54 protein-coding genes, 2 tRNA genes and 1 pseudogene (2 of these 57 running past the window's edge) are annotated in these 54,533 nt (G+C 65.9%); 25 read left to right on the top strand and 32 right to left on the bottom strand.

Annotated elements, in window-relative coordinates; translation table 11 throughout:
• Positions 1 to 484, top strand: the final stretch of a protein-coding gene (locus B9Y97_RS15320) for a glutamate-5-semialdehyde dehydrogenase (protein ID WP_085527562.1). Its footprint begins 770 nt before the window's first position; 484 of the gene's 1,254 nt are visible here — the last part of the coding sequence; the start codon falls outside the window, past its left edge; the stop codon is at positions 482 to 484.
• On the opposite strand, the gene B9Y97_RS15325 is transcribed toward B9Y97_RS15320, so the two are convergent.
• The gene (locus B9Y97_RS15325) at positions 481 to 1,077 is read right to left on the bottom strand and encodes a histidine phosphotransferase family protein (protein ID WP_085527563.1); all 597 of its coding nucleotides are present in this window, start codon (positions 1,075 to 1,077) and stop codon (positions 481 to 483) included. The two genes, B9Y97_RS15320 and B9Y97_RS15325, sit on opposite strands and share 4 nt — an antisense overlap.
• A gap of 28 nt (positions 1,078 to 1,105) precedes the next feature.
• Here B9Y97_RS15325 and B9Y97_RS15330 point away from each other — a divergent pair, with 28 nt between their 5' ends.
• The 3 genes from B9Y97_RS15330 (at position 1,106) to B9Y97_RS15340 (ending at position 3,147) form a co-directional block, all read left to right on the top strand.
• Positions 1,106 to 1,288: a DUF3553 domain-containing protein gene (locus B9Y97_RS15330; protein ID WP_085528298.1), complete on the top strand. Its 183-nt coding sequence runs from the start codon at positions 1,106 to 1,108 to the stop codon at positions 1,286 to 1,288.
• 252 nt (positions 1,289 to 1,540) lie between these two features.
• Entirely contained in the window at positions 1,541 to 2,311 is a 771-nt protein-coding gene (locus B9Y97_RS15335) for an L-ornithine N(alpha)-acyltransferase (protein WP_085527564.1), read from the top strand.
• Positions 2,308 to 3,147: a lyso-ornithine lipid O-acyltransferase gene (locus B9Y97_RS15340; protein ID WP_085527565.1), complete on the top strand. Its 840-nt coding sequence runs from the start codon at positions 2,308 to 2,310 to the stop codon at positions 3,145 to 3,147. The genes B9Y97_RS15335 and B9Y97_RS15340 overlap by 4 nt, the downstream gene beginning before the upstream one ends.
• A 138-nt stretch (positions 3,148 to 3,285) precedes the next feature.
• Here B9Y97_RS15340 and B9Y97_RS15345 read toward each other — a convergent pair whose 3' ends face one another.
• On the bottom strand, positions 3,286 to 3,906 hold the full coding sequence (locus tag B9Y97_RS15345; RefSeq protein ID WP_085527566.1) for a thiamine phosphate synthase: 621 nt from the start codon (positions 3,904 to 3,906) through the stop codon (positions 3,286 to 3,288).
• Positions 3,907 to 3,958: 52 nt separating this feature from the next.
• Positions 3,959 to 4,288 (bottom strand): TfoX/Sxy family protein, encoded by a 330-nt coding sequence (locus tag B9Y97_RS15350; RefSeq protein ID WP_085527567.1) that lies wholly within the window; start codon positions 4,286 to 4,288, stop codon positions 3,959 to 3,961.
• 74 nt (positions 4,289 to 4,362) lie between these two features.
• On the opposite strand from B9Y97_RS15350, the gene B9Y97_RS15355 reads away from it, so the two are divergent.
• The gene (locus B9Y97_RS15355) at positions 4,363 to 5,100 is read left to right on the top strand and encodes an RNA methyltransferase (protein ID WP_085527568.1); all 738 of its coding nucleotides are present in this window, start codon (positions 4,363 to 4,365) and stop codon (positions 5,098 to 5,100) included.
• A gap of 92 nt (positions 5,101 to 5,192) precedes the next feature.
• Here the strand turns inward: B9Y97_RS15355 and B9Y97_RS15360 are convergent, their stop codons facing one another.
• Positions 5,193 to 5,684, bottom strand: a complete 492-nt coding sequence (locus B9Y97_RS15360; RefSeq protein WP_085527569.1) for a disulfide bond formation protein B — start codon at positions 5,682 to 5,684, stop codon at positions 5,193 to 5,195.
• Positions 5,681 to 6,259, bottom strand: coding sequence for a YqaA family protein (locus B9Y97_RS15365; RefSeq protein WP_085527570.1), 579 nt, complete (start codon positions 6,257 to 6,259; stop codon positions 5,681 to 5,683). Before B9Y97_RS15365 ends, B9Y97_RS15360 begins: the two co-directional genes overlap by 4 nt.
• Positions 6,260 to 6,397: 138 nt before the next feature.
• Here B9Y97_RS15365 and B9Y97_RS15370 point away from each other — a divergent pair.
• Positions 6,398 to 6,484 (top strand) — tRNA-Leu (locus B9Y97_RS15370).
• Positions 6,444 to 6,710 (top strand): annotated as a pseudogene (locus tag B9Y97_RS18445) (dihydroxy-acid dehydratase); the annotation flags it as partial. The gene B9Y97_RS15370 and the pseudogene B9Y97_RS18445, both read left to right, overlap by 41 nt.
• A gap of 98 nt (positions 6,711 to 6,808) precedes the next feature.
• On the opposite strand, the gene B9Y97_RS15380 reads toward B9Y97_RS18445, so the two are convergent.
• A complete protein-coding gene (locus B9Y97_RS15380; protein ID WP_254900936.1) occupies positions 6,809 to 7,729 on the bottom strand; it encodes a hypothetical protein in 921 nt (306 codons plus the stop codon).
• 1,059 nt (positions 7,730 to 8,788) lie between these two features.
• On the opposite strand from B9Y97_RS15380, the gene B9Y97_RS18385 reads away from it, so the two are divergent.
• Both B9Y97_RS18385 and B9Y97_RS15395 read left to right on the top strand, forming a co-directional pair.
• Positions 8,789 to 13,765, top strand: coding sequence for an Ig-like domain-containing protein (locus B9Y97_RS18385; RefSeq protein ID WP_254900937.1), 4,977 nt, complete (start codon positions 8,789 to 8,791; stop codon positions 13,763 to 13,765).
• Between the two features lie 554 nt (positions 13,766 to 14,319).
• The gene (locus B9Y97_RS15395; protein ID WP_085527573.1) at positions 14,320 to 15,036 is read left to right on the top strand and encodes a Hint domain-containing protein; all 717 of its coding nucleotides are present in this window, start codon (positions 14,320 to 14,322) and stop codon (positions 15,034 to 15,036) included.
• Positions 15,037 to 15,101: 65 nt separating this feature from the next.
• Here the strand turns inward: B9Y97_RS15395 and B9Y97_RS15400 are convergent, their stop codons facing one another.
• The 7 genes from B9Y97_RS15400 to B9Y97_RS15430 all read right to left on the bottom strand — a co-directional run bounded on the left by B9Y97_RS15400 (position 15,102) and on the right by B9Y97_RS15430 (position 21,292).
• On the bottom strand, positions 15,102 to 15,704 hold the full coding sequence (locus tag B9Y97_RS15400; RefSeq protein WP_085527574.1) for a nucleotidyltransferase family protein: 603 nt from the start codon (positions 15,702 to 15,704) through the stop codon (positions 15,102 to 15,104).
• Complete coding sequence (locus B9Y97_RS15405) at positions 15,701 to 16,963, bottom strand: branched-chain amino acid ABC transporter permease (RefSeq protein ID WP_254900980.1); 1,263 nt, start codon at positions 16,961 to 16,963, stop codon at positions 15,701 to 15,703. The genes B9Y97_RS15400 and B9Y97_RS15405 overlap by 4 nt, the downstream gene beginning before the upstream one ends.
• A gap of 83 nt (positions 16,964 to 17,046) precedes the next feature.
• Positions 17,047 to 18,057, bottom strand: coding sequence for a branched-chain amino acid ABC transporter permease (locus B9Y97_RS15410; RefSeq protein ID WP_085527576.1), 1,011 nt, complete (start codon positions 18,055 to 18,057; stop codon positions 17,047 to 17,049).
• A complete protein-coding gene (locus B9Y97_RS15415) occupies positions 18,057 to 18,401 on the bottom strand; it encodes a hypothetical protein (RefSeq protein WP_085527577.1) in 345 nt (114 codons plus the stop codon). Before B9Y97_RS15415 ends, B9Y97_RS15410 begins: the two co-directional genes overlap by 1 nt.
• A 3-nt stretch (positions 18,402 to 18,404) precedes the next feature.
• The gene (locus B9Y97_RS15420) at positions 18,405 to 19,232 is read right to left on the bottom strand and encodes an ABC transporter ATP-binding protein (RefSeq protein ID WP_085527578.1); all 828 of its coding nucleotides are present in this window, start codon (positions 19,230 to 19,232) and stop codon (positions 18,405 to 18,407) included.
• Positions 19,229 to 20,011 (bottom strand): ABC transporter ATP-binding protein, encoded by a 783-nt coding sequence (locus tag B9Y97_RS15425; protein ID WP_085527579.1) that lies wholly within the window; start codon positions 20,009 to 20,011, stop codon positions 19,229 to 19,231. Before B9Y97_RS15425 ends, B9Y97_RS15420 begins: the two co-directional genes overlap by 4 nt.
• Before the next feature lie 99 nt (positions 20,012 to 20,110).
• Complete coding sequence (locus B9Y97_RS15430; RefSeq protein ID WP_085527580.1) at positions 20,111 to 21,292, bottom strand: ABC transporter substrate-binding protein; 1,182 nt, start codon at positions 21,290 to 21,292, stop codon at positions 20,111 to 20,113.
• Between the two features lie 156 nt (positions 21,293 to 21,448).
• On the opposite strand from B9Y97_RS15430, the gene B9Y97_RS15435 reads away from it, so the two are divergent.
• A complete protein-coding gene (locus B9Y97_RS15435; protein ID WP_085527581.1) occupies positions 21,449 to 22,567 on the top strand; it encodes a PQQ-dependent sugar dehydrogenase in 1,119 nt (372 codons plus the stop codon).
• A 60-nt stretch (positions 22,568 to 22,627) separates the two neighbouring features.
• Here B9Y97_RS15435 and B9Y97_RS15440 read toward each other — a convergent pair whose 3' ends face one another.
• Positions 22,628 to 23,638 (bottom strand): GlxA family transcriptional regulator, encoded by a 1,011-nt coding sequence (locus tag B9Y97_RS15440; protein ID WP_085527582.1) that lies wholly within the window; start codon positions 23,636 to 23,638, stop codon positions 22,628 to 22,630.
• Between the two features lie 176 nt (positions 23,639 to 23,814).
• Here B9Y97_RS15440 and B9Y97_RS15445 point away from each other — a divergent pair, with 176 nt between their 5' ends.
• On the top strand, positions 23,815 to 25,188 hold the full coding sequence (locus B9Y97_RS15445; RefSeq protein ID WP_085527583.1) for a class II 3-deoxy-7-phosphoheptulonate synthase: 1,374 nt from the start codon (positions 23,815 to 23,817) through the stop codon (positions 25,186 to 25,188).
• A gap of 79 nt (positions 25,189 to 25,267) precedes the next feature.
• On the opposite strand, the gene B9Y97_RS15450 is transcribed toward B9Y97_RS15445, so the two are convergent.
• Positions 25,268 to 26,029, bottom strand: a complete 762-nt coding sequence (locus tag B9Y97_RS15450) for a PAS domain-containing protein (protein WP_139828343.1) — start codon at positions 26,027 to 26,029, stop codon at positions 25,268 to 25,270.
• Positions 26,030 to 26,205: 176 nt separating this feature from the next.
• On the opposite strand from B9Y97_RS15450, the gene B9Y97_RS15455 reads away from it, so the two are divergent.
• From B9Y97_RS15455 to B9Y97_RS15465, 3 genes are read left to right on the top strand one after another with little or no spacing between them, the layout of a single operon-like run.
• Positions 26,206 to 27,096 carry a YicC/YloC family endoribonuclease gene (locus B9Y97_RS15455; RefSeq protein ID WP_254900938.1) on the top strand — a complete coding sequence of 297 codons (891 nt, stop codon included), beginning with the start codon at positions 26,206 to 26,208 and terminating at the stop codon, positions 27,094 to 27,096.
• A gap of 11 nt (positions 27,097 to 27,107) precedes the next feature.
• Positions 27,108 to 27,749, top strand: a complete 642-nt coding sequence (gmk, locus tag B9Y97_RS15460) for a guanylate kinase (RefSeq protein ID WP_085527584.1) — start codon at positions 27,108 to 27,110, stop codon at positions 27,747 to 27,749.
• Positions 27,746 to 28,270 carry a gamma carbonic anhydrase family protein gene (locus B9Y97_RS15465; RefSeq protein ID WP_085527585.1) on the top strand — a complete coding sequence of 175 codons (525 nt, stop codon included), beginning with the start codon at positions 27,746 to 27,748 and terminating at the stop codon, positions 28,268 to 28,270. The genes gmk and B9Y97_RS15465 overlap by 4 nt, the downstream gene beginning before the upstream one ends.
• 21 nt (positions 28,271 to 28,291) lie before the next feature.
• Here B9Y97_RS15465 and B9Y97_RS18020 read toward each other — a convergent pair whose 3' ends face one another.
• Genes B9Y97_RS18020 through fabI form a run of 3 tightly spaced genes read right to left on the bottom strand, consistent with a single transcriptional unit; the run spans position 28,292 to position 30,205 of the window.
• Positions 28,292 to 28,858 carry a hypothetical protein gene (locus B9Y97_RS18020; RefSeq protein WP_139828344.1) on the bottom strand — a complete coding sequence of 189 codons (567 nt, stop codon included), beginning with the start codon at positions 28,856 to 28,858 and terminating at the stop codon, positions 28,292 to 28,294.
• A gap of 19 nt (positions 28,859 to 28,877) precedes the next feature.
• Positions 28,878 to 29,384 carry a xanthine phosphoribosyltransferase gene (gene gpt, locus B9Y97_RS15475; protein WP_085527587.1) on the bottom strand — a complete coding sequence of 169 codons (507 nt, stop codon included), beginning with the start codon at positions 29,382 to 29,384 and terminating at the stop codon, positions 28,878 to 28,880.
• Complete coding sequence (fabI, locus tag B9Y97_RS15480; protein ID WP_085527588.1) at positions 29,381 to 30,205, bottom strand: enoyl-ACP reductase FabI; 825 nt, start codon at positions 30,203 to 30,205, stop codon at positions 29,381 to 29,383. Before fabI ends, gpt begins: the two co-directional genes overlap by 4 nt.
• Positions 30,206 to 30,339: 134 nt before the next feature.
• Between fabI and pdxH the strand changes: the two genes are divergently transcribed.
• The 7 genes from pdxH to B9Y97_RS15515 all read left to right on the top strand — a co-directional run bounded on the left by pdxH (position 30,340) and on the right by B9Y97_RS15515 (position 37,486).
• Positions 30,340 to 30,957: a pyridoxamine 5'-phosphate oxidase gene (pdxH, locus tag B9Y97_RS15485; protein ID WP_085527589.1), complete on the top strand. Its 618-nt coding sequence runs from the start codon at positions 30,340 to 30,342 to the stop codon at positions 30,955 to 30,957.
• A gap of 143 nt (positions 30,958 to 31,100) precedes the next feature.
• Positions 31,101 to 31,643 carry a cold-shock protein gene (locus B9Y97_RS15490; RefSeq protein WP_085527590.1) on the top strand — a complete coding sequence of 181 codons (543 nt, stop codon included), beginning with the start codon at positions 31,101 to 31,103 and terminating at the stop codon, positions 31,641 to 31,643.
• Positions 31,640 to 32,137, top strand: coding sequence for a DUF192 domain-containing protein (locus tag B9Y97_RS15495; RefSeq protein ID WP_085527591.1), 498 nt, complete (start codon positions 31,640 to 31,642; stop codon positions 32,135 to 32,137). The genes B9Y97_RS15490 and B9Y97_RS15495 overlap by 4 nt, the downstream gene beginning before the upstream one ends.
• A 42-nt stretch (positions 32,138 to 32,179) precedes the next feature.
• A tRNA-Pro gene (locus tag B9Y97_RS15500) sits at positions 32,180 to 32,256 on the top strand.
• Between the two features lie 598 nt (positions 32,257 to 32,854).
• On the top strand, positions 32,855 to 36,577 hold the full coding sequence (locus B9Y97_RS15505) for a vitamin B12-dependent ribonucleotide reductase (RefSeq protein ID WP_085527592.1): 3,723 nt from the start codon (positions 32,855 to 32,857) through the stop codon (positions 36,575 to 36,577).
• A 9-nt stretch (positions 36,578 to 36,586) separates the two neighbouring features.
• Entirely contained in the window at positions 36,587 to 36,880 is a 294-nt protein-coding gene (locus B9Y97_RS15510) for a hypothetical protein (RefSeq protein WP_085527593.1), read from the top strand.
• A 315-nt stretch (positions 36,881 to 37,195) separates the two neighbouring features.
• A complete protein-coding gene (locus tag B9Y97_RS15515; RefSeq protein ID WP_085527594.1) occupies positions 37,196 to 37,486 on the top strand; it encodes a hypothetical protein in 291 nt (96 codons plus the stop codon).
• A 13-nt stretch (positions 37,487 to 37,499) separates the two neighbouring features.
• Here B9Y97_RS15515 and ilvN read toward each other — a convergent pair whose 3' ends face one another.
• The 8 genes from ilvN to B9Y97_RS15555 all read right to left on the bottom strand — a co-directional run bounded on the left by ilvN (position 37,500) and on the right by B9Y97_RS15555 (position 43,762).
• Positions 37,500 to 38,066 (bottom strand): acetolactate synthase small subunit, encoded by a 567-nt coding sequence (ilvN, locus tag B9Y97_RS15520; RefSeq protein ID WP_085527595.1) that lies wholly within the window; start codon positions 38,064 to 38,066, stop codon positions 37,500 to 37,502.
• A 14-nt stretch (positions 38,067 to 38,080) separates the two neighbouring features.
• A complete protein-coding gene (locus B9Y97_RS15525) occupies positions 38,081 to 39,835 on the bottom strand; it encodes an acetolactate synthase 3 large subunit (RefSeq protein WP_085527596.1) in 1,755 nt (584 codons plus the stop codon).
• A 292-nt stretch (positions 39,836 to 40,127) separates the two neighbouring features.
• Positions 40,128 to 40,967 carry an arginyltransferase gene (locus B9Y97_RS15530; RefSeq protein WP_085527597.1) on the bottom strand — a complete coding sequence of 280 codons (840 nt, stop codon included), beginning with the start codon at positions 40,965 to 40,967 and terminating at the stop codon, positions 40,128 to 40,130.
• Between the two features lie 160 nt (positions 40,968 to 41,127).
• Entirely contained in the window at positions 41,128 to 41,586 is a 459-nt protein-coding gene (locus B9Y97_RS15535; RefSeq protein WP_085527598.1) for an RDD family protein, read from the bottom strand.
• A gap of 54 nt (positions 41,587 to 41,640) precedes the next feature.
• Positions 41,641 to 42,141, bottom strand: coding sequence for a DUF2852 domain-containing protein (locus B9Y97_RS15540; protein ID WP_085527599.1), 501 nt, complete (start codon positions 42,139 to 42,141; stop codon positions 41,641 to 41,643).
• A gap of 55 nt (positions 42,142 to 42,196) precedes the next feature.
• Positions 42,197 to 42,673, bottom strand: coding sequence for a DUF2852 domain-containing protein (locus B9Y97_RS15545; protein WP_085527600.1), 477 nt, complete (start codon positions 42,671 to 42,673; stop codon positions 42,197 to 42,199).
• A 114-nt stretch (positions 42,674 to 42,787) separates the two neighbouring features.
• Positions 42,788 to 43,264 carry a YbaK/EbsC family protein gene (locus B9Y97_RS15550; RefSeq protein ID WP_085527601.1) on the bottom strand — a complete coding sequence of 159 codons (477 nt, stop codon included), beginning with the start codon at positions 43,262 to 43,264 and terminating at the stop codon, positions 42,788 to 42,790.
• Positions 43,265 to 43,273: 9 nt separating this feature from the next.
• Complete coding sequence (locus B9Y97_RS15555; RefSeq protein WP_085527602.1) at positions 43,274 to 43,762, bottom strand: GFA family protein; 489 nt, start codon at positions 43,760 to 43,762, stop codon at positions 43,274 to 43,276.
• Positions 43,763 to 43,961: 199 nt separating this feature from the next.
• Here B9Y97_RS15555 and B9Y97_RS15560 point away from each other — a divergent pair, with 199 nt between their 5' ends.
• Positions 43,962 to 46,748 (top strand): [protein-PII] uridylyltransferase family protein, encoded by a 2,787-nt coding sequence (locus B9Y97_RS15560; protein ID WP_085527603.1) that lies wholly within the window; start codon positions 43,962 to 43,964, stop codon positions 46,746 to 46,748.
• Positions 46,745 to 47,020 (top strand): hypothetical protein, encoded by a 276-nt coding sequence (locus B9Y97_RS15565; RefSeq protein ID WP_085527604.1) that lies wholly within the window; start codon positions 46,745 to 46,747, stop codon positions 47,018 to 47,020. The genes B9Y97_RS15560 and B9Y97_RS15565 overlap by 4 nt, the downstream gene beginning before the upstream one ends.
• 10 nt (positions 47,021 to 47,030) lie before the next feature.
• Here the strand turns inward: B9Y97_RS15565 and B9Y97_RS15570 are convergent, their stop codons facing one another.
• Entirely contained in the window at positions 47,031 to 48,251 is a 1,221-nt protein-coding gene (locus B9Y97_RS15570) for an N-acetylmuramoyl-L-alanine amidase (protein WP_085528301.1), read from the bottom strand.
• Between the two features lie 76 nt (positions 48,252 to 48,327).
• Positions 48,328 to 49,470, bottom strand: a complete 1,143-nt coding sequence (locus B9Y97_RS15575) for a pyridoxal phosphate-dependent aminotransferase (RefSeq protein WP_085527605.1) — start codon at positions 49,468 to 49,470, stop codon at positions 48,328 to 48,330.
• A gap of 151 nt (positions 49,471 to 49,621) precedes the next feature.
• Between B9Y97_RS15575 and B9Y97_RS15580 the strand changes: the two genes are divergently transcribed.
• A complete protein-coding gene (locus B9Y97_RS15580; protein ID WP_139828345.1) occupies positions 49,622 to 50,380 on the top strand; it encodes a DsbA family protein in 759 nt (252 codons plus the stop codon).
• 91 nt (positions 50,381 to 50,471) lie between these two features.
• Here B9Y97_RS15580 and B9Y97_RS15585 read toward each other — a convergent pair whose 3' ends face one another.
• Positions 50,472 to 50,888 carry a MerR family transcriptional regulator gene (locus B9Y97_RS15585; protein WP_085527607.1) on the bottom strand — a complete coding sequence of 139 codons (417 nt, stop codon included), beginning with the start codon at positions 50,886 to 50,888 and terminating at the stop codon, positions 50,472 to 50,474.
• Positions 50,889 to 50,959: 71 nt separating this feature from the next.
• Between B9Y97_RS15585 and B9Y97_RS15590 the strand changes: the two genes are divergently transcribed.
• Positions 50,960 to 51,595, top strand: a complete 636-nt coding sequence (locus B9Y97_RS15590) for a cation efflux transmembrane domain-containing protein (RefSeq protein WP_085527608.1) — start codon at positions 50,960 to 50,962, stop codon at positions 51,593 to 51,595.
• 109 nt (positions 51,596 to 51,704) lie between these two features.
• Here the strand turns inward: B9Y97_RS15590 and ispG are convergent, their stop codons facing one another.
• The 3 genes from ispG to B9Y97_RS15605 form a co-directional block, all read right to left on the bottom strand.
• Positions 51,705 to 52,838 (bottom strand): flavodoxin-dependent (E)-4-hydroxy-3-methylbut-2-enyl-diphosphate synthase, encoded by a 1,134-nt coding sequence (gene ispG / locus B9Y97_RS15595; protein WP_085527609.1) that lies wholly within the window; start codon positions 52,836 to 52,838, stop codon positions 51,705 to 51,707.
• A gap of 85 nt (positions 52,839 to 52,923) precedes the next feature.
• Entirely contained in the window at positions 52,924 to 54,144 is a 1,221-nt protein-coding gene (locus B9Y97_RS15600) for an MFS transporter (RefSeq protein ID WP_085527610.1), read from the bottom strand.
• A 40-nt stretch (positions 54,145 to 54,184) separates the two neighbouring features.
• Positions 54,185 to 54,533, bottom strand: partial view of a cobyrinate a,c-diamide synthase gene (locus B9Y97_RS15605; RefSeq protein WP_085527611.1) — the 3' portion only. 923 nt of this gene lie beyond the right edge of the window; only the last 349 of its 1,272 coding nucleotides appear in the window; its start codon lies off the right edge, out of view; the stop codon is at positions 54,185 to 54,187.

The following is a 54,533-nucleotide window of genomic DNA, read 5'->3' on the forward strand; positions in this document are numbered from 1 at the left end:
GCGCACCGGCATCTGCGGCGCGGCGGAGTGCCTGCTGGTGCACCGCGACGCCTTGGCGCTCGGCCAGCAGGTGATCGACGCGTTGATCGCGGCGGGCGTCGAGGTGCGGGCCGGGCCGGGGCTGAAGGGCAGCGTCGCAGCCAGCGACGACGACTGGGGGCGCGAATACCTCGACGCGGTGATCGCGGCGAAGCTGGTCGAGGACATCGACGGCGCGATCGAGCATATCCGGCGTTATTCCTCGCATCACACCGAAGCAATTCTCACCGAGGACGACGGTGCCGCCGCGCGGTTCTTCGAGCGGGTCGATTCCGCGATCCTGATGCGCAACGCCTCGACCCAGTTCGCCGATGGCGGCGAGTTCGGGATGGGGGCGGAGATCGGCATCGCCACCGGCAAGCTGCATGCGCGCGGGCCGGTGGGGGCCGAGCAACTCACCAGCTTCAAGTATATCGTCGAGGGCGACGGCACGGTGCGGCCCTAGAATGCGAGGGTGATCTCGTCCGCGCCGATGGCGTGATGCACCCTGCGGCCCTGGGCGCGGGCCGCGTTGGCGAGCAACGCGAAATGCACATGCGCGGGGGCGAGGTCGTCCGGGGCCCGGCCGTCGAGCGCGGCCAACAGGCCAGCGGGCAGGGCAGGGCGCGCGCCCGAGCCGGTCACCGCCCAGCTATCGCCGCCGGTGTTCACCCGGGCCCGCCCGCCCCGCGGCAAGGCCGTTTCAAGGCACATCAGCGCCAGGATCGCGAGCTTGGCGAGGCCGCGGGGCACATCGTCCGGCGGCGTCCAGTCCACCGCCAGCCGGCGGAGCCCGTTGCCGGGGGGGTATATTGCGGCGATCTCGCCGGCTTTCACGTGCTGACCGGGCGACGCCGCGCCGAAGGCGATGCGAAAGGCCTTGATCCTTGCGGTCGCGTTCGCCACGCTCTCGGCGACAAGCTGGAATTCCGGGCCGGCGACCTGCCCGGTGAGGGCAAGCAGTTCGACCCCGTTGGCGATGGCCCCGAGCGGGCTTGCCAGATCATGGGCGATGCGCGAGCCGACGAGGGCAACGAGATCGGGGGACGCGTCTTGCATGGGCGGCTCCGGGGAAAGGAAGGACAGGATGAGCGGCTATGGATCGATGCTGGCGCCGGGCATGCTGGTGCGCCACCCCGGCCAGCCCGACTGGGGGCGCGGACAGGTGCAGTCGAACATCGGCGGCAAGGTGACGGTGAACTTCGAACATGCGGGCAAGGTGGTGATCGACATCGCCCGCGTGGAGCTGGATCTTGTTGTCGAGACGTGAGTCACATCCGCGGCGCGATACAATCTTGAGCTTCATCGAGGAACGCTAGCACACTCTTTGCGCGATACAAGGGCGATCTGGCCGCCAGCCGGTTGCCAAAGCCGAAGCGGCAACCTAAAGCGTTGCGAACAATTCATGAGACCGGGTCGGAGCCGGGCGTTGCGGTGCGGATGGGGGAATTCGCGTTTTGTGGAGAACCGCGTCGGGTTTTCGCAGGATGCTACGGACGGCGCGCGAGGGAGAAACGGGGGCATGGCAGGGCACAGACCGGATTTCGAGCTGAGGCTGGCCAGGAACGAAGCCGACATCCGCGCGGCCCAGCGGTTGCGCTACGAGGTGTTCGTGGCGGAACTGGGCGGCGACGGTGTGCTCGTCGATCACGAGGCCCGGCTGGAGTGCGATGCCTTCGACGCGCATTACGATCACCTGCTGCTGATCGACAAGGCCCGTCCGGGGGCACCCGCTGTCGGGGTATACCGGTTGATGCGCGACGACATGGTGCAACAGGTCGGGCGCTATTACTCCGAGAGCGAATACGATCTCAGCGTTCTGAAAGCCTCGGGGCGGCGATTGCTGGAACTGGGACGATCCTGCGTGCATCGCGACTATCGCGGCGGCGCGGCGCTGATGCACCTGTGGCGCGGGCTGCTGGCTTATGTCGAACGCCACCGGATCGACGTGATGTTCGGCGTGGCCTCGTTTCACGGCACCGATCCCGCGCCGCTGGCCCAGCCGCTCTCGCTCCTGCACCACGGCCACCTCGCGCCGCCGGAGCTTCGGGTGCGCGCGCTGCCCGATCACTTCCAGCGCATGGACCTGGTGCCGGCAGCCGGGATCGACCGGGTGGAGGCGATGCGCGCGGTGCCGGCATTGATCAAGGCCTATATCCGGCTTGGCGGCTTCGTTGGCGAGGGGGCCTTCATCGACGCGCCGTTCAACACCACCGACGTTTGCGTGGTGGTCGATATCGCCCGGGTGCCGGCCAAGTCCCGCGCGATGTATGCCCGCGGGGATCTGGCGTGAGCGTGGTCTGGAAGGACGGCTCCGACCCCGAACCGGTGCACCTGTCGCTCTTTGGCTGGATCAGGGCCGGGCTCAGGGGGGGCGCGGTCGTCGCGGTGATCGGCACCGGGTTGCTGGCGATGTATCTGCTGCGCCTGATCGAGAAGCCGCTCTATGGCCTGCGGCGCCCGCTCACGCCCTGGATCACCCAAGGCGTCTGCCGGCTGACTCTGGCGATCCTCGGGCTGCGGCTCAGCGTCACCGGCCAGCAGATGCAGGAGAAGGGCGCGGTGGTGGCCAACCATGCGTCGTGGCTGGATATCTTCGTGCTCAACGCGCGCAAGCGGGTCTATTTCGTCTCCAAGGCCGAGGTTGCCGGCTGGCCGGGGATCAGCCTGCTGGCCAAGGCCACCGGCACGGTTTTCATCAAGCGCGAGCGGCGCGAGGCCGGGGCGCAGGTGGCGTTGTTCCGCGAGCGGCTGGCGCTCGGCCACAAGCTGTTGTTCTTCCCCGAGGGCACCTCGACCGACTCGCGCCGGGTCTTGCCGTTCAAGACCACGCTGTTTGCCGCCTTCTTCGACGAAGAATTGCGCGGCTGGATGCAGGTCCAGCCGGTCACCGTGATCTACCGCGCGCCGAAGGGGCGCGATGCGCGGTTTTTCGGCTGGTGGGGCGCGCAGGACATGGGGCCGCACCTGCTGAAGGTGCTGGCGCAATCGCCGCAGGGGTCGGTGGAACTGGTCTATCACGCGCCGGTAGCGGTGTCGGACTTCGCCGACCGCAAGGCGCTGGCGGCCCATTGCGAGCAGGCCGTGCGCGCGCCCCTGAACCTGGAGATCGCCAAGGGGGCGTTCTGAGGTTTCGCCCCCGGCTGCGCCGGGGACGACGCGGGGAGGGGGGCGCTGCCCCCCTCTTGGCCTCACGGCCAATTCACCCCCCGAGGTATTTCCGGACCCAAGAAGCCGGGGCGCGGGCGTTCCGGGCCCGGTGCCCGGTCAGCGCCGCGCGGCGGCGAGGCGTGTGAGGTGCGCCGCCGGGTCGTCCGCGCGCCAGATCTCTTCACCGAAGGCAAGGAAATCGGCCACCGGCGCGAGGCTGCGGACCAGCTCTTCGGTGAAGCCGCCCTCGGCCACCACCGGCACTTCGATCATCTGCGACCACCACTCGAACAACTCGTGCTCGGCGACGCTGCCCACCCCGAGCTGGCTTGCGCCGACCGGGCCGAAGGCGACGTAATCCGCGCCGTGTTCGCCCGCCGTCATCGCGTCGTGCCGCGAGGCGGCGCAGAAGGCACCGATGATGGCATCGCCGCCGAGATCCTTGCGCGCCTTGCGCACGTGCCGCGCGCCGTCGGAAAAATGCACCCCGTCGAGCCCGAGGCGCTCGACCATCAGCACGTGATCGGCGATCACCAGCGCCACGTCGCGGCCATGCGCGACCTCGCGGCAGGCATCGGCGGCGCGCGCGATCAACTCTTCGTCGCGGGTCGCGAGATCGAGGCGCAGGCAGGCGATCTCGACGGTGTCGAGGGCCTGGGCGAGGACATCGGGGAAGCTCGCGAGATCGATCTCGGGCGGGGTGACGAGGTAGATCTGCGGCTCTTCGGTATCGGCCATCTGGCGGCTCCTTGTCGGTTTGCCGCGCTATAGCCGGTTTCGCCGCGCTTGGCTACTTCGCGGGCATGGTTCGGATGAAGTCGAAGGCGAGATCGAGAACCCTCGTGCGGCGGGTGTCGTCGGCCATCGCCTCGTCGTCAAGCTCGACAAAGCCGCCCATCCGCCGCCCGGTGAAGGCCATCTCGCGCGCCCCCGGGATCGCCAGTGCGAAAGGCTCGTTGTCCTTGCCGACGCGGTACATCGCCCCGCCGGGGTGGACGCCGCAGAGCATGTTGCCGTCGAGCATGAAGGCAAGGCCGCCGAACATGCGCTTCTCGCTGATGCCCGGGGTGTCGGTCAAATCGCCGCGCATCAGGTCGGCCAGTCCCTCATCGTAAGACATCGCGCTCCCTCCCCGCTTGCGTTGCCCCTGGTTTTGAGCCTATCACCCCGGCGCGGCAGCAGGGAAGGCCAGACATGAGCGAGGACTCACATCAGGCGGCGCCGGCGATCGTGCTGGTGCGGCCCCAGATGGGCGAAAACATCGGCGCGGCGGCGCGTGCGATGCTGAACTTCGGCCTGGACCGGATGCGGATCGTCGCCCCGCGCGACGGCTGGCCGAACCCGAAGGCGGCGGCGATGGCCTCCGGTGCCGGGCGGGTGCTCGACGCCGCCGGACTGTTTGACACCCTGCCCGCCGCGATCGCCGATTGCGACTATGTCTTTGCCACCACTGCGCGCGGGCGCGAACTCGCCAAGCCGGTGATCAGCCCGGAGCGGGCGATGGAGCAGGCCCGCGCGATGACGTCTGCCGGGCGCAAGGTGGCGATCCTGTTCGGCCCCGAACGGGCCGGGCTTGAAAACGAGGATATCGCGCGCGCCAACGCGATCATCACCGTGCCGGTGAACCCCGATTTCTTCTCCCTCAACCTCGCCCAGACCGTGCTCCTGGTGGCCTACGAATGGCGCAGGCTGGGCGGCGAGGTGGCGCACGAGGTTCTGGCCAACACCGATTTCGCGCAGGCGATCGAGGTCGAGAAACTGGCCGATCATTTCGAGACCGAGCTGGAGCGGGCGGGGTTCTTCTTTCCCGAGACCAAGGCCGAGGGGATGAAGCTGACCTTGCGCAACATGTGGACCCGGCTCGGGCTCAGCCGCGCCGATGTGCAGCGGCTGCACGGCATATTGCGCCAGATTCTGCGCCAGCGCGGCTGAGTTGGTCAAGCGGTGCGGCTGCGCCGCGCTGCCTTGTTTCATTGGGGGTTTCACCCCCAAACCCCCAAGGTATTTCAGGACCCAAGAAGTGCTCAGGCGCGGCGCGCGGCGGCGATCCAGACGAAGACGACCAAGGCCGAGCCGAGGGCGTTGAGGTTGGCCATGGTGATGTCGAGCAGCGGCCAGGGGATCGCGTCGGACAATCGCCAGGGGATCTCGTCGCAAGGCACGAAGTCGGTCGCGGTGAGTTGGGCCAGAAGCTCTTCGGGGGTGAGGCCGGAGATGTCGCCGCCGCCCGAGCAGGAGGCCGGACCGGGCCACCATTTGCGCTCCACCCCGCTGTGGTAGAAGCCAAGGACCGCGGTGGTGGCCGCCGCGAGCGCGCCGGCCCAGGCCAGCCGGTGCCAGCCCGTGGCCAGCGCCAGCGCGCCGATCACCACAGCGGCGTAATGCGGGTAGCGCTGGGTGTAGCACAACTGGCAGGGTTCGTAGCCGAGCGCCTGGAAGCCCCAGGCCCCGAGCGACGACAGCACCGAGAACAGCATGGCCGCGAGGATGAAGTGGCGCGAGGTGAGCTTTGTCATAGGTATTTCACCGCGTAGAAGCCGCCGAGCAGCAGGATGACGAAGAGGATGAACATCAGCCCGAGCCGACGTTCGATGAAATCGCGGATCGGGGCCCCGAATTTCCACAACAGCGCGGCGACGATGAAGAATCGCAGGCCCCGCGCGAAGACGCTGGCGACCATGAAGACGGCGAAGTTGAGCCCGGTGACGCCCGAGAGGATCGTGATCACCTTGTAGGGGAAGGGGGTGACGCCCGCAATCAGCACCGCCCATGCCCCGAAGGCATTGTAGCTCTGGCTGAACTCTTCAAAATAGGCATCCTTGCCGTAGAATTCGAGCACCGGACGGCCGACGCTCTCGAACAGGCCCCAGCCGATGAAATAGCCGAGGACGCCGCCGGCCACCGACGCCGCGAGCGCCACCCCGGCGATCACGAAGGCGCGGCGGGGGGCGGCGATGATCATCGGGATCATGAGCACGTCGGGCGGGATCGGGAAAACCGAGCTTTCAAGGAAAGCGACGAGAGCCAGTGCCCAGAGGGCGCGGGGGCTCTCGGCAAGCCGGATCGTCCAGTCATAGAGTCTGCGCAGCATGTCGGGCCCCAGGTGTCGATGCTTTGCAGCATGGGGGCGCGACGGGGTCAAGGCCGGGAGGCGCGATTCAGGCCGCGGCATCGCATTCTCGCAATTGACGGATCCGGGGGGCGAGGCTAGAGGTGTGCCCGTGCCCGTGCCCGAGTGGCGGAACCGGTAGACGCAGCGGATTCAAAATCCGCCGGTGGCAACACCTTGTGGGTTCGAGTCCCACCTCGGGCACCATAGCAAATTGTTTTTATTCTTCTTCCCTGAATTCATCAGCCGGAAGGCGCTTTGTCAGAGCCCATTTTCGGGCACTGCCTTCAGCACGATGTTCTCCGTCGCACCGGAAGCCGTGGTGGGTGGTCCGCTCGGGCTGGTGCGCACCGGCGACCGGATTCGGCTTTCCGTGCGCAACAAGCGGATCGAACCGCTCATCGACGACGCCGAACTGGCACGGCGAAAGGCCCGATCCGACCGGACATGGGCTGCCGGAGCGCGCCTTGCCGCCCTGCGTTACCGCTTCACGCCCGTCGCTGACGGCCTCGGCCCGCCACCGACCCCGGCTTACGCCGGCGAGGCGCTGGCCGAGGCTGCGCGGTCCTTGATCTTGGCGAACTTGTCCGACAGGCCCTCCAGCTTGTCCTCCCACTCGGGGTTCGCGACCTGGCCCTCGATGGTGCGGAAATAGGCCTGCAGCAGGCAGGCCACCGCCAGCGGTTCGAGCAACGCCTGCTTGACCGACCACGCGAGTATGAGCGCGACAACCACGCCCATTGCCGACATGCCGCCGGGGTAGAGGTTGGAGATCAGCGCCGCGGGTGCCAGCATCACGAAAAACAGGATCGCCGCGAGGCCGTAGACGAAGAGCGTGATCCAGGCCGCGTTCTTCAGCATCGGCTTGTAGTTTTGCGCATAGAGCACCAGCCCGGTGCGGGCCGACGCCCACGGGTCGGTGGCGCGGGTGCGCATGCCATAGGCGAGGATCACCTCGTCGATGAAGCCGACAGCCACGCGCAGGAAGGCGCGCAGGATGGTGATGAGCTGTTTCATGCCCGGCACCGGCAACAAGGTGAATACGCCGCGGATCAGGCCGGTGATGGCCCGCAGCACGCCCTTGATCAACTGGTCGATGGCAAACAGCACGCTGGCTTCGCCGAAACGCTCGCGCACGATCGCCTGGGCATGGCCGATCTGGCCGCGCCCCTCGGGCAACGGGCGGTTGTCGATCAATTCGACCATCACCGCGATATGCCCGGCCTTGACCATGTAGAGGATGTATTCGCGCAGCCAGTACATCACGATGGCGACGATCCCGAAGCCGGTCAGCCCGCCGAAGAAGGTGGCCGAGGCGCGAAACCCCTCGTCACCGAGCGCGCCGATCCCCCAGCCGATCCCCGCGCCGGTGCCGGTGACCAGCACATAGGCCAGCGCCGCGCCGAAATAGATCGCCATGCGAAAAAGCACGAAGGGCATTGTCTGGACCATCATTGAAATGCTGCGCCGAAAAGAAAAATCCCACATTGCAAAATCCTTGTCTCCTGGTTCATCGCATCGAGCCTAACAGGAATCGCGCGGCGGTGCCCGAAGGAATTCCCGGCGTGGCAGGTTGGTGCCTGACGGGCCGCGCAGCGGGCCGCTGACGATTCGGCCCGCGCGCCGGCAACGTTCCCGATTTTGCACCGATCGCGGGGAATCGTTCCAATTGGCGCGCTAGGGAAAACGTGAAAGGTGACGGAATTGGGGCAGGGTTAACTCAATTCTGCCCAAATCCGTTCACCGCACGACTGCCCGGCCTTGTTCACGTTGGGGAAACAACGTCACCGGCGATTTTTGCAGGTTACGCGCGCGTCTCTGGGGAAAACAGCGCCTTTCTGTGGATTGTTCATGGCGAACGCCTTTCGGCAGCTCGCCCTTGAGGCGAAAACGTCTACCTTATGGAAACAATCAGGCCGGATCGGCTCGCGTCCAAGGCGAATAAAAATCAATCGTGTTAATCATTTAGGCCCGAGGTCTGCCGCGATTTTGCCAGATTTCCCTTTTTTGCCCATTTGGTTTGGAGTAGTATCAAAAGTGCCCAACTGGGGGGTGATGTTTGCAGGCCACGGGGGCGGCCGCACCAAGACCACGGTTTTCCGTGGGGTTGGAGTGTGCGCCGTTTAGCCGCCAGTGGCGGGCGCGCAGGTTCGCGAAGGCGATGGATCGGGGGGTCCGTCGGCAATCGCGGGCAGGGGTCTCTCTAGCCCCCTCTCAATCCCTTGAATGGATGGGCCGATCGGTCGGACGTGCGGTATCCCGTGGCCGGGCATCGCCCTCGACCGGGTTATGTATGTTATGCGAGGGGAACGGAAGACATGCTGCCGCCGACCGATTTTGACCGGGTCTGTGCCGCGATATTCGCGGGGCTCTTCGGCTTCCATCCTCTCCGCATGAGTGCATCACACGTGCACGCTTTCCGGCCGGCGAATGCGGCCAGCTTCTCCATCCACCCCCGTGATGCAATCGCTTTCACCGCCCGCCGCGGACTTGAGCAAGGGAACCTTTGAGATGACCTATTCGACCACTTACACGCCTTATGGCGACTACCTGCTGGATTGGGATCTGACCGGAGCGGACGGGTCCGCGATGCTGGATTCTTTGTCTGGCGGCGATCCGGTCCGGGTAACCGTTTCCACGCCCAAGAATGACCATGGCGATCAATTCTGCCTTCACAACGGTGAGCTCAAGTCCAACGACGTCGCAAAGCCGACCGAGGCGGTGATCACCTTCGACACGGCCGTGACCGACCTCAAATTCCAGCTCAAGGACGTCGACCAGGGGTGGGACTGGGACGACAAGATGACTGTGTTGGCCTCTGACGCCGACGGCAACCCCGTCGATGTCGAGTTCTCTGGTCTGCAGGCGGGGCAGACGGAGAGCGGCAACACCATCGACGGCGGGTCGAAGCTGCATGATGAAGGGGTAACGGTGTCGATCGCGGGTCCGGTGGCGAAACTTGTCATCATCCACGACAACGGCGAGAGCGAACACGAGTCGGGCCACGTCATGATCACCGACATGGGCTTCAACGCGGGCCCGACGCCTGACGGGATCGTGGAAGGCACCGCGGGCGACGACCTGATCGACCTCGCCTATGACGGCGACCCCGACGGCGACATGGTCGACGCCGGCGACGCGATCCTGACCGGCGCGGCGCCGGACGATGACGTGATCGTCGCGGGCGCGGGCAACGATACCGTTTACGCGGGCGCGGGCGACGATCTCGTGTTCGGCGGCAGCGGCGATGACGAGCTCGACGGCGACAAAGGCGACGACACGATCTACGGCGATGGCGGCGATGGTGCCGGGGGCACCACTGTGCGCGAGAGCCTCAACTGGTCCGAAGCGCCGAATTTCGGCAATGGGCATGACGCCGACGCCTTCACGCAGAACACCGGCAATGTCGATGTTTCCTTCTCGATCCTGAAGGAATCCTGGAATACGGATTCCCGTTTCGAGACCACCAACCAGAACATCGACGGGATCGAGGGCGAGGGCGATCCGGTGGACGCCACCAGTTCCTTCGAGAGCGTGGCCAACGGCAAGCATAACGAGGGCGACTACCAGCTCGGCTTCTCCGACCCGGTTTCGAACGTCTCGTTCCGCGTGAACGACATCGACGGCGACGGCGTGGTGCGGATCATTGCCTATGACGCCGACGACAACATGATCCCGGTTGAGCTGACCGGCGGCAGCAAGCTGACCCTGCTTGATACCGACGGCGTCGCCGGGGCCGACACCGCCGACAGCAAGGGCGGCTACCTCGACGACGACGCGCCCGAGCATTCCCTGCTCGTCGACATCGCCGGGCCGGTGTCGAGGATCGTGATCGAGCACGACCAGAACGGCGGCAACAACAGCGGCGTCAACATCACCGATGTGTTCTTCGACGTCGAAGTGAGCGATGGCGGGGCCTCCTGCGAGGCTGGCAACGACACCATCGACGGTGGCGAGGGTGATGACCTGATCTACGGCGAGGGCGGCGACGACCAGCTGACCGGCGGCGAAGGCGACGACACGATCTACGGCGATTACGGCCCCGGCACGCCCGGTGCGCCGGGCGAGGCCAAGGTGCTGGTCTGGGAGGATGTTGCCTCCGACGGCACCGCGCTTGGCGGCTCGACCGATTACGACGCCGGCGGCGTGAACGTGAACATCGCCTACAGCGCGCTCGACCATGGCGCGACCGGCACGATTTCCGATGACGAGACCTACACCGAGGCGGGCGAGGGGCTCGACTCGGATTCCAGTCTGGAACTCTACGGCACCGGCAGCTCGGGCGGCTTCGAAGAGACCTCGCTCACCACGCTGGAATTCTCGTCGACCGACGATGCCTATGGCGACGCGGTGCAGAACGTCTTCTTCCGGCTCAACGATGTCGATACCGGCTACAGCCACGACGATCACATCGACCGGGTGACGGTGCGCGGCTACGACGCCGAGGGCAACGAGGTCGACGTGGTGCTCACCCCCACGGGCGTGCAAGACGTGGACGACAACACCGTCACCGGCACCACCGAAGACACTGGCAGCCTCGGGCCGGACAACGCGGTGGGCTCGGTCGAAGTGGCGATCGCGGGTCCGGTCGAACGGATCGAGATCCTTTACGAGAACGGCGAAGACACCGACCAGGCGATCTGGGTGTCGGACGTGACCTTCGAGACCACCGCGCCCGACGGCGAAGCCTGCGAAGACGGCGATGACGTGATCACCGGCGGTGCCGGAGCCGACGTGATGCATGGCGAGGGCGGTGACGACACCTTCATCGTCGCCAGCGGAGACGACGGGGCGGGCGACGAGATCATCGGCGGTAACGGCCCTGATGACGAAACCGACCACGACGTGCTCGACCTGAGCGGTTCGGGCAAGGTCACCATCGACAAGACCGAAGACGACACCGACTCCGGCGCCTACAAGGGCACGGTGACCTTCGAAAACGGCTCGACGCTCAGCTTCAGCCAGATCGAGGAAATCCTCACCGATCCGCAGAACGAAGCGCCGGTCGGCGGTGACGATCACGCCACGACCGACGAAGACACCGCCGTGGTAATCGACGTGCTGGCCAACGACACCGATGTCGATGGCGATACGCTCGAGGTAACCGAGGTGGGCGATCCGGCCAACGGCACGGCGGCGATCAACGGCGATGGCACCATCACCTACACGCCCGACGCCGACTACAACGGACCCGACAGCTTCACCTACACGGTGAGCGACGGCAACGGCGGCACGGATACCGCGACGGTGACCATCGACGTCACCCCGGTGAACGACGATCCGGTCGGCGTTGACGATCACGCGACGACCGACGAAGACACCGCCGTGGTGATCGACGTGCTCGCCAACGACAGTGATGTCGATGGCGACACGCTCGAGGTAACCGAGGTGGGCGATCCGGCCAACGGCACGGCGGCGATCAACGGCGATGGCACCATCACTTACACGCCCGACGCCGACTACAACGGGTCCGACAGCTTCACCTACACGGTGAGCGACGGCAACGGCGGCACGGACACCGCGACGGTGACCATTGACGTCACCCCGGTGAACGACGCGCCGGTGGCCGAGGACGACGCGGACCGGACCCCGATCAACACCCCCACGGTGATCGCGGTGCTGGACAACGACAGCGATCCGGACGGCGATCCGCTGGAGGTGATCAGCGCCTCCAGCCCGGACGGGTCGACCGACATCAACGCCGATGGCACGATCACCTTCACGCCGGACACCGATTTCTTCGGTGAAACCACGATCGACTACACGATCTCCGACGGCAACGGCGGCACCGACAGCGCGGTGGTAACGGTGATGGTCAACGACGGGATCGTGTCGGGCACCGATGGTGACGACCTGATTGATCTTGACTACGACGGCGATCCGGAAGGTGACATGGTCGACGCGAACGACGCTATCCTGCCGGGAGATGCGCCGAACGACGACGTGATCCTGGCCGGCGACGGCGACGACACGGTGTTCGCGGGCGTGGGCGACGATCATGTCAAGGGCGGCGCGGGCGACGACGTGATCCACGGCGAAGGCGGCGACGACACGCTGATCGCCGGCGACGGTTCCGATACGGTCTATGGCGGCGCGGGCGATGACGTGATCGACACCTCGGGCTCCAACCCGATGACGGATTACGGCTACGCGCCGATCCTGCCGGAGGACACCGACAAGGAAGACGACCGCGATTTCGTGGACGGCGGGGATGGCGATGACACCATCTTCACCGGCGACGACCGCGATACGATCGATGGCGGGGCCGGCGATGATTACATCGACGGTGGCCTCGACGACGACCTGATCGAGGGCGGCGACGGTGACGATGAGATCATCGGCGGCCACGGCTCCGACGATATCGACGGTGGTGCGGGAGACGACCTGATCTATGGCGGCCTTGGCCCGGATCTGGCGCTCGACCCGCTCAACATCCCCGACGACATCGACCCGCGGCCCGATAACGGCATCGACGTGATCCATGGCGGTGCCGGTGACGACACCATCTTCGGTCAGGACGACGCCGATATGCTCTACGGAGACGAGGGCGACGACTACATCGACGGCGGTATCGACAACGACACCATCTTCGGTGGCGAGGGCGATGACGAACTCCTTGGCGGCCAGGGCGACGACCGGATCAGCGGTGGAGCGGGCAACGACACGATGACAGGTGGCGACGACCGCGACACCTTCATCAACGTCAACGCGGGCGATGTGATCGACGGAAGCGAGGGCGGCGACGATTTCGACACGCTCGATCTCACCGGCTCGGTGCCCGAGAACGGGTCATACACGATCACCTATACCGTGCCCGACAAGGAAGACGGCTTCGTTTCCTATTTCGATGAGCACGGCGATGCGGCCGGTACGCTGAACTTCACCGAGATCGAGAACATCATCCCCTGCTTCACGCCGGGCACGATGATCGCGACGCCGAAGGGCGAGCGTCGGGTCGAGGAACTCAAGACGGGCGACCGGGTGATCACCCGCGACAACGGCATCCAGGAGATCAAGTGGGTGGGCCACAAGCCGATAGGCTTCAAGGAACTGGCCCTGTCCGACCATCTCAAGCCGGTCCTGATCCGCGCGGGCGCGCTGGGCAACGGATTGCCCGAGCGCGACATGATGGTGAGCCCGAACCACCGGGTGCTGGTGGCCAACGACCGCACCACGCTCTACTTCGACGAGCGCGAGGTTCTGGCCGCCGCCAAGCACCTGGTCGACAACAAGGGCATCCTGAGCGTCGAGCCGCTGGGGGTCACCTACGTGCACTTCATGTTCGACCATCACGAGGTGGTGCTGTCGGACGGTGCCTGGACCGAGAGCTTCCAGCCGGGCGATTACTCGCTCAAGGGGATCGGCAACGCCCAGCGTCAGGAACTGTTCGATCTCTTCCCCGAGCTTGAGACGCAGGACGGCCTTGAGGACTACACCGCGGCGCGGCGGATCCTCAAGAAGCACGAAGCCCGGATGCTCATCAAGTAACAATGCAGCGCGCCTGCCGGGCAACCGGCGGGCGACCCAACCCGGAAAGGGGAGGGGCTGCCCCCGGCGCGTCTGCGCCGTGGCCGGTTTTCGTGCGCCGAGAACCATGCCGTTTCCGGTTTTGAAACAATCTCGCGGGTGACTGCGGGATTGTTTTCATTTCTGGCAAGTGGCGGGGGCCACGGTTAACCAGATGGGCGAGGCGGGCCCTTGCTGCCCCGCGCCCGCCACAGTTTCGCCCAGGTGCACAATGCATGCTCGGGATCGCAGATTGTTACAGCCTGCGAAACAGTTTCCAAAACCTTGAAAACAAGGCGAGTCCTGCCTCTGAACAAGCCGTGGCACGGCGAAGACGCGCGGGTGGCGTCGCTGCGGCCAATTGTGGCGAAATCGGGCAGATTTGTGGCGTGAGGGCCGGGAATCAGTGGTTTTCGGCGGATCGCGACCGGCAAGGCCCGTCACATTCACCGGAATTTTTTCATGATCTGGGCACTTTTGCCCTGTAACCTGATCTGGCCTGAAAATCTGAACCGACCTTGCCCGGGATTGAAGCCATGCTGCATTTTCGTTCACCCGCCGTCGAAAACGACCTGCCCCCCGCACTCGATATGCGCGCGGGCGTTCTCTCGGCGCTCGGGCCGGTGAGCATGCCGGAATTCGCCACTTCGGGGCTGGCCCAGTCCTCGGTGATCGAAACCGCGCGCGGCTCGGTTCTGGCGCGCGATATTCGGGCCGGTGACCGGGTGGTGACCCGTGACAACGGGATGCAAACCCTGCGCTGGGTGGGCACTTCGACGGTGATCTACGACGAGCCGGACGCGGGCGGCACGATTTGCGACCACCCCCATCGCGGCCCGGTGCGAATCCGTGCCGGCGCGCTTGGCAGCAATCCGGACGCGGGCAATCTCGTGCTCGCCCCCGGCCAGCGCGTGCTCGTGCGCAATGCGCTCAGCAACCTCCTTTTCGCCACCGATGAAATCATGGCATCGGTGGGCGACCTCACCCATATCGAAGGCACCGATATCGCGCCACGCTCGGTGGGGCGCTGGGTCCACCTGCTGTTCGACCAACACGAATTGATCCAGGTCAACGGGCTCTGGATGGAAAGCTTCGCGCCCGACATGTGGTCGATCCGGGTGGCCTACCCGGAGCAATGGCATGCGATCACCGAGGCGATGCCGCGGCTGCGCTACGACAATACCGCGGCGAATTACGTCGAGTCGCGGCCGACGATCGACGCCCGCGAGGCCCGCCTGATCGACGCGATCTGACCGAACGACGCCCCTGGGGGGATGTCTGAACGCCGGGCACCCGCGAGGAGCCCGGCGTTCGCACGTCAACCGGGGGCCTGCCCTGCGCGCCAGTCCGCCCAGTCTTCCGGCGTGTCGAGATCGGTCAGGGCGTGGCGGTCAGGCAGCGGCACGAGTTGCACGCGCGCGCTTTCCCGGCGCAACAGATCGCGCCCGCCCGCATCGCCGGTGAGCCGGGCGAGGGCGGCAAAGTCGCGGGCCGGAAACAGCACCGGATGTCCGGGCGTGCCCTCGGCGCTGGCCCCCCGCAGGATCGACGTTCCATCGAACCGGGCGAGCAGGGCGGCGATGTCGGCGGGGGTGATCTCGGGCATGTCGGCAAGCAGCACCAGCAGCCCGGGGCAATCGGCGGGCAGCGATGCAAGGCCCGCGCGCAGGCTTGCGGCCATGCCGCTGGCGGCGTCGGGCACCTCGACCAGCGTGGCCCCGGTGCCTTCGAGCGCGGCCCAGCGTTGCGGCCATTCGCGGCGGGGCGGCAACGCCACGAAAACCGGCGCGGCCGTGGCTTGGGCACTTGTCACCCGCTCGACAAGGATCGGCCGGCCCGAAACCTCTTCCATCAGCTTGTCGCGCCCGCGCATCCGCGTCGAGCGCCCGGCGGCGAGGACGAGGAGCGCCGGGCCGGTCACTTCTCCGGGATCAGCCCGCGTGGACTGAATCGCAGCACCAGGAGCAGGATCACGCCCATGGTGAGCAGCCTCATATGCGCGGCCGAGCCGAGCAGATGCGCGCGCAGCGCCGATTCCGCACCCATGCCGGAGGTGAGCAAGTCCATCATCCAGCGCCCGAGCGGTTCGACCTGCACCCAGAAGAACCAGATCAGGAAGCCGCCCAGCACCGAGCCCCAGTTCGAGCCCGAGCCGCCGACGATCACCATGACCCAGATCAGGAAGGTATAGCGCAGGGGCTGGTAGGTGCCGGGGGTGAACAGCCCGTCGAGCGTTGTCATCATCGCGCCGGCAATGCCGACGACGGCGGAACCGAGAATGAACACCTGAAGGTGACGGCGTGTCACGTCCTTGCCCATCGCCTCGGCGGCAACCTCGTTGTCGCGGATCGCGCGCATCATCCGGCCCCAGGGCGAGTTCAGCGCGGCCTGGCTCATCCACATCAGGATGGCGAGCACGATGACGAAGAGCCCGGCAAAGGCGAGTTTGACAGTGATCGACGAGAAGGTCACCGGGTCGAGCCCCTGGTTCGCGGCCCAGCCGACGAATTCGGCGCTCTGTTGCAGGTCGACCTCGTAGGGCACCGGCCAGGGCCGGTCGAGACCGTTGACGTTTTTCACCCCACGCGCGAGCCACTCTTCGTTCTTCAGCACGGCGATCACGATCTCGGAGATGCCGAGCGTTGCGATGGCGAGGTAATCCGAGCGTAGCCCGAGCGCGGTTTTGCCGATGGCCCAGGCCACGCCCGCCGCGAGCAGACCGCCGACGACCCAGGCCAGGATCACCGGCAGGCCGAGCCCGCCGAGGTAGCCGGTGGCGGCCGGGTTCACCGCCTCGACGGCGCTCACCGCCGGATCGAAGATCGCGCGGTAGGCAAAAAAGCCCGCAACCAGCAAAACGGTGAGGGCAAGGGCACGCAGCCGCCCGGGGGCCATGCGCTTGTAGAGCGCGACGGCGGCGGCCAGCACGGCGACGGCAAAGGCGAGCCCCGCGAGCAGGCGCGGCCCGCCTGCGGACCAGGCCTCGCGCACCGGCGCTTCCGAAGTGACCACCACGGCAAGCCCGCCAAGCGCCACGAAGCCCATGACGCCGACGTTGAACAGCCCGGCATAACCCCACTGGATATTGACCCCGAGCGCCATGATCGCCGAGACCAGCCCCATGTTGAGGATCAGCAGCGCCGAGTTCCAGCTCTGGAACATGCCGGTCCAGAGGATCATCAGGGCGACGAGGCCGAACAGGGCGATGTTCTTCCAGTTCACGCGCAGCTTGCCGGTGTCATCGGTGTTTGTGGTTTCGACGGTCATACCGCTTTCCCCTTGAAGAGCCCGGTGGGTTTGAACAGGAGCACCACCACGAGGATCGCGAAAGAGACCGCGAACTTGTAGTCGGTGGAGAGCAGTTGCACGAGCCCGTCCGGCGCGAGGCTGTCGGGCAACAGGTAGCCCAGCACCTTTTTCCAGGCATAGGTGACCATCACTTCCGAGAAGGCGATCACGAAGCCCCCGGCGATGGCCCCGAGCGGGTTGCCGAGACCGCCGACGATGGCGGAGGCGAAGATCGGCAGCAGAAGCTGGAAATAGGTGAAGGGTTTGAAGCTCTTGTCGAGGCCGTAGAGCACGCCCGCGATGGTCGCCAGCGCCGCGACGATGAGCCATGTGATCATCACCACCCGCTCCGGGTTGATCCCCGAGAGCAGCGCGAGATCCTCGTTGTCGGAGAAGGCGCGCATCGACTTGCCGGTACGGGTCCGGTTGAGGAACCAGAACAGCGCCGCCACCACCACCACCGCGGTGATCAGCGTGATGCCTTGCGAGGTGCGGATCGCCAGCCCCTCGCTGAGCCCTGTCCACTCCTTGAAATCGCGCGCCGAGATGATGAACCGCGCACCGTCGGCGAACCGCTGATCGCCGGGGCCGACGACGAAACGCACGATGCCGTTCATGATGAACATCACCCCGATCGAGGCCATCACGAAGACGATCGGCTTGGCTTTCACCCGTCGGTAGAAGCGATACACCACCCGGTCGGTGGCCAGCATCAGCGCCGCCGCGCCGAGAATCCCGAAGGGCAGGGCGAGAAGCGCCGTCGGCAACGGCCCGAGGTTGATCCCCATCGACTGGAACCACCAGGTGAGCAGGATCGTCACCATCGCGCCGAAGGCCATGGTATCGCCATGGGCGAAATTGGAGAACCGCAGGATGCCGTAGATCAGCGTGACCCCGAGCGCGCCGAGGGCAAGCTGGCTGCCATAGGCAGCGGCCGGGATCAGCACGTAGTTGGAAAGCGCCACGATGGCGTTGAGGATATCCATCATTCGTCTCCGCAGGTGCCGAAATAGGTAACCGACGCAGGGCCTGCGCCGATGTGAAGGGTGTAGAGCGCGGTGTTCGTGCCGATGGTCAGCAGGTGCAGCGCACCGGGCCCGCGCGCCACGATCTGTTGCGCCTGGCCGTCCTCGACATGGAGGATGTCGAGGGTTTCCGCGATGGTCATGATCCGGCCCGCCTTGTGATCGACGGTCAGCTCCCAGTCGGTCGGCTCACAGCCGAGCGACATGTAGCATTCTTCGGTGAAGGTGCAGACCGGCGCGGCAAGGGCCGGGCTGGCGAGCAGGCCGACGCACAGACCGCCGATAGCTGGGAACACGGCTTTCATCTCTCAGCCCCCGAGGAAACTTGCGCGCACCTCGGGGTTGGCAAGAAGCTCCTTGCCGGTCCCGGTATGGGCGTTCTGGCCTTGCACGAGCACGAAGCCTTTGTCTGCGATCTCAAGGGCCTGGCGGGCGTTCTGTTCCACCATCAGCACCGGCAGCCCGGTGCGGGCCACCTCGATGATCCGGTCGAACAACTCGTCCATCACGATCGGCGAGACGCCGGCGGTGGGTTCGTCGAGCATCAGCACCTTGGGCCGCGTCATCAGCGCACGGCCTACTGCGACCTGCTGGCGCTGGCCGCCGGAAAGCTCGCCCGCGGCCTGATAGCGTTTTTCCTTCAGGATCGGGAACAACTCGTAGACCTGTTCCATCGTCCCGGAGATGTCGTCGCGCCGGATGAAGGCCCCCATTTCGAGGTTTTCCTCTACCGTCAGCGAAGTGAAGATGTTGTTGTTCTGCGGCACGAAGCCCATGCCCTTGGCGACCCGTGCCTGCGGCGTGAGGTCGGTGATGTCCTCGTCGTCAAGCCGCACGCTGCCGCCGCGCAGGTGCAGCATGCCGAACAGCGCCTTCATGCCGGTGGATTTGCCGGCACCGTTGGGGCCGACGATCACCGCGATCTCGCCGCGGTCGACCGCGATGGTGCAATCGGAGAGGATGTCGGGGCCGGCCTTGCCGTAGCCGCCGGTCATCTTCTCGCCGATCAGGAAGGGGCCGCCGGGGGCGGGCTTGGCCTTGCCGTTCTGGGGGCCTGCGCGCATCTCGCCCTGGCCCTTGGGGTTCACAATCGTGGAATCGCGGTTGTAGCCGGGGGCGTCGAAGGGTTGGCTCATGCTTCGACCTTGTCCTTGTTCTTGAGGCCGGTGCCGAGATAGGCCTCGATCACATGTTCATTGGCCTTGATCTCGTTCAGGGTGCCTTCGGCAAGCACCTTGCCCTCGGCCATGCAGATCACAGGGTCGCACAGCCGGTCGATGAAATCCATGTCGTGCTCGATCACCACGAAGGTATAGCCGCGCTCCTTGTTGAGGCGGATGATCGCGTCGCCGATGGTGTTGAGCAGGGTGCGGTTCACGCCCGCGCCGACCTCGTCGAGAAACACGATCCGGGCATCCACCATCATCGTGCGGCCAAGCTCGAGAAGCTTTTTCTGGCCGCCCGACACCTGTCCGGCCTTGTGGTCGGCAAGGTGTTCGATGGTCAGGAACTCCAGCACCTCGTCGGCCCGGGCGCGCAGCGCGCGTTCCTCGTCGGCAATCCGCTTGCGGCCAAACCAGGTGTCCCACAGCTTTTCACCGAGCTGACCCGGCGGCACCATCATCAGGTTCTCGCGGCAGGTCATCGAGGCGAACTCGTGGGCGATCTGGAAGGTGCGCAGGAGGCCCTTGTGGAACAGCTCGTGCGGCGGCAGGCCGGTGATGTCTTCGCCCTCCATCGTCACGCGCCCTGACGTGGGTTGAAGAACGCCGGCCACAACGTTGAAAAGCGTTGTTTTTCCGGCACCGTTCGGGCCAATCAGCCCGGTGATCGTGCCCTTTTCGATCTCCAGAGAAGCGCCGTCGACGGCATGAAATCCGCCGAAATGTTTGTGCAGGTTTTCAACCTTGATCAAAGATCCCACCCCGTGTTTCGCGGGTGCCCCTCCCGCCTTATGCAGCACAGCCCGGGGGGTTGGCCCCGGGCTGTGCGATTGGTCCGTGCGCCGCTCGGATCAGCGGAACTTGACGGTTTCGAAACCGTCTTCGGTCACGTCGTACTCACGGTAGGTGCCCGCGGCTTCGCCCGGTCCGATCAGTTCGACGTTGGAGGCACCGACATAGTCGACATCGCCGCCAGCGGCGAGGATCTCGAACGCCTTGCCAAGCTCGCCCGGCAGGATCGGCTCGCCCGGGGCGTTGGCCACGTCCATCACGTTGGCAGCGATCCCGGCGGGGGTGGCCTCGCCGGCCTTCATCGCGGCCAGCAGGATCAGCGCGGCGGCGTCGTAGCTTTCGCGGGTGAAGGAGCTGTCGGGGTTGATCCCGGCGGCTTCGGCCTGTGCGGTAAAGGCCTCGGTGCCTTCGCCTTCCGACCACGGGATCGTGCCGTAGGAGCCAACCAACCCGTCGCCGAGATCGGTGCGCAGAACCTCGGAGAACATGCCGTCGCCCATCACGAAGGTTTCGAAGGCGCCGGCGTCGAGCGCAGACTGGATCACGCCCTTGCCGCCCTGGTCGGAATAGCCGAACACCATCAGGGCTTCGCCGCCGGCCGAGGCCAGCGCGCCGACTTCGGCCGAGTAATCGGCCTTGCCGTCTTCATGCGGCACCGCGGTGGTGACCGAGCCGCCAACCGCTTCGAACGATTCGGCGAAGGCATCTGAAAGGCCCTTGCCGTAGTCGTTGTTGGTGTAGGTGATCGCCACTTCGGTCACGCCACGGTCGTTGAGGATCGCCGCGAGCACTTCGCCCTGGCGCGCGTCCGACGGGGCGGTGCGGAAGAACAGGTCGTTGTCTTCGGCGGTGGAGAGCGCCGGCGAGGTCGCCGAGGGCGAAATCATCGGCACGCCGTTCGGCATCGCCACGTTGGCAAGGATCGCGCCGGTCACGCCCGAGCAATCCGCGCCCATGATCGCGACCACGCCATCGGTGGTGATCAGGCGCTCGGCGGCGGCAGAGGCCGCGGCGCTGTCGATGCAGGTCGAATCGGCGCGCACCGGAACCAGCGTCATCCCTTCGAGGAATTTGCCCGAATCGTTGGCTTCGCTGATCGCGAGTTCGGCGGCGTCTGCCATGGCCGGCGTGATCGATTCCAGCGGGCCGGTGTAGCCGAGGATCACCCCGATATTGACGTCTTCGGCGAAGGCGCCGGTGGCGATCAGCGTCGCGGCGGACGCCATGAGCAGTTTTTTCATGTTTATCTCCCAAGTTGGTAACATTTTCCGGCCCTCACCCTAGCGTTTTTGTCACAAAAGGGAAGCCTTTAGCCGCGGTCTTTTGCGCATCTTGCGCGGCCTCACATTCGCGTGGGGGAGGTTGCCCCAGCGTCACCCAAGACCGACAATGGCGGCATGATGGTTTTGATACGCTCCCGAATCCTTGCCCTCGCGGTGGCCGTGGCCGCTCTCGCGCCGCTGCCGCTCGCGGCCGAAACGGTGGAGACCAGCGTGGGCCGGTTGCAGATTGAAGAGGTGGCGGACGGGTTTCGCGAGCCCTGGGGGCTGGCCTTCCTGCCCGACGACGGCTTTCTTGTCACCGAGCGCGCCGGGGCCCTGTGGCGGGTCGGCGCAGACGGCGCGCGCCAGCGTGTCGAGGGCGCACCCGAGGTCTGGGCGCGCGGACAGGGCGGGCTGCTCGACGTGATGGTGCCGCGCGATTTTTCCGAGAGCCGCGAGGTTTTCCTGAGCTTCTCCAAGCCGCAACCGGACGGTGCCGGCACCGCGCTCGGGGCCGGGCGGCTCAACGAAGCCGGGGACGCGCTGGAGGATTTCCGCGTGATCTTCGAGATGACGGCGGGCGGCGGACGCGGCCAGCATTTCGGCTCGCGCATCGTCGAAGCCCCGGACGGGCACCTCTTTCTGACCATTGGCGATCGCGGCGCGGCCGAACGCGCGCAGGACAACGCCCACCACAACGGCACCGTGGTGCGGATCGCGCGCGATGGCGCGGTGCCGGATGACAACCCCTTCGTTGGCGTCGAGGACGCGCAGCCCGAGATCTGGTCCTATGGCCACCGCAACGCACAAGGCGCGGCGCTCGGCCCCGAAGGCGGGCTCTGGCTGGTCGAACACGGCGCGATGGGCGGCGACGAGGTCAACCGCGTCGAGCCCGGTGCGAATTACGGCTGGCCGGAGATCTCTTACGGGCGCAACTACGACGGCTCGAAAATCGGTGTCGGCACCGAGGCGGAGGGCATGAAACAGCCGGTGCATTACTGGGACCCGTCGATCGCGCCCTCGGGGCTGGCCGTCTATTCCGGCGCGCTCTGGCCCGAATGGGAGGGGCGGATGATCGTCGGCAGCCTCAAGTTCGACTACATCGCGGTGCTCGACCCCGAGACCGGCAACGAAGAGGCGTTGCGCAGCCGCGAGTCCGCCCGGGTGCGCGATGTGCGCGAAGCCCCCGACGGATCGATCTGGTTTCTCTCGGTCGGGCAGGGCGGGGTGTTCCGGATCATCCCGGCTCGATAGCGCGGGCCACGCGGTCCGCGCCCCGGTTCCGACCGATGCTGATCCCGCCTGCCGCCGGGATCAGATCCCGCCGTCCTCGCTGCGTTTGCCGCTGGTCGAACCGCGCTCCCGGTAGGGCGTGGTCTCGTAATGCGCGCGGTAGCATTTCGAGAAATGCGAGGGCGAGGTGAAACCGCAGGCCAGTGCCACGTTGATCACGCTCATGTCGGTCTGCATCAACAGGTTGCGGGCCTTCTGGAGCCGCAGTTCCATGTAATAACGCTTCGGCGAGCGGTTGAGGTAGCGGCGGAACAGCCGTTCGAGCTGGCGGGTGGACAGCCCGACATCAGCGGCCAGCCGCGAGGGGCTGACCGGCTCCTCGATATGCGCCTCCATCGCCTGGATCACCTGGCCGAGCTTGGGGTGACGCACACCGATCCGGGTGGGCACCGAAAGGCGCTGGGTGTCGCGGTCGGTCCGAATCGCGGTGTAGATCTGCTGGTCGGCGACGGCATTGGCCACTTCCGGTCCGTGGTGCTGCGAGATCACCGCGAGCATCAGGTCGATCGAGGCGGTGCCGCCCGCCGTGGTCATCCGGTTGCCGTCGATCACGTAGACCGAGCGGGTCAGGTCGACCTCGCTGAAATCCTCGGAGAACCCATCGTGGTTTTCCCAGTGGATCGTGGCGCGTTTGCCGTCGAGCAGGCCTGCTTCGGCCAAGCTGTGGGCCCCGGTGCAGAGCGCCCCCATCGCCACCCCGCGCCGCGCCTCGCGCCGGAGCCACGACACCAGTTTTTTCGAGGTGTGTTGTGCCACGTTCACGCCGCTGCAGATCACCACCGTGTCGGAGTGGTGCAACTCGTCGAGCCCGGTGTCGAGCAACACGCGGCATCCCGCCGAACAGGTCGCCATCTCGCCGCCTTCGCCGGCGAGAGTCCAACTGTAGGCCTCGTAGCCGAGGAAGCGGTTGGCGAGTCGCAGCGCGTCGATCGCGCCGGCAAAGGAGAGCATGGTGAACTCCTCGAGCAGCACGAAAACGAAGCGGCGCGTTGCACGGTCGCCCGGCACTTCGCTGGTGGCTCTTCGACTCATTGCGCGGATCCCTGTTCGCGGTAAACTTGGTCCAAGCACATCAGCTTTGCCGCCCGCGCGCAAGATGCCCGGGCGGGCAACTTTGCTTTGCACATGCGGCGAAGCCCGCGTATACCACCCCGGACTTGGTGGGCTGTTGCCGCTAACAGCCCCTGAAAAGCGATACGGAGACGGCGATGACGGACTGGACCAAATCATCCTGGCGCACGAAGCCCCGGGTGCAGATGCCCACCTATCCCGACCAGGCCCGCCTGGACGCGGTCGAGGCGCAGCTTGGCAAGTATCCGCCGCTGGTTTTTGCCGGAGAGGCCCGGCGGCTGAAGGCGGAACTGGCCAAGGCCGCACGCGGTGAGGCCTTCCTGCTGCAAGGCGGCGATTGTGCCGAGAGCTTTGCCGAGTTTTCCGCCGACACGATCCGCGACACCTTCAAGGTGCTGCTCCAGATGGCGGTGGTGCTGACCTACGGCGCCAAGGTGCCGGTGATCAAGGTCGGCCGGATGGCGGGCCAGTTCGCCAAGCCGCGGTCGTCGGATTTCGAGACCGTGAACGGCGTCGAACTGCCCTCCTACCGGGGCGACATCATAAACGATCTCGACGGCACGCCCGAAGCGCGCCTGCCCGATCCTTACAAGATGCTGCAGGCCTATACCCAGTCGGCCGCCTCGCTGAACCTGCTGCGCGCTTTCTCGACCGGCGGCTATGCCGACATCCACAAGGTCCATAGCTGGACGCTGGGGTTCACCGAGCGCGACGAGGCGGAGAAATATCGCGAGATGGCCGAGCGGATCTCGGACACCCTCAGCTTCATGCGGGCCGCGGGCGTCGACAGTGCGCGCGCGCATACCCTGGGCTCGGTGGATTTCTACACCAGCCACGAGAGCCTGCTGCTGGAATACGAAGAGGCGCTCACCCGGGTCGATTCGACCACCGGGCAGGTGGTGGCCGGCTCGGGGCACATGCTCTGGATCGGCGACCGGACCCGCCAGCCCGACGGCGCACACGTGGAGTTTGCCCGTGGCGTGATCAACCCGATCGGGCTCAAGACCGGCCCCTCCACCAGCGCCGACGATCTCAAGCGGCTGATGGCGCGGCTCAACCCCGAGAACGAGCCGGGACGGCTGACCCTGATCGCGCGCTTCGGTGCCGGGCAGGTGGCCGATCACCTGCCGCGTCTGATCCAGGCGGTGCAAGAGGAGGGGGCCGCGGTGGTCTGGTCCTGCGACCCGATGCACGGCAACACGATCAAGTCGGCCTCCGGCTACAAGACCCGGCCCTTCGAGCGGGTGCTGGCGGAAGTGCAGGAGTTCTTCGCCGTTCACCGCGAAGCGGGCACGATCCCGGGCGGTGTGCATTTCGAGATGACCGGCAAGGACGTGACCGAATGCACCGGGGGCGTCCGGGCGGTGTCGGACGAAGATCTTTCCGACCGCTATCACACCGTTTGCGATCCGCGCCTCAACGCCTCGCAATCGCTGGAACTGGCCTTCCTCGTGGCCGAGGAACTCGCCGGGCGCGACGTGACGGCACCGCGCAGCGCGGTTTCGGGCTGATCCTTCCGCCGCGCACCCCGAGCGCGAACAATCGGCAAGCCCCGGTCTTTCGGCCGGGGCTTTTCAGTTTGGGCAAGCCTCAATCCCGCGCGGCGTCGTGAACCAGCCTCAGATGGGGTCCGCGCTGGTGTCGGCTTGCGTCGGCCTGGCGGATTTCGGCGATCTGGCGGCGCAACTGCGCGGTGCGCGGGTTGACCTTTTGCGCGCCTCCGTCGCGCCCGGCCTCCTCCCCGCCATCTCCGGTTGAACGCGTCCGCCGCGCCGGATCCTGCGGTCCGCGGTTGGCGAAGGGATCGCCGATCAGAGGTTTGGTTTCGATATCCGAGATGCTGAAGCGGCGCGGGCCCCGACCGATCTTGCCGCGCGATTGCAGCGCGCCGAGAATACGCGTGGGCCGTCCGGTCTCGTCGCGCAACGGCAACAGGATCATCTGGGCTTCGAGCGGTTCGAGGCGAAACCCGTCCTCGCTCCTGAGCGCGAGCCGCACCACCGCCGGTTCGTCGAGCACGGCTTCCAGAACCCGGGTCATCTCGCGGCGGGCATCGGGCAGGAACAGCGCGGTGACCGGCATGCCGCGCACCTCCATCCCCATGATCTCGCCGAGGTGCAGCCCGGCAAGGCGGATACGTCCAAGGCCGGGCGCGATCTTTTCCAGCATGAAGGCGAACTCGAGTACCGCCGCGATGCCGCGCGGATCGACATCGGCGCGCGTGGGCATGAGCCGACCGTTGCGCAAGCCTTCCCAGTAGCTTTCGACCGTGCCGATCGCCGGGAACCGCGCCTGCCGACGCAGAGGGGTGAGCGAGATCACCTTGTCGCCCTTCACGTAATCCATGGTCATATCGAGGTTCCTTGTCGCATCGGCCTGGCGCCTGTCCGTTGGCGCGCGGCCCTTCGCCTCCGGTTGCCCCGGTGGGGGCGGTCTGGTAACGAAAGGACGGCGCGCCTTTTCGATGCCTCAATCTGCCACATTTTGGTCGCAAATGGGGCAAAATCTGAACAAATGGTTAACCCGCCATGATCCATTCGATGACCGGTTTCGCCGCTCTGAAGGGCCACCACGAGGCCTGGAGCTGGGCCTGGGATATCCGTTCGGTCAACGCGCGCGGCTTCGATCTGCGGTTGAAACTGCCCGATTGGATCGACGGGCTGGAGCCGGCCGTGCGCAAGGCGGTGGCGGCGGCGGTGACGCGCGGCAGCGTCTCGGTGGGGCTCAGGCTCACCCGCGAGGCGACGGCGGGCGGGCCGGCGCTCGATCCCGAGGCGCTCGACCGGGCGATGGCCATGCTGGTGGAAATCTCGCAAACCGCGGTGACCCGGGGCATCGTGCTCGCGGCACCGAGCGCGGTGGAAATCGCGCAGATGCGCGGGGTGAGCGATGCCACGCCCGAGGTGCAAGACACCGCCGGTCTGCGCGCGGCGCTGATCGCCGATCTGCCGGGCCTGCTCGCGGCCCTCAACCAGATGCGCGTTCACGAAGGGGCGGTGCTGAAGTCGCTGCTTGAAACCCAGCTCGACGAGATCGAGACGCTGGTGGACAATGGGGTTGCCGCCGCAGAAGCCCGGCGCGAGGCGCAGGGTGCGAACCTGCGCGCCGCCCTCGCGCGGGTGATGGACAACACCGACGGCGCCGATCCCGACCGGGTGGCACAGGAACTGGCGTTGATCGCGGTGAAATCGGATGTGCGCGAGGAACTCGACCGGCTCGCGGCCCATGTCGGCCAGGCCCGCAGCCTGCTCGCGGGCAAGGAGGCCTGCGGGCGCAAGCTCGACTTCCTGATGCAGGAATTCAACCGCGAGGCCAATACGCTGTGCTCCAAGGCGCAGTTTCAGGAACTGACCCGCATCGGCCTCGATCTCAAGGCGTTGATCGACCAGATGCGCGAACAGGTTCAGAACGTGGAATAGGGGCAGGGCACATGGCCAAGCGGCGCGGACTTCTCATCATCCTGTCGTCGCCCTCCGGGGCGGGCAAATCGACGCTGGCGCAACGGCTGCGCGACTGGGACCCGGAAATCGTCTTCTCGGTTTCCGCCACCACCCGTGCGCCGCGCCCCGGCGAGGTCGACGGGCGGGAATACCACTTCACCTCTCCCGAAACCTTCAAGACCATGGTCGCCGACGGCGAGATGCTCGAACACGCCCATGTTTTCGGCCATTTCTACGGGTCGCCCAAGGCCCCGGTGGAAGCCGCCATCGCAGAGGGCCGCGACGTGCTCTTTGATATCGACTGGCAGGGCGCGCAGCAGATCCGCAACTCGTCGCTGGCACCACACACGCTCTCGATCTTCCTGCTGCCGCCCTCGATCCGCGAACTCAAGCGCCGCCTCGAAGACCGGGGGCAGGACGAAGCGGAGGTGATCGCGCGGCGGATGCAGAAAAGCTGGGACGAGATCAGCCATTGGGACGGCTATGATTACGTGCTGGTCAACGACAACCTCGACGCCACCGAGAAGCAGTTGAAGCAGATCGTCGCCGCGACCCGGCTCAAACGCATCCAGCAGCCCGACCTCACCGAACACGTGCGCGGGCTGCAATCGGAATTCGAGGATCTGACATGACGCTCTACGCACTCGACGGCATCGCACCCGCCTTGCACGACACCGCCTGGGTGGCGCCCGATGCCAACCTGATCGGCAAGGTGGTGCTCGAAGCCGGGGCCTCGGTCTGGTTCGGCGCTACGCTCCGGGGCGACAACGAGACGATCACCGTGGGCGAGGGCTCGAACCTGCAGGAAAACGTGGTCTGCCACACCGATCCGGGCTACCCGCTCCTGATCGGGCGCGACGTGACGGTGGGCCACAAGGCAATGCTGCACGGCTGCGAGATCGGCGAAGGCAGCCTGATCGGCATGGGGGCCACGATCCTCAACGGCGCGCGCATCGGCAAGGGCTGCCTGATCGGCGCGGGCGCGCTGGTGACCGAGGGCAAGGAGATCCCCGACGGCAGCCTGGTGATGGGCACGCCGGGCAAGGTGGTGCGCGACCTCGACGAGACCGCCCGCGCGGCGCTTCTGGAAAGCGCCCGGCGCTACCGCGAGAACGCGGCGCGGTTTCGGGCAGGGCTGAAAAAGCTCAAATAAGAATAGGCTCCCTGGTGAGCTTCACTCTGGAAGTCCGTTTGCTTTGAAGCTGCGAACACATAGTTCATTTGTAAACGCCTTCAATGGATCGCGATTGGCCAACTGTGCACATGCACTAAAGACTCTTGCGTTGACCTCAATCTCCAACGCTTTTTGCTTCGCGTCTTGCTCAGCTATTCTCGCTGCAGCCTGCAATTCCATTTCTTTCTTGCGTTCTTCAAGAACTGCCTTTCGGGCGAGTTCCAATTGGGCCTGGGCCGCAGTTGTGGTGTAGAAGTCGCCAAGTTCCGGGTAGAACTTAAGAACATCGTTGATTTGACGAACGTAGGATACACACGTGGCTCCATCTTCATTCAGTCTCTTCAATACGCCGTCTATGTTACCAACGGCCAGTTCCTCCGTGGCAATAGCAACAATTTTGTCGGCATAGGGCATAGCGGCGTCGCGCCCTTCGAAGCGGTTGTCTGCATTGGAGATTGCGTCAAGGCAGTTCTTGGTAGCCAAATCAAGTTCGGCGGCATTGGCCGAGGCGCTACTAGGGAGCCCTAAAAGTACTACCGCAAGTGAAAGAGCTTTCGAGCGTTTCATGAGGAACCTCGGTGGCCTCCTAATCCTTGCCGCGATAGGGTTCCACGTATTGCAGCGCCATGTCCCAGGGAAAGAAGATCCAGGTGTCCTGGCTCACCTCGGTGATATAGGTATCGACCATCGGCTTGCCCTTGGGCTTGGCATAGACAGTGGCGAAATGCGCCTTCGGCATCAGCTTGCGCACCACTTCGAGGGTTCTGCCGGTATCGACGAGGTCATCGACGATCAGGATGCCGGTGCCGTCGCCCACCACCTCCATGTCGGGCGACTTGATCACTACCGGCTCCGACTGGCTCTGGTGCTGGTAGCTCTTCACGCTGATCGTATCGACCATGCGGATATCAAGCTCGCGGCTGACGATCATCGCCGGGGCCATGCCGCCTCGGGTGATCGCGACCACAGCCTTCCATGCCCCGCCGGCGAGCGGGCTTTGATGGTCGAGCCGCCAGGCCAGCGCGCGGCTGTCGCGGTGGATCTGGTCCCAGGAGACGTGAAAGCCTTTCTCGTGCGGCAACCGGTCGTTCATTCCATTTTCCCCCCGGAACCGGCGTCGATATCCGGCGCGTCGACCGCTTTCATGCCGACGACGTGGTAGCCGGCGTCAACGTGGTGAGTCTCGCCGGTCACGCCTGCGCCGAGATCGGACAGCAGGTAAAGCGCCGAATTGCCGACGTCGTCGGTGGTCACGTTGCGCCTGAGCGGCGAGTTGAGTTCGTTCCACTTCATGATGTAGCGAAAATCTCCGATCCCCGAGGCCGCAAGCGTCTTGATCGGGCCGGCGGAGATCGCGTTCACGCGGATGCCGTCCTTGCCGAAATCTTCCGCGAGGTAGCGCACGCTGGCTTCCAGCGCCGCCTTGGCCACGCCCATCACGTTGTAATGCGGCATCACCCGCTCGGCACCGTAATAGGTCAGCGTCACGATACTGCCGCCGTTGGGCATCATCCGGGCGGCGCGGCTGGCCACGGCGGTGAAGGAATAGACCGAGATATCCATCGTCACGCGGAAATTGTCGCGTGTGGTTTCGGCGTAGCGGCCCCTGAGCTGGGCCTTGTCGGAGTAGCCGATGGCGTGAACGACGAAGTCGAGCTTGCCCCAGGTCGCTTCGAGGGCCGCGAAGAGCGCGTCGATCGAGGCGTCGTCGCCAACATCGCAGGGCAGCACGATCTCGGAGCCAAGCTGGTCGGCCAGCGGCACCACGCGTTTTTTCACCGCGTCGCCCTGGTAGGAAAAGGCCAGTTCCGCCCCCGCCTCGCGGCAGGCCCGGGCGATGCCCCAGGCGATGCTCTTGTCGTTTGCCAGGCCCATGATCAGCCCGCGTTTGCCGTTCATCAACCCGTTTGACATTCGCTGTTCCCCGTCCGCTCGCTATCGGTTAAGCCGGTCTACGTCATTGCCCCGGAGGCTTCAAGCCTGCCGGGGTATGCGCGGGGTGACGGATGCCGACCCGGCGACAGCGGAGGCGATCACAGGAGGCCGAGATGAGCGATCGGGGCGGGATTTTCGCGGGCGACAACCCGTTTCGGATTGCCCGGGACTGGCTCGACGAGGCCACCGAACTGGAGGTGAACGACCCCGACGCGATCGCGCTCGCGACGGTGGACGCGGCCGGGCTGCCCAATGTGCGCATGGTGCTGCTCAAGGAAATCGAGGTGTCCGATGATGACGGGGCCTTCGTGTTCTACACCAACTACGGGTCGGCCAAGGCGAGCGAGATCGAGGCGACGGGCAAGGCCGCTTTCGTGCTGCACTGGAAAAGCCTGCGCCGCCAGATCAGGGTACGCGGGCTGGTCAACCGCGAGGAGGGCGAGCAGGCCGACGCCTATTATGCCTCGCGCTCGCTCAAGAGCCGGCTCGGGGCCTGGGCCTCGCACCAGAGCCAGGCGCTGGCCTCGCGCACGGCGCTGATGGCGGCGGTTGCCAAGCTCACGCCGAAGCTCGGCACCCATCCGCCACGCCCGCCGTTCTGGGGCGGATACCGCATAAAACCGCTTGAAATCGAGTTCTGGGCCGATGGTGCCTTTCGTCTCCACGACCGCTTTCGCTGGCGGCGCGATGCACCCGGCGAGGCCTGGAACATAACCCGACTGAACCCCTGAGCGGGCCGGCCTCGCGGCTCGGCGGCCCCGTGCCGAGATCGGGACCTGTCCAAAAATACAGGTGAGGATTGCTTGCACATGGCAACGATCTGAACCAATTAATTACATAGGGATGCGAACTTAACGCGGGACACGCGGATAGAATGACTGAAGACAACGACTCTGGCGCACGGGAAACCCTGCGCGGGCAGGTTAAATGGTTCGATGCGACGAAAGGCTTTGGCTTCGTCGTGGCCGATCAGGGTGGGCCCGATATCCTGCTGCACGCCAACGTGCTGCGCAATTTCGGCCAGAGCTCCGTCGCGGACGGGGCCGGGATCGAACTCGTGGCACAATCGACCAAGCGCGGGATGCAGGCGGTCGAGGTGCTTTCGATCGAGCCGCCGGAGGGATCGGTGATGCCCGCCGAAGGGCTCGCGGAGGAAATCGTCGATCTTGACGATGCCGGGCCGATGGAGCCGGCGCGGGTGAAGTGGTTCGACAAGGGCAAGGGCTTCGGCTTCGCCAATGTGTTCGGCAAGCCCGAAGATGTGTTCATTCATATCGAGGTTCTGCGCCGCTCGGGATTTGCCGATCTGCAGCCGGGCGAGGCGGTGACCTTGCGCGTTGTCGATGGTGCGCGCGGACGGATGGCGGTGATCGTGGCGGCGTGGGACGCGGCCCTCGGAGCAGGCGACACGGAATGAAGGCGGTGCGTGCCATCGCGGCGGCGGCATTGGCGCTGCTTGCCGCATCGGGCACGCTGCTTGCCGAATCCGCTGCCTGCGCCCCCGACCGGCTCGACATCCGGGGCGACTGGGGCGAGGCACGGTTTTCGGTCGAACTTGCCGCCACCCGGGAAAGCCAGGCGCGCGGGCTGATGTTCCGCGAGAGCCTCGCCGCCTCTCATGGCATGCTCTTCGTCTACGAGCGGCCCGGCACACCGGCGTTCTGGATGAAAAACACGCTGATCCCGCTCGACATGCTCTTCATCACGCCCGAGGGCGTGGTGCAGCATGTGCACCCCGAGGCGGTGCCCGGCGACGAAACGCCGATCCGCGGCGGCGACGGGGTGCTTGCGGTGTTCGAGATCCGCGGCGGTCTGGCCTCGGCGATCGGCATCGGTCCGGGCGACGAGATCCGCCACCCGGCGTTCGGCACCGGGGCCGCGTGGGCCTGCGCGGAAGAGCCGGCGCAATAGCCCTTGCCCTAGCGCGGTGCGCGCTTGTATGGAGTGCCACGTCGGGGCGTAGCGCAGCCTGGTAGCGCGTCTGTTTTGGGTACAGAAGGTCGTGAGTTCGAATCTCGCCGCCCCGACCACATCTCCGCCGACATCACCTCCTGTCAAAAGAACGCAACATGATGCGTATGCGTCCCCCGATGCTATCCATATGTAGTGCGGTTCCTGTCCGATTCTTGTGCAAATCAAACATCGAGGCGCTTGCCTGTTGCCCCTCTGCCGCGCTCGCGCGAAAACCTCGTGTAACACCCGCGTGACGCTCCGCCTCATCCAAGGCGCGAGCATTCCGGGGGAAACGCCTGAAAAATCGAGAGCTTCGCGGAAGCCTTCCGTTTCCCGGTGCGCAAGCCGACTCGGGGGTGCCTGAGAGGGCCGGTTCGTCAAGCAAAAATCCAAAAAATTCTTCGTTGATCTTTCATCAAACCTACGCCAGTTTGTGCAAGTCGGTCGGCGAGCCACAACATATAGTGTGGCCGTTCGGCGGGTAGGGATAGAAGTCTAGCATCGAGCAGCCCCGATCCGGGAGCACATTTCGGTGACCGATTGATCGGTCGGCGGGGGGCATCGATTCCCCCGACGCCCGCCCCTTGCCCCGTCGTCCCGATCGGGAGGTATGAGACCGGCCCGCCGCCGCAATGACGGCCTGGGCCACGAGCAAGAAGGGATGATACGGGCACCATGAAGATCGAACGCAAATTCACCAAGGCAGGGGCAGATGCCTATTCGGAGCTGAACTTCACCACCACGACCTCGGAGATCCGCAATCCTGACGGAACGGTGGTGTTTAAGCTGGAAAACGTCGAGGTGCCGGAAGGCTGGAGCCAGGTGGCCTCCGACGTGATCGCACAGAAATATTTCCGCAAGGCGGGGGTTCCGGCAGCAACCAAACCGGTCAAGGAAAAGGGCGTGCCCACGTTCCTGCAGCGGCATGTGCCCGATACCAAGGCTCTCGAAAAACTGCCGGAAGATCAGCGCTTTGGCGGCGAAACCTCAGCCCGGCAAGTGTTTGACCGTCTCGCCGGGGCCTGGGCCTACTGGGGCTGGAAAGGTGGCTACTTCACTACCGAGGACGATGCGCGCGCCTATTTCGACGAGATGCGCCACATGCTGGCCGCGCAGATGGCCGCGCCGAACAGCCCGCAGTGGTTCAACACCGGCCTGCACTGGGCCTACGGCATCGACGGCCCGGGCCAGGGGCATTATTACGTCGACTACCAGTCCGGCGAGCTGACCCGGTCGTCCTCGGCCTACGAACACCCGCAGCCGCACGCCTGCTTCATCCAGTCGATTGCCGACGATCTGGTGGGCGACGGCGGAATCATGGACCTCTGGGTCCGCGAGGCGCGGCTGTTCAAATACGGCTCCGGCACCGGCACCAACTTCTCGTCGCTGCGGGCCGCCAACGAGCCGCTTTCCGGCGGCGGCAAGTCGTCGGGCCTCATGGGCTTTTTGAAGATCGGCGACCGCGCGGCAGGCGCGATCAAGTCGGGCGGCACCACCCGGCGCGCGGCCAAGATGGTCATCGTCGACGCCGATCACCCCGATATCGAGGAATACATCAACTGGAAGGTCAAGGAGGAGCAGAAGGTCGCCTCGCTGGTGGCCGGCTCGAAGATGCACGAGCAGCACCTCAACGAGATCTTCGCCGCGATCCGCACCTGGGACGGGGCCGAGGCCGATGCCACCGATCCGAAGGCGAACGACACCCTGAAAGCGGCGATCCGCGCCGCCAAGAAGGTGGCGATCCCGGAGAACTACATCAAGCGCGTGCTCGATTACGCCAAGCAGGGCTACGGCTCGATCGAGTTTCCGACCTATGACACCGACTGGGATTCGGAAGCCTATGGCACCGTGTCGGGCCAGAACTCCAACAATACCGTGCGCGTCACCGATGCCTACCTCGAAGCTGTGCGCAACGATGCCGACTGGGAATTGATCCGGCGCACCGACGGGTCGGTGGCCAAGACGATCAAGGCGCGCGACCTGTGGGAGCAGATCGGCCACGCCGCCTGGGCTTCGGCCGATCCGGGCATCCAGTATCACGACACGATCAACGCCTGGCACACCTGCCCCGAAGACGGCCAGATCCGCGCCTCGAACCCGTGCTCGGAATACATGTTCCTCGACGATACCGCCTGCAACCTCGCGTCGATGAACCTGCTGACCTTCCTGCACGACGGCAAGTTCGACGCCGAAAGCTACATGCATGCCACCCGGCTGTGGACGATCACGCTGGAGATCAGCGTGATGATGGCGCAGTTCCCGTCGAAGGAAATTGCGCAACTGTCGTATGATTTCCGCACCTTGGGCCTTGGCTATGCCAACGTCGGCGGGCTCCTGATGAACATGGGGCTGGGCTACGATTCCGACGAGGGCCGGGCGATGACCGGCGCGCTCACCGCGATCATGACCGGCACCGCCTATGCCACCTCGGCCGAGATGGCGGGTGAACTGGGGGCCTTCTCGGGCTACCAGCGCAACGCCGCGCACATGCTGCGGGTGATCCGCAACCACCGCACCGCGGCCTACGGTTCGACCGATGGCTATGAAGACCTCGCGGTCAAGCCGGTGGCGCTCGATCACGCCGGTTGCCCCGATCCCCGTCTCGTCGACCTGGCGATGGCGAGCTGGGACGAGGCGCTGGCGCTGGGCGAACAGCACGGCTACCGCAACGCGCAGGTTTCGGTGATCGCGCCGACCGGCACGATCGGGCTGGTGATGGATTGCGACACCACCGGGATCGAGCCCGATTTCGCACTGGTGAAGTTCAAGAAGCTGGCCGGCGGCGGCTACTTCAAGATCATCAACCGCTCGGTGCCCGCGGGGCTTGAAGCGCTCGGCTATTCCTCGGCCCAGATCGAGGAGATCGTGGCCTATGCGGTGGGCCACGGCACTCTCGGCAACGCGCCGGGGATCAACGCCAGCACCCTGCGCCAGAAAGGGTTCGGGGAGGCCGAGATCGCCAAGGTCGAAGCCGGTCTGGTCGGTGCCTTCGATATCCGCTTCCTGTTCAACCAGTGGACGCTGGGGGCCGAGTTCTGCAAGGAAAGCCTCGGGCTGACCGATGCGCAACTGAACGATCCCGGCTTCGACATGCTGCGTCACCTTGGCTATTCCAGGGGCGATATCGACGCCGCGAACGACCATGCCGTGGGCACGATGACGCTGGAAGGCGCGCCGCACCTGAAGGAAGAGCATTACCACGTCTTCGACACCGCCAATCCGGCCGGCAAGAAGGGCAAGCGCTTCCTCTCCACCAACTCGCACATCTACATGATGGCGGCGGCGCAAAGCTTCATCTCGGGCGCGATCTCGAAAACCATCAACATGCCGCACAACGCCACCATCGAGGATTGCCAGAAGGCCTACGAGCTCTCCTGGAGCCTCGGGATCAAGGCCAACGCGCTCTACCGCGACGGCTCGAAGCTGAGCCAGCCGCTCGCCTCGGCGCTGGTCGAGGACGACGAGGAGGCCGAGGAAATCCTCGCCTCGGGCTCGCCGCATGAAAAGGCGGCGGTGCTGGCCGAAAAGGTGATCGAGAAGATCGTCATCAAGGAAGTGGCACGCGGGCGCGAGAAACTGCCCGACCGGCGCAAGGGTTACACCCAGAAAGCCACCGTCGGCGGCCACAAGGTCTACCTGCGCACCGGCGAATACGAGAACGGCGGCCTCGGCGAGATCTTCATCGACATGCACAAGGAAGGCGCGGGCTTCCGGGCGATGATGAACAACTTCGCCATCGCGGTGAGCGTCGGCCTGCAATACGGCGTGCCGCTGGAGGAGTTCGTCGACGCCTTCACCTTCACCAAGTTCGAACCCGCCGGCATGGTGCAGGGCAACGAGACGATCAAGAACGCCACCTCGATCCTCGATTACATCTTCCGCGAACTGGCGGTCAGCTACCTCGACCGCACCGATCTGGCCCACGTCAAGCCGGAGGGCGCGAGCTTTGACGACATCGGCCGTGGCGAAGAGGAAGGTGTCAGCAATATCAAGGAGATGAGCGAAACGGCCGCGAGCCGGTCGCTGGAGGTGCTCAAGCAGATCAGCTCCACCGGCTACCTGCGCAAACGTCTGCCGCAGGAACTCGTGGTGTTCCAGGGCGGGGCAGCGGGGGCAACCGCGCTGGTCGGCGGGGCCGATGCGGTCGAGGCGCTGCACACGCTGGTGCCGGAAACCGCCGAAGGGCATGCCGGCGGCACGATGCTGAAAGGCACCGGCACCAGAGGCGGCGCGGCCACTGCGCTCGGCTCCGGGACGGTCGCGGCCGACGCCCGCCTCAAGGCCAAGATGCAGGGCTACGAGGGCGATCCTTGCGGCGATTGCGGCAACTACACGCTGGTGCGCAACGGCACCTGCCTGAAGTGCAACACCTGCGGCGGCACCACTGGCTGTAGCTGAGAGGCCGACATGCAAGTAATTGATCTTGAAGGGGGTTTTGTTATCGACGGCCGCGAGGTCGAGGCCGGATCGCTGCGCGTGATCGTCTCGACCGGCGGCGACGGGGTGCAGCACGGCTCGGGCACCTTTGCCCTGCCGCTGGCCCTGGTGGGGGCCGCGCCGGGGACGGGGTTCGGCTTCCGCTGCGAGACCGGCGAGCAGATCACGCTGATCCTGCGCGAGATCGACGCGGTGGAGGGGGTGGGCTACTTCCTCACCGAAGGGGCGATCCCGATGCCGACCAAGACGGCCCGACGGGCCTGATCGAGAGACCCGCGGCGGGTGCGCTCGCCGCGTCCGCGGATAAGGCCGCAGGCAGAAAACCGGGCGGTACGAAACACGAGCCTTATCAGCGAAACTGGGGAGCCACGGCTCCCCTTTTTCTTTGGCGGGGTCTTTGGCGGGCCCTTGCCTAGGAGAATTTTTTCCTATCCAAATGGATAGGAAAGCACATCATATGTGAAAACGCGCTCTCTATTTGAAATAGGAATTGCACTTTTGGTTCGGTTATCTCCTAATATCGTTGCAGATTGAAAAGAACCGCGGGGTCACGCGGGCAGGGTTTCGGAGGAGTGCGTTATGCTGGGATTGGTGCTGTGGTTCAATCCGGAGGCGCGGGTTGGGATGATCTGGTGCGACGACCAGGGCCCGCTCGCCTTTCTCGCGCCGGAGGTGGACTTGCCTCACGGCCGCGAGGCGTTGGACTGTGGCGACCAGATCACCTTTTCGGTCGAAATGCGCGATGACGTCCGTTACGTCCGCGATGTCTTGTCGGTGACATCGGCGATGGGCGCGACCGACCCGCGCGAGATTCTCGCGGGCTATCACAGCACCCGCGAGGCAGAATCCCATCTCAGCATCGTTGCCTGACCGGGCGCCGGCGTCAGGCCTCGCCGCCACGTGACAAGGCCGCCACCCCGGTGCGCGCGATCTCGACAAGCCCGAGCGGGCGCATCAGGTCGGCGAAGGCGTCCACCTTCTCGGGGCTGCCGGTGATCTCGAAAATGAAGCTCTGAAGCGTCGAGTCGACCACGTTGGCGCGGAAGATGTCGGCCAGGCGCAGCGCCTCGACGCGCTTTTCGCCGAGCCCCGCCACCTTCAGCAGCGCCAGTTCGCGCTCGACGGCGAACCCTTCCACGGTGAGATCGTGCACCTGGTGCACCGGCACGATCCGGCCGAGCTGGGCCTTGATCTGCACGATCACCGCCGGCGTTCCGGTGGTGACGATGGTGATCCGCGACTGGTGACCGGTGTGGTCAACCTCGGCCACGGTAAGGCTGTCGATGTTGTAGCCCCGCCCGGAGAACAACCCGATCACCCGGGCAAGCACGCCCGGTTCGTTGTCGACGATCACCGCCAGCGTGTGGCGCTCGATCACATCGGCGTTCGGGTCGCGCAGATCGTAGGCCGATTTGCGGGAGGAGCCTTTCTTGATGTTCAGTGCAGCCATTTTTCCGGCCCTCCTTAAACCAGCACCGCGCCGTCGCCCTTGATGGCGTCGGTTGCGGTGGCATCGCCCAGCAGCATCTTGTTGTGCGGTTCGCCCGACGGGATCATCGGGAAGCAGTTTTCGTGTTTTTCCACGAGCACCTCGAGCAGGAACGGCCCGTCATACTCGATCATCTCGCGGATCGCGTCGTCAAGGTCGGCCGGGTCCTTGACCGTGCGCCCCTTGCAGCCGAACGCTTCGGCCATCTTCGGGAAGTCGGGCAGGCTTTCGGTCCAGCTTTGCGAATAGCGTTCGCCGTGCAGGAGCTGTTGCCACTGGCGCACCATGCCGAGCCGCTCGTTGTTGAGGATGAACTGCTTGACCGGCAGGCGGAACTGCACAGCCGTCGAGATTTCCTGGATGTTCATCATGATCGAGGCGTCGCCCGCGACGTTGATCACCAGCGCGTCGGGATGAGCGATCTGCACGCCGTTGGAGGCGGGCAGCCCGTAGCCCATGGTGCCGAGGCCGCCGGAGGTCATCCAGCGGTTGGGATCTTCGAAGCCGAGGTATTGCGCCGCCCACATCTGGTGCTGGCCGACCTCGGTGGTGATGTAGCGATCCATGCCCTTGGTCAGCTCTTCGAGACGTTGCAGGGCGTATTGCGGTTTGATGATCTTTTCGGAGTTGTTGTAAGACAGACAATCGATCGCGCGCCATTGCTCGATCTGGGCCCACCACGCCTTGAGGCCTTCCTTGTTTGTCTTGCGGCCGCGCGATTTCCAGATCCGCAGCAGGTCTTCGAGCACGAAGCCGACATCGCCGAGGATCGCCAGGTCGACATGGATGACCTTGTTGATCGATGAGGCGTCGATGTCGATATGCGCCTTCTTCGAGCCGGGCGAGAAACTGTCGATCCGGCCGGTGATCCGGTCATCGAAACGGGCTCCGATGTTGATCATCAGATCGCAGTCGTGCATCGCCATGTTGGCCTCATAGAGCCCGTGCATGCCGAGCATCCCCAGCCACTTGTCGCCCGAGGCCGGGTAGGCCCCGAGCCCCATCAGCGTCGAGGTGATCGGAAAGCCGGTGGCGTCGACCAGTTCGCGCAGAAGCTGGCTTGCGCCGGGGCCGGAGTTGATCACGCCGCCGCCGGTGTAGAAGATCGGCTGCTCGGCTTCCTCCATCATCTCGACCAGCGCGGTGATCGCGAGAATGTCGCCCTTCTTCTGGGGCTGGTAATGGCTGGTGCGTGCCTTCTGCGGCGGGATGTAGGTGCCGGTGGCAAACTGCACATCCTTCGGAATATCGACCAGCGTCGGCCCCGGTCGCCCGGTGGTGGCGACGTGAAAGGCCTGGTGGATCGTGTCGGCCAGCATGTTGGTGTCTTTCACCAGCCAGTTGTGCTTGGTGCAGGGCCGGGTGATGCCCACGGTGTCGGCCTCCTGGAAACCGTCGGTGCCGATCATGAAGGTGGGCACCTGGCCGGTGAGCACGACGATCGGGATCGAATCCATCAGCGCATCGGTGAGCCCGGTCACCGCGTTGGTCGCCGCCGGACCGGAGGTGACGAGCACCACGCCGGGTTTGCCGGTGGAGCGGGCATAGCCCTCGGCGGCATGAACCGCGCCCTGTTCGTGGCGCACGAGGATGTGGCGAATATCGTTCTGCTGGAAGATCTCGTCATAGATCGGAAGAACTGCGCCCCCGGGGTAGCCGAATACCGTGTCCACACCCTGATCCTTCAGGGCCTGAACCACCATCCTCGCTCCGGTCATCTGACGTGTCATCTTGCTCTCCGTGTCACGCGTCGTCGTTGTCGATAAAAAAAGCCCCCGAGGATTTCGGGGGCGCATGGGTCTCTAAGAGGGTGACGTCACCGTCCCATGCGCCGCTCGTCCACTACTACGATGAGAATGCAGGTCATTCCCGGGCTCTCCTTTTGTCGCGCGTCACCCTAGGAGCGGGCGAAAGGGGCGTCAACGGTAAAAGGCGTGAATAAAGTGTCGCAGGGCGATTTTCTACGGCAAGATTATTCTGCCTGGCGGCGGTCTCGGGGAAGGATCACAGTCTCGTGCGCGCTCAGCGCCGCGGCACCGCGGCAGCGCCGGGCAGGGTGATCTGCGCCACCTGCTCTGCAATCGGATCGGTCGACAACGGGTGCGGATCGGCGCTGAAGGCATTCGGGTCGGCCAGTTCTGTCCAATGCCCGCCGGAATAGACTTCGAGCGGCGAGAACCGCGCCTTGTAGGCCATCTTCGGGCTGCCGGGCACCCAGTAGCCGAGGTAGACGTATGGCAGCCCGGCCTCGGCGGCGAGGCGGATATGGTCGAGAATGACATAGGTGCCGAGACTGTCGCCACGCCGGGCCGGATCGAAGAAGGAATAGACCATCGAGAGCCCGTCATCGAGCACGTCGGTGAGGCAGACGGCAGACAGCTCGCGCCCGTGCTGATGATCTTCCGACACGTTGGAATACTCGATCACCCGGCTTCGGATCGGGGTTTCCTCGACCATCGCGGCAAACTCGAACACGTCCATGTCGGCCATGCCGCCATCGGCGTGGCGATCGTCGAGGTAGGCGCGGAACAACTCGTATTGCTCCTCGGTGGCCCAGGGCGCGCGAGTGCGACGCATCAGGTGCGCGTTGCGCTTCTCGGTCCGGCGCTGGCTTTTCGTCGGCTCGAAATCGGCCACCCGGATGCGCGCCGAGAGACAGGCGGAACACTCGGCGCAGGAGGGCCGGTAGAGCACGTTTTGCGACCGGCGAAAGCCCTGCTTCGACAGCGTGTCGTTCAGCTCGTGCGCCTGCTCGCCCTGCAAGGCGGTGAACAGCTTGCGCTCCATCCGGCCCGCGAGATAGGGGCAGGGCTGCGGCGCGGTCACGTAAAACTGCGGGGCGAGCGGCAAGGTGTGGCGCATGGGGCGGCGTTCGGCTCTTGTTGGGCTCAGGTGGTGATCACATACTCGAGTGGCCGCAGCACGCGAGCGCCCGGCCACCCAAGCCTAGCACCCGTTTTCGTTTGCGCCAAGTGTTTGAGGGGCGCGAGGGTAAACCTGCGCGCCGCGCCGCTCAGGATGCTCAGGCGCGCGCCGTCATGTTGAGCGCGGCGGTGCCGAGGGCGTGGTCGGTGAGGCCTTGCGCGCGGGCCGAGGTGAGCATCAACACGATCGAGATGATCTGCGGCACCACCATCGACACCGACACCTGGTAGGCGATCGTGTGCAGCGCGGCGGTGGCGAGATCGAAGCGCTGGCCGTTGTGGGTGCGCATCTCGATCGCAACCAGCCGCATTCCCAGCGTGGCCGAGCGGTTGGCAAGGCTCACCGTGCGATAGACGAAGGCAACGACCAGGATCAGGAACCCGAAGAAGAAAAAGCCGAGACCCACGGTGAGGATCGCGATCAGGAAGGCGGTGAGAAAGATCAGCAGGGCATCGACGACCCAGGCGATCAGCCGCTTCACCGGCACATCGGCGTAGAACTCGGACTGGGTGTCGGGGTCGGGCAGGCCCCAAAGGGCGGTATCGGTCTGGGTCATGGCAATTGTCCGGGACAGGGAAAGGCGGCCCCGGTGTGGGGCCGCGAGGTGGGGTCAGGCCTTGGCTCCGTGGTCATCCGCGCCGGTTGCGTCCGGCGCGGCGTCAGGTTCGGTGTGGGCCTTGCGGGCGGTGAGGGCGCGCTCGTCCATGAACGCGTCGAACTCGCGCTGGTCTCGGGCGGTGCGCAACCGGGTCAGGAAAGCCTCGAAGCCCTGCTGTTCGGTCTCGAGCCGCCGCAGCGTGTCGGCGCGGTAGGCATCGAAGCTGGCATTGCCGCTCGAACGGTCGCGGGCTTCGGGGCCGAGGGCGCGCACCTGCGCGACGATCTCGTCGGCGTTGATCTGGGTGAAGTTCTGCGGCACGAACCCGCCGCGCCAGCCAAGGAGGGCGGCAAGCGCGACCCCGGCGGGCCAGAAGTGCACGAACGCCAGCGCAACCGCGGTAATCGCGAAGGCACCGTAGATCAGCGTCGACAATATCTGGACCGCGACCGGCATCCGCTCGGGGGCGGCGGCGCGGGGCGTGATGGCAGCAGGGGTCGCCGTGGCGTGCATCTCTCAAGTCTCCTCTGAAAAAGCCGGGCTCCCTCGCGGGAACCCGGCGGTTGGCTCAGGCCTGTTGCGCGTCGTCGTCACGATCTTGCGAGGTGTCGGCCTCGGTGCGGGACCGGCGGGCCATGTCGGCGCGCTCGTTCATGAACTCGTCGAACTCGCTCTGGTCCTTCGCCGCGCGCAGACGTTCGAGGAAGGATTCGAACTGTTCCTGCTCGTCCATCAACCGCTTCAGCGTGTCGGCCTTGTAGGCGTCGAAGGCGGTGTTGCCCGAGGGGCGGAAGCCGTGACGGCGATTGGTCCATTCGGCCTCGTGGGCGGTGCGGGTGTGGCTGCAACCTTTGTTGAACATGCGTTTGCTCCAGATCATGTAGGCGAGAAGGGCGAGGCCGATCGGCCAGAAGAAGATGAACCCGAGCACCATGACGGCGATCCAGGCACCTTTGCCACGGTCGTCGAGCCACGCCTCGGCGCGGCGAAACCAGCCTTCTCCCCCTGAGGGGTTGCGGGCTTCGATGTTGAGGGTGGCAGTCATCTATTTGCTCCTTTCGTGAACGATCTTGATGTGAATGCCTTTCACATCGAATAGATTGTCATCGTTGCCGCTGGTTTCAAGAAAAAATGTGAACATGTTTCACATTATTTTTGATTACATAGTAAAATCAGCAACTTGAGCGTCAGAAATCCGGACGATTTCGCGCGGATCAGCGGCGAAAACGTGACGCGGGGTGCCGGCTGCCGACCAGACATTGGCAAAATCCAGCAGCCGGGGATCGAGGAACGCCCGGATCTTGCGCAGGTGACCCACCGGGGCCACGCCGCCGATGGCAAAGCCGGTTTCGGCGCGGATCAACTGCGCGTCGGCCTTGCCAAGCGGCTCGCCGGCCAGCGCGCTGGCCTTGCCCTGGTCCACCCGGTTGCCGCCGGCGGTCAGGAACAGAACCACGTGGCCATCGGCCTCGCCGCGAAACACGATGGATTTCACGATCTGGTCGATCGCGCAGCCCGCCGCTGCGGCGGCGTCGGCAGCGGTGCGGGTGCCCTCGGCCATTTCGAGGATGTCGACCGCCACCCCGGCCTCGCGCAGGGCCTCCTCGACCCGCTTCAAGGATTTCGACTTTGCCATTTCCGCCCTTCACCGATTTGCGATCATGTAAGGCGTGTCATACGTCGTCGGCGCGCACCGGTCACCCGTGTTTGTCGTGGCATGTTCGACAAAGGTGGGAAAACCCGGTGGAATGATTGTGTCGGGCCGGGCAACACCAAGGAAGATGTGCTGGGTCTTGCCGGGCTCGATCTCGAACCAGTCGGGATCGTCGAAGGTTCCGGCATAAACACCGACCACATCGGGATATCGTTCAAAGGAAAGGTGCAACTTGGTTCCGCACTCCGGGCAGAAGTGCACCTGCACGATCTTGCCGCTGCCTTGGGAAACCTGTGAGAAGACTTTCGGGGTGCCCTTGATGATCCGAAACACGGATTTCTTGAAAATCGGCTCGACCATGTAAGCCCCGCCGGTCGCGCGCTGGCAGAACCGGCAATGACAGACCGTCACCCAGTCCGGGTTTCCGGTCGTCGCAAAGCGGAGCGCGCCGCCCAGGCAGCCGCCCTGTTGATCGGTCATGGCATATCCTCCGCAATCCGGTGTCGCGCTGCTGCCACGAGGTTAAGCCAGTTCGGCACATCCTCCAAATCCGGGGCGGCGTTCTTCGTCATGCAGGCGGAATTCGTTGCGGTTTTCACAACGGAAAAACGCCCCGCAGCGCCCCCGTCCGTGTCCATGTCTGCTTGACCCTCCGGTGGCCCCGGCGCAATCTCCGGCCATGAATTTTCCTGCGCGCATGACCCGTTGCCCCATTCCCTTCGACCGCGAACATGGTGCCGAGGCCGCGGCGCGCTTTGCCGATCTCGCGCCCGAACTTGTCGAGCTGCTGACCGGCGCGGCGGGGTGCAGCCCCTATCTCAAGGGCTTGATGGAACGCGAGGACGACTGGCTGCGCGCGGCCCTCGCGGGCACGCCGGAAGACGCGTTCGAAGCGGCCATCGCGCCCGAGGGCGAGGGCGATCCGGGCGATCCGCTGCGCCGGACCAAGCGCCGGGTGGCCCTGCTCACCGGGCTGGCCGATCTCGCCGGGGTCTGGTCGCTCGAAGAGGTCACCGGCGCGCTCACCCGGTTTGCCGATCTCGCCACCGACCGGGCGCTGAAGTATCACGTCGGCCGCGAGATCGCGCGCGGCAAGCTGCCCGGGGCCAGCGAGGACGATATCGCCACGGCGGGCGGCGCGGTGGCGCTGGCGATGGGCAAGATGGGGGCGGGGGAGCTGAACTATTCCTCCGACATCGACCTGATCATGCTGTTCGACGAAAGCCGCTACGCGCGCGACGATTTTCACGAGGCGCGTGCCAGCCTGATCCGCGCCACCCGCCGGATGAGCGCCACGCTCTCGGAGATGACGCGGGAGGGCTATGTCTTTCGCACCGATCTGCGCCTGCGCCCCGATCCGGCGGTGACGCCGGTGATCATGGCGATGGCGGCGGCGGAAACCTATTACGAGAGCCTCGGGCGCACCTGGGAGCGGGCGGCGCACATCAAGGCGCGCCCCGCGGCGGGCGATCTCGCGGCCGGTGAGGCCTATCTCGACCGGCTCACGCCCTTCGTCTGGCGCAAGCATCTCGATTTCGCCGCGATCCAGGACGCCCACGACATGCGCCTGCGCATCCGCGCGCACAAGGGGCTGGGCGGCCCGATCGCGCTGGAGGGCCACGACATCAAGCTCGGGCGCGGCGGTATCCGCGAGATCGAGTTCTTCACCCAGACCCGCCAGCTCATCTCCGGCGGGCGCGACCCCGCCCTGCGCCTGCGCGCCACCGTGCCCGGCCTCGCCGCGCTCGCCGGGGGCAACTGGGTGCCCGAGGACGTCGCCGAGGTGCTCACGATGCATTACCGCGGCCACCGCGAGATCGAGCACCGGGTGCAGATGGTGCGCGACGCCCAGACCCACAAGCTGCCCGGCACCCCCGAGGAGTTTCACCGGATCGTCAACATGTCGGGCGAGGATGACGTGGCGGCCTGGCGCACCCGGTTGCGCGAGGCGCTGGAGGAGGTGCACGGGCTGACCGAGGGGTTCTTTGCGCCCGAGGAACGGGTGACGGCGGTTCCGGTCTTGCACAGCGATGACGAGGAGATCGTCGACCGCTGGCGCAGCTACCCGGCCTGCCGCTCGGCCCGCGCGGCAGGGATTTTCGAGCGGTTGAAGCCGGAGATCCTGTCGCGGCTGCACAAGGCGGCGCGGCCGCGCGAGGCGCTGGTCCAGTTCGATGCCTTCCTGCGCGGGTTGCCCGCCGGGGTGCAGGTGTTTTCGCTGTTCGATTCGAACCCGGCGCTGGTCGATCTCATCGTCGATATCGCCGCCACCGCGCCCGCGCTCGCGGTCTATCTCGGGCACAACTCCCAGGTGCTCGACGCGGTGATCGGCGGCGATTTCTTTGCCGATTGGCCCGGGCTGCCCTGGCTGCGCGACGATCTCGCCGCCCGGCTCGACGAGATTGACAGCGATTACGAGGCCCAGCTCGACACCGCCCGGCGCTGGCTGAAGGAATGGCATTTCCGGGTCGGGGTGCATCACCTGCGCGGCCTGGTGACCGGGCGCGAGGCCGGGGCGCAGTATTCCGATCTGGCCGAAGCGGTGCTGGGCGCGCTCTGGCCGGTGGTGGTGACCCAGTTCGCCGCCAAGCACGGCCCCCCGCCGGGGCGTGGTGCGGTGCTGATCGGCATGGGCAGCCTCGGCGCGCGGACGATTTCCTCGACCTCCGACCTCGACCTGATCGTGATCTACGATCCCGACGGGGTCGACGAGTCCGACGGCCCGCGCCCGCTCGCCGCGCGGCCCTACTATGCCCGGCTGACGCAGGCGATGGTCACCGCGCTGACCGCGCCGATGCCGGAAGGCAAGCTCTACGAGGTCGACATGCGGCTCCGGCCCTCCGGCCGGCAGGGTCCGGTGGCCACGGCCCTCGACGCCTTCGCCGCCTACCAGCGCGACGAGGCCTGGACATGGGAGCACCTCGCGCTGACCCGCGCCCGCCCGGTGGCCGGCAAGATGGAGATCGGCACCGATGTCGAGGCGGTGCGCGCCGAGGTGCTCAAGCGGCCCCGCGACGCGGCGGAGACGATCCGCGACGTGGTCGAGATGCGCGCGCGCATTGCCGAGGCCAAGGGCGTGGGCGGACCGCTGGCCGCCAAGGTCGGCCCGGGCCGGTTGCAGGATATCGAACTGGTGGCGCAATGCGCCGCTGTTCTGGCGCAGGATTGCCCGCGTGACGTGGCGGGCCAGATCCGGAGGGGCGTCGAGATCGGCTGGCTCGCGGCGGCGGAGGCCGAGGCGATGCTCGCGGCCTATGATCTCTTGTGGCAGATGCAGGCGGCGGGCAAACTGCTCACCGAGAACGGGCTCGATCTTGCGCAGATCGGCACCGGCGGGCGCGAATTTCTCTTGCGGGAAACCGGCATGGACAGCGCCGAGGCGCTCACCCGCGCGGTGGACCGCAGCGCCGAGGCGGCGCGGCAGGCAATAGAGGCGGCGCTGGGGCGCTTGCCGGGGGAGGCATGAAGATGGATTACCACGAGTTCGATCCGCGCGGCTTGATCGCCGAGGCCTACAACATCGAGGGGATCGGCACGCCGGAGTGCCGGGCGATCTTTTTCGACTGGGCCCTGTCGCGCCCCGAAGGCAGCGAGGCCAGCGAGATCGAAGCGCTGCTCGCGGCCTATGGCGGAAAGGATCCCGACCACCCGATGAGCGCGGTGCTGCGCGACGGGCTCAGCGGAGCCGCGCGCCCGTCCGGGCGGCGTGGCGGCGCAAGGGGGCGTCGCCCAGACTGAGCGCCGGGCCCTAGCGCAAGAGCCTTTCCGCCGCCGCCGCGTCTTCGCGCGCCCATTGCAGCAGGCCGTCGCGAATGCCTTGGGCGGCACTCAGCCGCCACGACGGATCGGCAAGCTTGGCGCGGTCACGCTCGGAGGACAGAAAGCCCAGTTCGATCAGCGCCGACGGGATGTCGGGCGCTTTCAGAACCGAGAAGGCGGCGTGCAGGTGCGGGCGCTTGAAGGTCGATTGCGTGGCGCTGTGGATGCCCGCGATCAGCGCCTCCGCGAGCCGCTCGGCGCGCGGCGTGGTTTCGGTGCGCGCAAGGTCCATCAGCACCAAAGCCACCGCGTCGTCGGACGACGAAAGATCCACCCCGGCGAGAAGATCGGCGCGGTCGTGGCGTTCGGCGAGGGTGGCGGAGGCGAGGTCGGAGGCCTCGTCGGCCAGCGTGTAGACGGTGGCACCCTGGGCGTGGCCCTCGGCCAGCGCGTCGGCGTGGAGCGACAGGAACACGTCGGCCCCGGCCCTGCGCGCGATCGTCACCCGTTCTTCCAGCGGCACGAAGATGTCGTCGTCGCGGGTCAGCACCACGTCGAACAGACCCGCGCGCAACAGCACTTCCTCAAGCTCGCGTGCGAAGGTGAGCATCAGGTCGGCCTCGCGCAACCCGCCGCGTTCGGCGCCGGGGTCGATCCCGCCGTGGCCCGGATCGACCACCACCATCAGCCCGTGCGCGCCCTCCGGCCGCGCGCGCGGTGGCAGTCCAAGCCCGCGCGCCTCGTGAAACAGCGCGCTGTCCGGCGCGCCGGCACTGGCGGCGAAACTCGTGGCGTCGCTTGCGGTCAGCAAAAGCCGCACCCGCGCGCCGCCGTCTTGCGTGGCCATCTCGGCCTCGGTCACCGCCATCGGCCCCGCAAGCGCGATCACCATCCGCGACCAGCCGGGCCGGAAGGTGCCGACCGTGATCGTGTCGATCTGCTCGGCCTGCGTCGCCGCGACCTCCGCCCCGGCATTGCTCCAGTCGAGTTCTGAAAAGTCGACCACCACGCGCGGCGGGCCGTCGAGGGTGAAGACCCGCCACGGAACCGGCTGGGTGAGGCCCATTTCGATCTCGACCCGCCCGCGCCGCTCGGTCAATTCCAGACCGTCGCCGGTGAGCCGGGCCAGCCCGGACAGCGCCTGTTGCGCCCCGGCACCCGCGCTGCCGACGAGCCAGATCAAACCGAAAAGCAAGAGAAACTGCCGCATCGCCATGCCCTTTTTTCGCCCGACTATAGCCTGCCTGCAGCCCTTGCGCAGCCCCGCGCGGCGTAAACCGCCGCGCTCATCCCCGCGCGGCCATGAAGCGGGCGAGCCGGGCCAGCCCCTCCTCGATATCCGCGGTGGATCGGGCATAGGAAAACCGCAATGTGCCGTGGCCCCGCACCGGGTCGAAATCGAGCCCCGGCGTTACCGCCACGCCTGCTTCGCGCAGGATTTCGGCCGAGAAGGCGCGGCTGTCGTCGGTGAGGTGAGAGACATCGGCATAGACGTAGAAGGCACCATCCGGGGGCGCGATCCTGTCGAACCCGGCCTTTGGCAGACCCTCCAGCATCAATGCGCGGTTTTTTGCATAGACCGCGCGGTTGGCCTCCAGTTCCGCACCGCAATCGAGCGCGGCCAGCGCGGCCACCTGGCTGGCATGCGGCGGGCAGATGAACAGGTTCTGCGCGATCCGTTCGATCCGGCGGACGTGATCCTCGGGCACCACCATCCAGCCGACGCGCCAGCCGGTCATCGAGAAATACTTGGAAAACGAGTTGATCACATAGACATCGTCGGTGATCTCCAGCGCGCTCACCCCGCGCGCGCCGTAATGCAGACCGTGATATATCTCGTCGGATATGAGCGACATGCCGCGCGATTGCGTGGCCTCGACCAGCGCGGCAAGGGCGTTGTGCCCGAGCATCGTGCCGGTGGGATTGCCGGGGCTGGCGATCATCAGCCCGGCCAGCCCCTCGGGCAGATCCTCGGGCACCGGCTGGTATCGGTTCTGCGGGCTGGTCTGGATCCCCACCGGCGTGAAGCCGAGGGCGGAGAGGATCTGGCGGTAGGAGGGATAGCCCGGATCGCCCAAGCCCACCCGGTCGCCCGAATCGAACAGCGCGGTGAAGGCGAGCAGGAACGCACCCGAGGAGCCGGCGGTGACCACCACGCGGGCGGGATCGAGATCGACGCCATACCACTCGCCGTAGTGCCGGGCGATGCGGGCGCGCAACTCGGGCAGGCCGAGGGCCACGGTGTAGCCGAGCGGGCCCGCCTCCATCGCCGCCATCACCGCCCGGCGCGCGCCCTCGGGGGCGGGCGTGCCGGGCTGGCCCACTTCCATGTGAATGATGTGCCGGCCCGCCGTTTCCGCCTCGCGCGCCGCCTCCATCACGTCCATCACAATGAAGGGATCGACCTCTGATCGCCTTGATGCCCTCATGCCGCCCTCGCTAGTCTGTTTTGCAACCGGGGTGCCTCCTCGGGGGCGAAAGGTCAAGTCGTGACGCGGTCCAAGTGTCGCGCCCGGTTGTGCCCCGGCCCCGGTTGCGCCAATGTCCGGCCCAACGCGACCAGTTCAGATCGGAGCCATGATGACCCGCCGTTTCCTTCCCGCCCTCGCGCTTGCCGCCGGGCTCGCCGCCACCCCCGCGCTCGCCTTCGATATCGAGGCGCTGAGCGACGACGAGCGCAGCGCCTTTCGCGACGAGGTGCGGGCCTACCTGCTCGACAACCCCGACGTGATCATGGAAGCGATCGAGGTGCTGGAGCGCCGCCGCGCCGCCGAACAGGTCGCGGGCGACGCCGCGTTGGTCAAGACCAACGCCGAGGCGATCTTCAATGACGGCGTGTCCTTCGTCGGCGGCAACCCCGACGGCGATATCACCTTTGTCGAATTTGTCGACTACAAGTGCGGCTACTGCAAGAAGGCCTATCCCGAGCTTCAGGCCCTGATCGAGAACGACGGCAATATCCGCATCGTTTACAAGGAATTCCCGATCCTCGGCGAGGAGAGCATGATCGCCTCGCGCTTTGCCACCTCCGCGCTGCTGATCGGCGGCGATGAAGCCTATGAACCCCTGCACGACGCGATGATGACGATGCGCGGCAACGCCACGCCCGACAACCTCTCGGCTCTGGCCGACGATCTTGGCCTCAACGGTGCCGCGATCATCGAGGGCATGTCCGACCCGCAGGTCGACGCCATCATCTCCGACAACCACGCGCTGGCGCAGCGTCTGCAGATCACCGGCACGCCAACCTTCGTGATGGAAGACCAGCTCGTGCGCGGCTACGTGCCGCTTGGCGCGATGGAAGAAATCGTCGCGGAGCTGCGCGAAGCGAAGGAGTGAGGCGGCGGGGGGCAATCCCCCGGAGCTTCGAGCGGTTGGCGGCGGAGCGGGGCGCAACCGGGCGTGCCCGGGAATGCCGTGCGCCTTGCCGTCAATGCTCGCGGTCGCAAAGCCCATGGTCTGCCAGCGACGCCAAGACATAGCAATTGCCGGATCGCCCCCGGCCGTTGCATCCCCGCGTGATGCGAGACAGTTCCTTTTCGAGTGTCTTGAGCCGGGAAATCTTCGCGCGCACATTGGCAAGCTGCGAAACCGCAATATCCGTTGCCGTCTTGCAGGATTGGTCGGGATGTTCCTGAAGCTGGATCAGCGACGAAATGGCCTCGATGGAAAACCCCAGATCGCGCGCGTGACGGATGAAGCTCAATCGCTCCAGCCCTTCGGTGCCGTATCGCCGCTGGTTGCCCTTGGTTCGTTCCGGGGCAGCCAGAAGCCCCATCGCCTCGTAGTAGCGGATCGTCGGCACCTTGACATTCGTGCGCTTGGAGAGCTCGCCGATGGAATACATGAAGACCCCCTTGAACCTCTAGTCACTGGAGACATTACACTGGGACCAGTGAGTTTTGAAGGAGGTAGCCGATGCCCGGATGCTGCGAACAGGAGGCCAGGTTTGAAGGCCTTTCGGTTGACTACCGGCGGCGGCTCTGGATCGTCATCCTGTTGAACGCGACCATGTTCGTGGTCGAGATGACGGCCGGCCACCTGGCAAGTTCGCAGGCGCTGCAAGCCGATGCGCTCGATTTCGCAGGCGACGCGCTGACCTACGGGATATCGCTGGCGGTGATCGGGGCCTCGGTGCGCGCCCGGACCAATGCAGCCCTCGTCAAGGGCATCAGCCTGCTGCTGATGGGGCTCTGGGTGTTCGGCTCGACGGTTCATCGCGTGTTCTACGTCGGCGTGCCGACCGCTGAGATCATGGGGGCCGTCGGGTTTCTCGCGCTGCTGACGAACCTTGCCAGCGTGGGCCTTCTGTTGCGCTACAGGCAAGGCGATGCCAACGTGCGCTCGGTCTGGCTGTGCTCGCGAAACGATGCCATCGGCAACCTGGCGGTGATGGCGGCGGCGCTGGGTGTCTGGGGCACGGCAACCGGCTGGCCCGACCTGATCGTTGCGGCGATCATGGCGGGGCTTTTTTTGTCCTCCGCCTTCCTGATCGTGCGGCAGGCCCTGGCCGAACGGCGCGACATGCTCGGCCATACGCGCGGGCAGGGATAACCCGGATCGCCCCGGATCTCTCGCCACCGGGGCCACGTCGTCGCGCCCCCGGGGTGGTCTCCGGTCACCAGCCCTTGCCGAATGCCGCTTCAGGCGATGGACCCGCCGGCTATTCGGCGGCTTCCGATTCCGCAGCCGCGGCCGCCTCGATCTCGGCGGCGCGCTTCTCCACCAGCTCGACGATGTGATCCACCATCCCGGCGTTGTCCTGCTTGTGGTCCTGCTTTCCGGCGACGTAGACCATGCCGGACCCCGCGCCGCCGCCGGTGAAGCCGACGTCGGTCATCAGCGCCTCGCCGGGGCCGTTCACCACGCAGCCGATGATCGACAGGCTCATCGGGGTGTGGATATGGGCCAGCCGCTCTTCAAGGATCGCCACCGTCTTGATCACATCGAAGCCCTGCCGGGCGCAGGACGGGCAGGAGATGATGTTGACGCCGCGGTGGCGCAGCCCCAGCGATTTCAGGATCTCGAAGCCGACCTTGACCTCTTCCACCGGATCGGCGGAGAGGCTGACGCGGATGGTGTCGCCGATCCCGGCCCAGAGCAGGTTGCCCAGGCCCACCGCCGACTTGATCGTGCCGGAGACGAAACCGCCCGCCTCGGTGATCCCGAGGTGAATCGGCGCGTCTGTCGCGTCGGCGATCCCGTGGTAGGCGGCGGCGGCGAGAAACACGTCCGACGCCTTCACGCTGATCTTGTATTCATGAAAATCGTTGTCTTCGAGAATGCGGATATGGTCGAGCCCGCTTTCCACCATCGCCTCGGGGCAGGGTTCGCCGTATTTCTCGAGCAGGTGCTTCTCGAGGCTGCCGGCGTTCACGCCGATGCGGATCGAACAGCCGTGATCCTTGGCCGCACGGATCACCTCGCGCACACGCTCTTCCGAGCCGATATTGCCGGGGTTGATGCGCAGGCAGGCCGCGCCCGCCTCGGCCGCCTCGATCGCGCGTTTGTAGTGGAAATGGATGTCGGCCACGATCGGCACCGGGCTTTCGCGCACGATGTCTCTGAGTGCCTTCGTTGAAGCCTCGTCCGGGGTGGAGACGCGCACGATATCGGCCCCGGCGTCGGCCGCCGCCTGCACCTGCGCCACGGTGGCGGCGACATCGCAGGTGTCGGTGTTGGTCATCGTCTGCACCGCGATCGGTGCATCGCCGCCCACGGGCACGTTGCCCACCATGATCTGGCGCGACTTGCGGCGCTCGATATCACGCCAGGGTCGGATCGGGTTATGGGTCATCTCGGCCTCGCTCGCTTGCGGTTGGCCAAGGGATAACGCGGGGCCGGGGCGGCGACAAGGCAAGAGACGGTGATCGCGCCCGGGCTCAGGCCAATTCGTCTTTCGGACGCATCACCAGCCAGATCAGCGCGGCACCCGCCAGCGCGAGGAAGGGAATCATCGCCAGGTTCACCGCGATCCAGCCATCCTGCGCGTCGCCGCCCGAGCAGTTCATCAACCCGCCCGAAGCCAGGGACGCGACGGTGACGCCGCCGAACACGATCATGTCGTTCATGCCCTGGATCCGGCCGCGCTCGTGGCTCTCGTGGGAGCCTGCGAGCATGGTGGTGGCGCCGATGAAGCCGAAGTTCCAGCCCACGCCGAGCAGCACGAGGGCGACGAAGAAGTGCTCCAGCTCCACCCCCATCAACCCGACGAACCCGGCGATGGCGAGGATACCGAGGCCGGTGGCCACGATGCTGCGCGCACCGAATCGGGCGATCAGGTGGCCGGTGAAGAACGAGGGGATATACATCGCCAGCACGTGGGCGGTGACCACGTCGGCGGCAGTGCCGGTCTCGAAGCCGCAACCGACCACCGCGAGGGGCGTCGAGGTCATCACCAGGTTCATCAGCGCGTAGGACACCATCGCGGTGATGATCGACACCGCGATCACCGGGGTTTTCAGAAGTTCCAGCGTGCTGCGCCCGCGCGGCTCGTTGCCCGTCGGGCGTGCGGGGGTGGGAATGTCGAGCCCGAGGAAGAGGAAGGCCCCGACGATGTTGATCGCGATCACCGCGAGATAGGCCCCGACGAAGGGCACCACCATAGCATCCGCCGTTACCTTGACGAGTTGCGGCCCGATCACGGCGGCGGCCAATCCGCCCGCCATGACGTAGGAAATCGCCTTCGGGCGGAACGCGTCCGATGCGGTGTCGGCGGCGGCAAAGCGGTAGAAACCCTGCGCCGACATGTAGAAGCCGGTGAAGAAGGCCCCGATGTTGAACAGTGTGAAGCTGCCCTGGATCAGCGCATAGACCCCGATCGCCGCACCGACGCTGCCGCCGATGGTGCCGAGCCAGAAACCCGCCCGCCGCCCGAACCGCTGCATGATCCAGCTCATCGGGTTGGCCATCACCATCGAGGCCAGCACGGTGAGCGAGATCGGCAGGGTGGCCCAGCAGGGATTGGAGGCGAGCGATTGCCCGGCCAGCCCGGCGATGGTGAAGATCATCGGCATCTGCGCACCCAGCAGGGCCTGGGCGAGCACCAGGATCACCACGTTGCGTTTTGCCTTGCGGTCGTCGGAGATGATGTTCGAACTCATCGGGGTGAAATATCCGGGCTTTTGGGGAAAGGGAAGGGGCTTAGTCTGGCCTGTCAATCAGGTGGAGGAAAGAGCCTGCGACCTGCCCGGCCACGAGCCCCGCCGGGGCCAGGGCTCTGCCTTCGGCGTCGACCGCCTCGAACAGCGGCGTACCCTCGGCGCGCAGCGTCGTGGCGTAGTGGAATTCATGCGCCGCCCAGGTGCCGGGGAAGGGGCCGTCGATCGCGTGCAGCTTGCGGTAGCCGAGGTGCAGGCGGCGCGCGGCGAAGCTGGTCTCGAGGTCGAGCAGGCCGAGCATCTCGTGGCGCGCGCCGTCGGCGTCGGTGAGGCTGTTGCCGAGCACCATGTAGCCGCCGCATTCACCCCAGATCGGGCAGCGGGCGGCGCGC

The sequence above is a fragment of the Maritimibacter sp. HL-12 genome (genome assembly GCF_900177545.1).
Lineage (GTDB): Bacteria > Pseudomonadota > Alphaproteobacteria > Rhodobacterales > Rhodobacteraceae > Sinisalibacter.

What these genes read in the sequence shown, in the direction of transcription:
- B9Y97_RS18020 (WP_139828344.1), bottom strand. Translation starts at nt 28,858, where the DNA reads ATGAAACGCTCGAAAGCTCTTTCACTTGCGGTAGTACTTTTAGGGCTC.
- B9Y97_RS15455 (WP_254900938.1), top strand. Translation starts at nt 26,206, where the DNA reads ATGATCCATTCGATGACCGGTTTCGCCGCTCTGAAGGGCCACCACGAG.
- B9Y97_RS15575 (WP_085527605.1), bottom strand. Translation starts at nt 49,470, where the DNA reads ATGAGGGCATCAAGGCGATCAGAGGTCGATCCCTTCATTGTGATGGAC.
- B9Y97_RS15530 (WP_085527597.1), bottom strand. Translation starts at nt 40,967, where the DNA reads ATGCGCCACACCTTGCCGCTCGCCCCGCAGTTTTACGTGACCGCGCCG.
- B9Y97_RS15535 (WP_085527598.1), bottom strand. Translation starts at nt 41,586, where the DNA reads ATGACCCAGACCGATACCGCCCTTTGGGGCCTGCCCGACCCCGACACC.
- B9Y97_RS18385 (WP_254900937.1), top strand. Translation starts at nt 8,789, where the DNA reads ATGACCTATTCGACCACTTACACGCCTTATGGCGACTACCTGCTGGAT.
- B9Y97_RS15380 (WP_254900936.1), bottom strand. Translation starts at nt 7,729, where the DNA reads ATGGTCCAGACAATGCCCTTCGTGCTTTTTCGCATGGCGATCTATTTC.
- B9Y97_RS15600 (WP_085527610.1), bottom strand. Translation starts at nt 54,144, where the DNA reads ATGAGTTCGAACATCATCTCCGACGACCGCAAGGCAAAACGCAACGTG.
- B9Y97_RS15505 (WP_085527592.1), top strand. Translation starts at nt 32,855, where the DNA reads ATGAAGATCGAACGCAAATTCACCAAGGCAGGGGCAGATGCCTATTCG.
- B9Y97_RS15445 (WP_085527583.1), top strand. Translation starts at nt 23,815, where the DNA reads ATGACGGACTGGACCAAATCATCCTGGCGCACGAAGCCCCGGGTGCAG.
- B9Y97_RS15350 (WP_085527567.1), bottom strand. Translation starts at nt 4,288, where the DNA reads ATGTCTTACGATGAGGGACTGGCCGACCTGATGCGCGGCGATTTGACC.
- B9Y97_RS15410 (WP_085527576.1), bottom strand. Translation starts at nt 18,057, where the DNA reads ATGGATATCCTCAACGCCATCGTGGCGCTTTCCAACTACGTGCTGATC.
- B9Y97_RS15545 (WP_085527600.1), bottom strand. Translation starts at nt 42,673, where the DNA reads ATGACTGCCACCCTCAACATCGAAGCCCGCAACCCCTCAGGGGGAGAA.
- ilvN (WP_085527595.1), bottom strand. Translation starts at nt 38,066, where the DNA reads ATGGCTGCACTGAACATCAAGAAAGGCTCCTCCCGCAAATCGGCCTAC.
- B9Y97_RS15590 (WP_085527608.1), top strand. Translation starts at nt 50,960, where the DNA reads ATGCCCGGATGCTGCGAACAGGAGGCCAGGTTTGAAGGCCTTTCGGTT.
- B9Y97_RS15355 (WP_085527568.1), top strand. Translation starts at nt 4,363, where the DNA reads ATGAGCGAGGACTCACATCAGGCGGCGCCGGCGATCGTGCTGGTGCGG.
- B9Y97_RS15525 (WP_085527596.1), bottom strand. Translation starts at nt 39,835, where the DNA reads ATGACACGTCAGATGACCGGAGCGAGGATGGTGGTTCAGGCCCTGAAG.
- B9Y97_RS15360 (WP_085527569.1), bottom strand. Translation starts at nt 5,684, where the DNA reads ATGACAAAGCTCACCTCGCGCCACTTCATCCTCGCGGCCATGCTGTTC.
- ispG (WP_085527609.1), bottom strand. Translation starts at nt 52,838, where the DNA reads ATGACCCATAACCCGATCCGACCCTGGCGTGATATCGAGCGCCGCAAG.
- B9Y97_RS15570 (WP_085528301.1), bottom strand. Translation starts at nt 48,251, where the DNA reads ATGCGGCAGTTTCTCTTGCTTTTCGGTTTGATCTGGCTCGTCGGCAGC.
- B9Y97_RS15325 (WP_085527563.1), bottom strand. Translation starts at nt 1,077, where the DNA reads ATGCAAGACGCGTCCCCCGATCTCGTTGCCCTCGTCGGCTCGCGCATC.
- B9Y97_RS15335 (WP_085527564.1), top strand. Translation starts at nt 1,541, where the DNA reads ATGGCAGGGCACAGACCGGATTTCGAGCTGAGGCTGGCCAGGAACGAA.
- B9Y97_RS15440 (WP_085527582.1), bottom strand. Translation starts at nt 23,638, where the DNA reads ATGAGTCGAAGAGCCACCAGCGAAGTGCCGGGCGACCGTGCAACGCGC.
- B9Y97_RS15490 (WP_085527590.1), top strand. Translation starts at nt 31,101, where the DNA reads ATGACTGAAGACAACGACTCTGGCGCACGGGAAACCCTGCGCGGGCAG.
- pdxH (WP_085527589.1), top strand. Translation starts at nt 30,340, where the DNA reads ATGAGCGATCGGGGCGGGATTTTCGCGGGCGACAACCCGTTTCGGATT.
- gpt (WP_085527587.1), bottom strand. Translation starts at nt 29,384, where the DNA reads ATGAACGACCGGTTGCCGCACGAGAAAGGCTTTCACGTCTCCTGGGAC.
- B9Y97_RS15555 (WP_085527602.1), bottom strand. Translation starts at nt 43,762, where the DNA reads ATGACCGATCAACAGGGCGGCTGCCTGGGCGGCGCGCTCCGCTTTGCG.
- B9Y97_RS15420 (WP_085527578.1), bottom strand. Translation starts at nt 19,232, where the DNA reads ATGAGCCAACCCTTCGACGCCCCCGGCTACAACCGCGATTCCACGATT.
- B9Y97_RS15345 (WP_085527566.1), bottom strand. Translation starts at nt 3,906, where the DNA reads ATGGCCGATACCGAAGAGCCGCAGATCTACCTCGTCACCCCGCCCGAG.
- B9Y97_RS15580 (WP_139828345.1), top strand. Translation starts at nt 49,622, where the DNA reads ATGACCCGCCGTTTCCTTCCCGCCCTCGCGCTTGCCGCCGGGCTCGCC.
- B9Y97_RS15585 (WP_085527607.1), bottom strand. Translation starts at nt 50,888, where the DNA reads ATGTATTCCATCGGCGAGCTCTCCAAGCGCACGAATGTCAAGGTGCCG.
- B9Y97_RS15550 (WP_085527601.1), bottom strand. Translation starts at nt 43,264, where the DNA reads ATGGCAAAGTCGAAATCCTTGAAGCGGGTCGAGGAGGCCCTGCGCGAG.
- B9Y97_RS15330 (WP_085528298.1), top strand. Translation starts at nt 1,106, where the DNA reads ATGAGCGGCTATGGATCGATGCTGGCGCCGGGCATGCTGGTGCGCCAC.
- fabI (WP_085527588.1), bottom strand. Translation starts at nt 30,205, where the DNA reads ATGTCAAACGGGTTGATGAACGGCAAACGCGGGCTGATCATGGGCCTG.
- gmk (WP_085527584.1), top strand. Translation starts at nt 27,108, where the DNA reads ATGGCCAAGCGGCGCGGACTTCTCATCATCCTGTCGTCGCCCTCCGGG.
- B9Y97_RS15450 (WP_139828343.1), bottom strand. Translation starts at nt 26,029, where the DNA reads ATGACCATGGATTACGTGAAGGGCGACAAGGTGATCTCGCTCACCCCT.
- B9Y97_RS15495 (WP_085527591.1), top strand. Translation starts at nt 31,640, where the DNA reads ATGAAGGCGGTGCGTGCCATCGCGGCGGCGGCATTGGCGCTGCTTGCC.
- B9Y97_RS15405 (WP_254900980.1), bottom strand. Translation starts at nt 16,963, where the DNA reads ATGATCCTCTGGACCGGCATGTTCCAGAGCTGGAACTCGGCGCTGCTG.
- B9Y97_RS15465 (WP_085527585.1), top strand. Translation starts at nt 27,746, where the DNA reads ATGACGCTCTACGCACTCGACGGCATCGCACCCGCCTTGCACGACACC.
- B9Y97_RS15540 (WP_085527599.1), bottom strand. Translation starts at nt 42,141, where the DNA reads ATGCACGCCACGGCGACCCCTGCTGCCATCACGCCCCGCGCCGCCGCC.
- B9Y97_RS15565 (WP_085527604.1), top strand. Translation starts at nt 46,745, where the DNA reads ATGAAGATGGATTACCACGAGTTCGATCCGCGCGGCTTGATCGCCGAG.
- B9Y97_RS15515 (WP_085527594.1), top strand. Translation starts at nt 37,196, where the DNA reads ATGCTGGGATTGGTGCTGTGGTTCAATCCGGAGGCGCGGGTTGGGATG.
- B9Y97_RS15560 (WP_085527603.1), top strand. Translation starts at nt 43,962, where the DNA reads ATGAATTTTCCTGCGCGCATGACCCGTTGCCCCATTCCCTTCGACCGC.
- B9Y97_RS15395 (WP_085527573.1), top strand. Translation starts at nt 14,320, where the DNA reads ATGCTGCATTTTCGTTCACCCGCCGTCGAAAACGACCTGCCCCCCGCA.
- B9Y97_RS15415 (WP_085527577.1), bottom strand. Translation starts at nt 18,401, where the DNA reads ATGAAAGCCGTGTTCCCAGCTATCGGCGGTCTGTGCGTCGGCCTGCTC.
- B9Y97_RS15435 (WP_085527581.1), top strand. Translation starts at nt 21,449, where the DNA reads ATGATGGTTTTGATACGCTCCCGAATCCTTGCCCTCGCGGTGGCCGTG.
- B9Y97_RS15365 (WP_085527570.1), bottom strand. Translation starts at nt 6,259, where the DNA reads ATGCTGCGCAGACTCTATGACTGGACGATCCGGCTTGCCGAGAGCCCC.
- B9Y97_RS15430 (WP_085527580.1), bottom strand. Translation starts at nt 21,292, where the DNA reads ATGAAAAAACTGCTCATGGCGTCCGCCGCGACGCTGATCGCCACCGGC.
- B9Y97_RS15510 (WP_085527593.1), top strand. Translation starts at nt 36,587, where the DNA reads ATGCAAGTAATTGATCTTGAAGGGGGTTTTGTTATCGACGGCCGCGAG.